Origin of the sequence: Kitasatospora sp. NPDC094028 (assembly GCF_049543595.1) — a bacterium.
Classification (GTDB): domain Bacteria; phylum Actinomycetota; class Actinomycetes; order Streptomycetales; family Streptomycetaceae; genus Kitasatospora.
Window position 1 is genome coordinate 168204 of sequence record NZ_JBMVFA010000003.1, and the last position, 57671, is coordinate 225874.

Consider the following 57671-nt stretch of genomic DNA (forward strand, 5'->3'; position numbering starts at 1 on the left):
GACCGGAGCATCCTCGGCCAGCCCGTCGCGCTGACCGCCGGCCAGCGCCTGGAGCGCGGCGACCTCGGCGACGTCCTCGACCTCGACGCCGGCCTCAGCCTCAAGCTCGGCCTCAACCTCGGCCTCAACCTCGGTCGTGGTCTCGTCCTCGGTCGTGGTCTCGACGGTCTGGGCCGCGGTGTCCTCAGCCGTCTCCTCGACCTCGACGACGTCCGAAGCGACGACGTCCGAAGCGACGACGTCCGAAGCGACGACGTCCGCGGCAACGTTGTCCGCCAGGCCGTCCCGCTGCCCGCCCGCCAGCGCCTGGCGGGCGGCGTACGCGGCCTCGGCGGCGCGGCGGTCGGCGCGGACGGCGGTGAGTTCGGCGAGCAGCTCGCCGAGGCCGGCCTCCTCCAGGTCGGCGCGCAGGCCGCGGATGGTGGGCAGGCGGTAGAGGGTGCCCTCGTCGGCGGCCAGTCGTTCGACCAGCTCGACGAGTTCGGTGAAGGCGATCCCGTCGAGGTCGTGGTCGGGCAGGAGCCGGCCGAGGTCGCGCAGGCCGGTGTTGATCGCCTCGAAGGCCTGAGCGGTGATCTCGACGCGGGCGCCGTCCGCGGGGACGGCGGGAAGGGTCCCGGCGGGGGCGAGGACGGCCCAGGCGCGGCGCTCGACGGAGGCGGAGCCGAGGGCTTCGTGCAGCTCCTCGCGGCGGATCCGGCGGTCGTGCGCGAGCGCGGCGGCCTGCTTGCGCAGCGAGCGGGCGCGCAGCCAGGACAGCTTGACGCCGTGCTCCTTGCGCCAGGCGCCGTCTGCGGTGGCGGCGACCAGGGGGCCGAGGTCGGTGTCGTACGCGGCGGCGGTGAGGACGGCGCAGGTGTTGCGCACCCGCTGGAGGGTCTCGACGAGCAGCGCGGTCTTGGCGACGGTGTCGGGCTCGTCGAGCTGGACCTCGGCGGCCAGTTCGGTGACGGTCTCCCAGGTCTGCTGCAGGTCGCGGCCGCGCAGTTCGGCGAGGACGGTGGAGGCGGCGCGGGCGTCCTCGGGGGTGGCGACGGTGTCGACGGCCGCGTACCAGGCGTGGGTGTCGGCACTGAGGGTGAAGGCCCCGAGGTCGGCGTAGCGGCCGAGGTCCTCGCGGAGGTCGGGCTGCGCGGCGGCGTCCTGGGGGTCCTTGACGTCTGCGGCGTCGGCGACGTCCGCCGGGTCGGCTGCGTCGGCGTTGCGCGAGTGAAGCACTGTCATGTGAGGTCCGGTTCTGGGCGACGGCGGCGGGGCTGGCGGCGAGGGGGCGGCGGACCGGGGTGCGCGGGGTTGCCCCAGGGCGGGGCGGGGGGCGCGCGGTCGGGCCGCCGGGTGTGGACGCCCAGAATACGGGTGCCCGTTCGAGCCTTGCACGCACCCACCGCCCGACTGGCCGGTGTCGTGTGCCGTACCGCTCGCTTGGCCGCTACTCGGGAGGTCCGTCCGGGGGCGTGTCCGGGGGGCCGGACGGGTGACCGTGCTGGTCCGGGCGGTCGGCGCGGTGATCACGCCCGGGGAGGGCCCGCCGGGGCGGCCGGGGCCGCTTCGGCGACGGCCGCCCCGGCCGGTCGAGCGGGACCTGCCGCACGGGGCGGGCGGGCCGGCCGAGCGGTGGCCGGTACCCGGCGCGGCCCAGGGTGGGCAGGTCGACGGGCGCGAGGTACTCGTGCAGCGCGGTGCGGTGCCACCACGCCCCGGTTTCGCGCAGTTCGCGCCATCCGGTGAACCGGTACAGGTGGAGGGTCGCCCGGACGTGGGTCGGTGGGGCGTCCGGGAAGGGGTTGCGGTGGAGCAGCCGGAGGGTGGCGCGGTCGCCGGTGAGCAGGCGGGCGACGAACGGCAGGAACCAGGGGCGGGCGTAGGCGGGCGAGATGCCGGCGAACCACATCAGCCAGTCCAGGCGCAGGTGGTAGGGGGCGTACTGGCGGGGCAGGCGGCGCACGTCGCCGGGTTTGCCCTTGAAGCCGTACTCGCGCCAGACGGTGTGCGGGGTGACGGTGGCCTCGTCGGTGCCCTCGACGACGATTTCCTGGCGGAGCCGGTTGATGCTGCCGAAGGCGCCGTAGGTGTTGACGAGGTGGAGCCGGTTGAAGGAGCGGTTCATGACCTGGCCTCGGGAGAGCAGGTTCCGCACCGGCCAGTAGCTGAGGACGGTGACGGCGACGGTGACCGCGACGGCCAGCAGTTCGTACCAGGCCGGGGCGGCGGGGTAGCTGCGGGCGTGGACGGGCAGGCCGAGGCGGGCCGGCTCGACGGCGGCGAGGGCGAGGGCGACGGTCAGCCAGTTGAGCCAGGCGAAGTTGCCGGAGGCGATCAGCCAGAGCTGGGTGGCGACGACGGTGCAGGCGGCCCAGCTCGCCACCGGCTGCGGGAGGAACAGGCCGATCGGGACGAGGAGTTGGACGACGTGGTTGGCGGCGGCCTCGACCCGGTGCAGCGGGTCGGGCAGGTGGTGGAAGAACCAGCTGAGCGGCCCGGGCATCGGCTGGGTCTCGTGGTGGTAGCGCAGGCAGGTCAGGTCGCGCCAGCAGCTGTCGCCGCGCAGCTTGATCAGCCCGGCGCCGAACTCGACGCGGAAGACCAGCCAGCGCATCAGCCACAGGACGAGGGCGGGCGGGGCGGTGTCGGCGTTGCCGAGGAAGGCGGCGAGGGAGCCCGCCTCCAACAGCAGCGACTCCCAGCCGAAGGAGTACCAGGTCTGCCCGACGTTGACGATCGAGAGGTAGAGCACCCACAGGACGGCCCACAGCGCGATGGACGCCGCCAGCGGGACGGCGTCGCCGAGCCCGGCGGCCACGGCGGCGGCGAGGGCGGCGCCGGTCCACGAGACGGCCGCGAAGAAGCGGTCGCTGTAGTGGAAGTGGAAGAGGCTCGGTGACTGCCGGAACGGGACGCGGGCCGTGAAGCGGGGCACCGGGAGCATGCCGTCCGCGCCGATGAGGGCGCGGAACTGGGCGGCGGCGTCGAGGAATCCGATCAGGTAGAGGCCGGCGAGCAGGCGTTGGACGAGCAGCCGGCTCGGCCAGTAGTCGGGGGCGGCGAACCAGGCGGACCAGTCCATGCGGCCCATGCCTACCATCGGCGGCGGGTGGCCGGGCCCGGCCGGGGCGCGGGCGGGCGGCGGTTCACCCGCTCGGGGGCGGGGTCCGGGGGCGGCGTCGGGGAGGGGACCGGGCTCGGCCGGGTCAGCCGCCGGCGGGCGCGGGTTCGGCGATGGAGTCGACGAGCGGGGCCAGCTCGGGGATCTCGGAGGCCTCCGCGAGGACCGCCTCCAGCGCGGCGTCGTGCACCGGGCGGGCCGACTCCAGCAGGGCACGGCCCTCGGGCGTCACCTCGGTGTAGATGCCGCGCCGGTCGTCCGCGCAGAGGTAGCGGGCGAGCAGGCCGCGGTCCTCCAGGCGGGACACCAGCCGGGTGGTGGCGCTGCTGCTGAGCGCCGCCGCGCGGGCCAGCTGCTGCATCCTCATGTGCCAGCCGTCCTGGCGGGAGAGCGCGTCCAGCACGGTGAACTCGACCACGGAGAGCTGGTGCTCGGCCTGGAGCGCCTTCTCCAGCGCGGTGTCGATCAGGCCGTGCAGCGCGGCGAGCGTCCGCCAGCCGCGGGCCCGGACCTCGGCCGCGTCGTCGCGGATCCCCATCGCTCGCCCACCCTTCGCGTTCACCGGTGCGTACCGTCGCGGGTCTCGTCGCCGCGACGCCCCAGTATGCCAGTCCGCGCGGATTGTCCATCCGTGTACGCACCTTCGGCGACCGGCCCCGGTCGGCCCCTTTCGCCCGCTCCCTCACCCCTCTCCCGCCCAGGCGGCCGTGCAGAGCGCGGCGGCCAGGGCCTCGGTGTAGCAGGCGGCCGCCAACCACGCGGCGGCGAAGGCGTCGTGGTCGTCGGGGACCACCCGGCCGAACACGTCCCGGCCGCGGCTCACCGCCTCGGCCCGCAGGCCGTCCAGGAGTTCGGCGGCGGTGGCCAGGCCCGCGGCGCGCAGCAGGCCGCGGTCGGCGGCGGCCGTGGCGGCGCCCGGGGTCGGGGCCTGGCGGCCGGTGGTGACCGTCTGTGCGACCCGGCGGGAGAGGAGGTGGACGGGCGGGGCGGGGGTGGTATCGGTGCGGGTGGTGTGGGTGCGGGTGGTGTCGGTGCGGGTGGTGTCGGTGCGGGTGGCGTCGATGGCGGCGAGGCCGGTGGCGGGGAGGCTGACGGGGAGGTCGGCGGTCTGGAGGCGTTCGAGGCCGAGGTTGACCCGGCCGGCCCGGTCCGCCGGGAGCGCGGGCACCGGGCCGGCCGGGTCCGGTGCGGTGGGCTCCGGTGCGGTGGGCTCCGGGGGCACGCCGAGGGCGAGCAGGCGCAGCTCAGGGCGGTCCGAGCGTTCCAGGCGGCCGATCACCCGCAGCCGCAGGCCCGGGGCGGTGGCCAGCAGCGCCAGGTTGGCCCGGAAGGCCAGCTCGGGGTGCTCGTGTCCGGGCCGCAGCGCGATCACCGGTCCGTCCGGTCGGCCCGGCTCCGCGCCGCCCGTGCCCGGGCGGCCCTCGCACCGGGCCAGCAGCTGCAGTGCGCCGTCCGGCCCGGAGGGGGCCGGGCCCAGCAGGGTGACGTCCAGGAACAGCAGGTCGGACCCGGCCGGGCGACTCTCGTACGGCAGTTCCTCGGCGGCGAGGGCCCGGGCGACCTGGTCGGCCACCGGCTCGGACCACAGACGGGCGGCGGGCTCCGCCGTCCACGCCGCGCCCGCCGCGCGCACCGCCCGGACGGCGGCGCCCGCGCCCAGCCGGCCGGTGGCGGACCTGGTCGCGCCCTGGACGGCCAGACCGGCGCGGCTGAACTCGCGGTGGCTGAGCGAGGTGTCGCCGAGGCGCAGCGCCCGGTTGCCCGCGGCGGCCGCCTGGGCGGGTGCCGCGGCGGCGTCGGTGTGCGGCATCACCTCGGCGACGGTGCTGAGCCGGCCGTCGCCGTCCACCGCCCAGCTGACCGCCCCGGCGTGGGTGGCCGTCAGCACCGGCTCGGCGAACAGCCCGTGCAGGCGCAGCCCGCCTTCCGGCGCGTACGCCTGGCGGGCGTTGCCGCGCAGTTCGGCGAGCGGGGTGCCGCCGGGGTGCGCGGGGGTGGTCGGGGGGCCGGTCGGGATCCTGGTCAGGGCGGTGGTGAGGGTGAGCAGGTCGCGCAGGCCGGACACCAGGTCGGCGAGTCGGTGGGCGGGTGCGCCGGAGCGGGCCGCCCGCAGCCGGGTGGCCACGGCGACCGCCGTCGCGGCCGGGCGGTGCAGGCCGGTCAGGCGGGCGCCGTGGGCGGCGCGCAGCAGTTCGGCCTGGGTCACGGCGCCCGCTGCGCCGACCCCGGCGGCCAGCACGGCGCAGGCGGCGCGGTGGAGGTGGCGGGCGGCGGCGAGTTCGGGCGGGGTGAGGGCGGGGCTGTCGGGGGCGTGGGCGGCCTCGGTGGTGTCGGGCGCGCCTTGGGTGCGGGCGGTGTCCGGGGTGCGGGCGGTGTCCGGGGCCGGGGGCTCGGTGGGGTCGGGGCCCGGTTCGGCGAGGGGGCAGAGGGTGACGGCGGCGGCCCGGTGCACGCAGGCCGGGGCGAGCAGGCAGCCGCAGCGGACGTCCGCCGGGTCGGCGACCACCCCGTCCGGGGCGTGCAGGACGAGCAGCGTCTCCTCGTCCACCTCCACCTGCCACTGCGGGCCGGAGCGCGTCACCGGGCGCTGCGCCAGTTTCGCCGCCGCGCCGTCCAGCCGCTTCTGCAGGCGGGGGCTCAGCCCGGACACCACCTCGGCGACCACCTCCGGTCGCACGCCCGGCCAGTCGCCGCTGCGCGTCGTCTCGTTCATCGCACCTTCTCCCCCACCCAGCGGGCCAGTTCCAGCGGGCTCAACGCCGCCACGGGCATGCCGGCCGCGACCAGTTGGCCCGCGACCGCCTTCGAATAGCGGGCCGTGCCGGTGTCGTCCAGGGCGGCGCAGCCGAGCAGTTGCACGCCGGAGTCCACCAGGGCCCGGGTCTGGGCCAGCAGGGCGCCGAGCGGGCCGCCCTCCTCGAAGTCGCTGACCACGGCGACCAGCGTGCGGGAGGGCACCGTCACCAGGTCGCGGGCGTACCGCAGGCCGGTCGCGATGCTGGTGCCGCCGCCGATCCGCACCTCCAGCAGGAGGCTCAGCGGGTCGGCCACCCGCTCGGTGAGGTCGACGACCTCGGTGGAGAACGCCACGAAGTGGGTGCTCAAGGAGGGCACGCCGGCCAGGATCGACGCCGTCAGTGCCGCCCAGACCGTGGACGCCTCCATCGACCCGGAGACGTCGACGACCAGGATCAGGCGCCAGTCGTTCGCCTGCCGTGCCCTGGTCCGGAAGACCGGGCGCTCGGGCACGATCAGGGTGCCGCCGTCCGGGGACGGGCGGGCGGTGGCCAGGTTGGCCCGGATCGTCCGGTCCAGGTCGAGCCCGCCGCCCGGGCGGCGGGAGGGGCGCGGCACCGCGATACCGGTCAGGGCCGGGCGCAGCCTGGTCGCCAGTTCGCGGCTCAGCTCGTCGACCAGGCGGCGCACCAGCGGGCGCAGCCGGGCCACCCGCGCCTCGGGCAGGCCGCCGGCGTGCTCCAGGACGGTGCGCAGCAGGTCGACGGACGGGCGGACGGCGGACGGGTCCAGTTCCTCTAGGACGTCCGTACGGCCCCGGGCGACGGCGGCGGCCAGCACCTCCTCCCGGACGCCCGGGCCGAACAGCGCCTCCAGTTCGTCGGCCCATTCGCGCGCCCCCGGGTAGGGCGCCTCGCGGCCGCCGCGGTGTCCCGCGGCCCCGCGGCCGCGGCTGTCCAGGCCGGGGCCGGAGCCCTCGCCGTGGCCGCTTCCGTACAACTCGTCGAGGGCGGTGGCGAGTCGGGCGGAGCGGCCCTGGAGGCCGCCGTTGCCGGGGCGGCCGAGCAGCAGGCGCCAGCGTTCGGCCGGGCCCAGGTCGTGGGGCCGTGCGGAGGGGGGCGCGGGTGCGGGTGCGGGTACGGGTGCGGGCGCCGCTGGTGGCGCCGATGGCGGTGCCGGCTGGTGGGAGGGCAGGAGGCCGCGGCGGGCGAGCGCGGCGCGGGCGGCCAGGTCGGCGCGGACCCAGCGGGCGAGCACGGCGGGGTCCGCTTCCTCGGGCAGGGCGGCGAGCCGGGTGCCGAGCCGCTCCTCGACCAGGGTCAGCAGCCGGTCGCGGGCCGCCGGGCTGAGGGTGTCGAAGCCGCCGCGCAGGGCGGGCAGGCGGTCCAGGAAGGCGGTGTCGGGCAGCGAGGTGACCTGCTCCAGCAGTGGCTGCAGCGCCTGCGGCGCACTGTCCAGCAGGCCCTCGGCGGCCGTGAGCAGCCCGGTCAGGCTCCGGGCGAGCGCGCGCCGGGACTCCGGGGTGCTCGCCCCGTCCAGCCAGGAGGCGGCGCGGGCGCCGAGTGCCTCCGCGTCGTCCTGCCCGAGCAGCACGCGCACCGCCCCGGCGGCGCCCCGCACCAACGGGCTGCCCCGCTCGGCGAGTTCGGCCAGCACCCGGCCCAGGCGCAGCCCGCCCCGCAGGTCCGCCCGCCGTGCCAGTTCCACCAGGGCCCGGGCATCGGCCGGATCGTCCGACCCGCCCAGCCCCTCCAGCTGCCGCACGGCCGCCACCGTCAGCACCTCCGCCGCGGCCTCCAGCGGCCGGTCGGGGGCGGGCCTGCCGGGCGCGGCCGGTGCCGGGGCAGGCGCGGAGGCGGCGGGATCGGCCGGCCCGAGCCCGATGGCCCGGGCTGCCGGGGTGAGGTCGACGGGGAGGTGGCCGGCGGTGAGGCGGTCGAGGAGGGTGAGGCCGTCGAGGAGGTCGGGGAGGGTTCCGGAGGTGGGGAGGACGGTGGCGAGTTGGGTGAGGCGGGTGACGGTGAGGGCGGGGAGGGCGCAGGAGGCGGCGGCGGTGAGGCCGTCGATGACCTCGCGCGGGGTGGGCTGGTCGGTGAGGCGGGTGCGGAGGGTGCCTTCGGCGGCCTGGGCGGGGGTGACGCCGCGGGTGCCGGCGACGGTGAGCATGGCGGCGGTGGCCGGGGTCCAGTGCAGGCACCAGCGGGTGCCGAGGGTTTCGGTGCCGCCGGCGCCGGTGGTGGGGATCGGGTCGGCGTAGGGGATGTCGCAGGCGGCGAGGCGGTGCAGGAGGGTTTCGCGGCGTCGGTCGAGGGGGCTGCGTTGCGGGTCCAGGCGCAGTTCGCGGGGGCCGGGGTCGGTGGGGTCGGGGAGGCCGAGTTCGGCGAGGAGGGTTTCGACGGCGGGGGCGAGTCCGCTGCGCGGGGCGGCGGGGGTGGGGCGGCCGGTGCGGGTGCCGACCAGGACGCGTTCGAGGGCGCGGGCGACGGCTCGGCCGCGGCCGAGGGGTTCGCCCTGGGCGAGGACGGTCTGGACGGCTTCGACGAGTTCGCCGCGGCCGGGGGCGGCGTGGCCGCGCAGGCGGGCGAGGTCGCCGGCGAGGCGGACGATCTCGCGGGCGTCGGCCGGGCCGCTGGGGTGGTCCTCGGTGCGCAGGGCGGCGCAGATCCGGACGGCGGTGGTGGTGAGCGCCCGGGTGAGGCGGTCGGGGTCGCCGCCCGCGTCGAGGACGGTGTGCTGCCATTCCGGGTCGCGGATGCCGGCCGGGTAGCCGGAGCGGGCGTCGAGCAGCGGGTAGGTGTACGGGATCAGGGAGAGGGCGTGCCCGGGGGTGGCGGGGCCGGGCGGCGGCGGTTCGGTGGCGGTGGGGCCGCCGAGCAGGGCGGGGGCGTGGAAGGCGCCGACGACGACGGCGATCCGGCGGCCGCCGGCGGTGGCGTCCTGGATGCGGGCGCGCATCCAGGCTTCGCGGCGCTGGTCGTGGGGGTCGACGCCGGGGCCGGTCTCGGCGTCGTGGCGCAGGGCCCAGCCGACGAGCAGGGCGGCGCGGCGGACGGCTTCCGGGGTGGAGCCGGGGGCGGCGGTCTCGACGAGGCGGTCCCACAGGTCGTCGTCGGCGTCGCGGCCGGTGAGGCGCCGGCGCAGGGCCTCGGCGAGGCCGGGCGCCGCCGGGCCGTCCGTGGGCCGGCGTTCGGTGGTGCGGTGGGCGAGCGGGAGGTCGCAGGCGAGGACTTCGACGCCGTGGCGCCGGGCCCAGCGCAGGGCGACGAGTTCCGGGGAGAAGTCGGCGAACGGGTAGAAGGCCGGGCCGGGGCCCTCGTCGGGGCCGGAGGGGGCGGCGGCGAGGGCGACGGGGGCTTCGGTGGCCTCGTCGGCGAGCGGGCCGAGCCAGGGCTGGAACTCGGCGGGGAGTTCGATCAGGACGGCCTCGGGCCGGGCGGCGTCGAGCAGCGCGGGCAGGACCGCGCTGAGGGAGGGCGCGTGGTGGCGCACGCCGATCAGGTAGGGCCCCGGCCGGTCGGTGCCGGAGGCGGCCAGGCTGTCGGCGGCGGCCAGGAGGGCGCCCTCGTCGGTTCGGGCGGCTGTCGCCGTCCGGGCGGCGTCCGTCCGGTCGGCCGGGTGGCCGGCCCGGGCGGGCGTGGCCGCGCTGCTCAACGTCCGCATGGGTCAGGCCTCCAGTGCCGAGCGCAGGTCCCACAGGGTGCGCCAGGTGGCGGCGCCCTGCTCGGCGCGGCGGCGGACCGCGCCGTCCCAGTAGCCGAGCAGCCGGGCCGCGTCGGCCGGGTCGTCCTTGCGGACGACGCCGAGGAGTTGGCCGGGCAGGCGGGCCAGGAGGTCGCCGCCGTCCGGGAGGTAGGCGGCGGTGACGCCGAGGGCGGTGGCGACGGAGACGGCCTCGGCGGTGCTCATCACGGTGGAGGGGCGTTCGACGTCCCAGCCTTCGGTGGAGCGGCCGGTGCGCAGGTCGCGGAAGGCGGTGACGAGGGCGTCGAGGACGGCGTCGTCGACGGCGTAGGCGGCGCCGGCCCGGGCGACGGCGTCGGTGGACTGGCGGCGGACGAGGTCGATCTCGGCGGCGAGGCTGCCGATCGGGCCGACGGTCTCGAAGTTGAACCGGCGTTTGAGGGCGGCGGACATCTCGCTGACGCCCTTGTCGCGGAGGTTGGCGGTGGCGATCAGGGTGAATCCGGCGGCGGCGTGCAGCTGCCCGTCCGGGGTGCCGGCCAACTCGGGGACGGCGACGCGCCGTTCGGAGAGCAGGGAGACCAGGGCGTCCTGCACCTCGGGCAGGCAGCGGGTGACCTCCTCGACCCGGGCGACGGCGCCGGTGGTCATGGCGGTGAGCACCGGTGAGGGGACCAGGGCGTCGCGGCTGGGGCCCTTGGCGAGCAGGAGAGCGTAGTTCCAGCCGTACTTGAGCTGGTCCTCGGTGGTGCCGGCGGTGCCCTGGACGGTGAGCGCGCTGGTGCCGCAGACGGCGGCGGCGAGCAACTCGGAGAGCATGGACTTGGCGGTGCCGGGCTCGCCGACGAGCAGCAGGCCGCGCTCGCCGGCGAGGGTGACGACGCAGCGCTCGACCAGCGCCCGCTCGCCGACGAACTTCTGCTCGATGACGAGGCTCTTGCGCCCGGCCTTGAGCTTCTCGCCGTCGCTGCCCATGACGAAGGTGACGACGGCGCGCGGGGTGAGCCGCCAGCCGGGCGGGCGCGGGCCGTTGTCGTGGGCGGCCAGGAAGTCGAGTTCGGCGGCGTGCTTCTCCTCGGGCGGGACGATCTGGCGTTCGGCGCTGCCGGGAGCGGCGGCGGTGGCAGCGGTGCGGGTGGCGGTGGTGCGGGTGGCGGTGGTGCGGGTGGCGGTGGTGGTCATCGGCGGGCCTTCCTGCGCTTGCCGGTCTGGAGCTCTTCGTAGCCGGGGGCATCGCCGTCGAGGGTGCGCTGCCAGGCCCGGGCGAACAGGTCCGGGACGGGCAGGCGCGGCAGCACCGGCTTGTGGGTGGGCAGTTCGTACAGGCCGGCCTTCCAGGTCTCGACGGGCAGTGCGGGGGCCTTGGCCTCCTGCCAGCCGCAGGGCAGGAAGAGGCTGCGGCCGGCCCGGGGCCGCTTGGCCTCCAGCACGAGCCCGGTGGCCGCGAGTTCGGCCCGGGCCCGCTTCAGCCGGGCGGGTTTCCAGCCCGTCCAGCGGGCGACGTTGCGGTCGGTGGGGTCGGGCAGGGCGAGCAGTTGCAGGTAGAGGGCGGCGGCGTCCGGGTCGAGCCCGTGGGTGCGGGCCGCCTCGGCGACCAGCCCGGGGGCGGACAGCTGCGGGTTCTGCAGCCAGGCGGGCGAGCCGGGGTCGACGGCGGCGGCGCCCGGTGCCGTCGAGGCGGACTCGGCGAGGCGCCGCGCCTCGCCGCTCAGCACGGCGACGAGGGCGCCCTGGTCGTCGCCGTACCAGTAGCTGCTGCGCAGCCCGGTGATGAGGTCGAGCAGCGGGTCGTCCGGGCCGCTCAGCCCGGCCGGGCGCAGCCAGACCCGCTCGTACGCCTCGTGGTACGGGCTGAGGACGAGCGCCGGGCCGCAGCGGACCAGGCCGTCCGGGTCGGCGCCGCCCTCGGCGGGCAGGCCGAAGTGGGCGCGCATGACGGCACCCATCGGGCCGTTCTTGGCGGTGTTGACGAGCTGGAGGTCGAGCAGCAGGTCGGGGTCGGTGAGGCGGGTGTGCAGGGCGTCGACGGCCCGGGGCAGCAGGGCGCGCAGCGGGCTGTCGGCGGGCAGGTGGTAGGCGAGCCAGCGCAGGGCTTCGACGCTCTGGTGGAGTTCGCCGGGGCCGGGGACGGCGCCGGCGTCCTCGGGTTCGAGCTGGGGCTCGGCGCGGTGGTCGGTGCGCAGGCGGTAGCCGGTGGTGCGGGTGAGCCAGGGGGTGCGGGCGGGGTTGAGGACGGCTTCGAGGGAGGCGATCCGGACGCCCTTGACGGCAGCCTGGTCGGCCTCGGGGAGGGTGACGAGCCGTCCGAAGTGGCGGGTCCAGGCCTCGGCGCCGGCGGCGAGGTCGGGGCCTTCGGTCCACAGGGTCTTGGGGTCGGGCGGCAGCAGGGCGCCCCAGACGTCGACGAGGGCGGCCTGGGGGTGGCTGCGCAGCCACTCCTTGGCGGCCTTGGCCTCGGTGGCCTTGATGCCGAGTTCGGCGAGCCGTTCGGCGGTCAGGCCGGTGGTGCCCCAGTCGAGGAGGCCGGGGGGCGGGCAGAGCAGCAGGGTGGCACGGGTGGTGCCGATGCCGGTGAGTTCGGCGAAGGCGGCGGCCCGGGCCCCGTCCCACGGGACGCTGCCGCGCAGGGCGGAGACCCGCCAGAACTTCGCGGCCCAGGCGGCGCTGATCCGTTCCTCGGTGCGGCGCTCCCGGACGGTGGTGAAGTGGGCGACGGGGCCGAACCGGCCGCTGGGGTCGTGGTCGACGGCGAGCCAGTGGATGGCGCCGTCCTGGTGCGTGCGGTAACCGAGGACGACGACGGTGCGGTCGCCGTGGCGCAGCACCTGGCCCTGGCGGAAGTCGGTGGGGCGCGGGTCGGTGGCCGGCCGGTGGGTCTCGCTGAGGACGATCTCGCGCAGGGTGTCGCCGCGGTCGGCGAGCGGGCCCTTGGTGAGTTCGCCGAGGAGTTCGACGAGCGAGGAGCGATGGGCGGGTTCGGTGAGCGGGTTGGCGACGGCCTGGGCGAGGACGTGGAGCAGGCCGAGCAGGTGGAGCCAGCCGTGGCCGCCGTCGCCGCCGCGCAGGGTGAGCTTGGCGGGGGCGGCGGTCCAGCCGTCGGCCAGGCTGTCGCCCCGGCCCGGGTCCTGTCCCTGGCCCGTGGTGGCGGGCGGGGCGGCGAGGACGGCGAGGACGGTGCGCAGGTTGTTGAGCGTCCACCAGCGGTCGGTGTGGGTCCAGCCGGAGCCGAAGCCGCCGATGCCGGGCAGCAGGGCGGCGACGGCGGCCTGCAGTTGCTGGTCGCGGCCGTGGTCGGGGCGGTACTCGGCGGCCTCGGCCCGGGTGGGCCGTTCGGCCTCGGGCTGCGGCACGAAGCGGGCGATCCGGTCGAGCAGGTCGGCGGCGGCGCGGGCGAGCCCGGCGACGCCGGCGAGCAGCAGCGGGTGGGTGGCCTCGGGCAGCAGGGCGCCGACGGCCGGGACGGGCAGGGTGCTGCGGGTGGGCTCGTTGTGCTGGGCGACGGGGCGCCGTACGCCCTGGACGGTGAGCCAGCGCCGGTCGTCCTCGGGGACGGGCCGGGTGTCGACGGGCCAGGCGGCGTCGATCAGTCGGGCGGCCTGCTCGGGGTCGACGCCGCGCAGGGCGCGGGAGCCGGCTTCGTCGCGGGGCCGCAGGGCGTGCCAGTGGTCGAGCGGCGGGACGAGGCCGGTGCCGGCGGCGGAGAGGTCGCCGGCGCGGCAGGGCCGCAGGTCGGCGGTGCGGTCGGTGGCCGCGGCGAGGTCGGGCAGGGTGAGGGCGAGGGTGTCGCCGGCGGTCTCGGTGACGGCCGGTCGGCCGGCGCCGGGCAGGGTGAGTCGGCCGACCGGGACGGTGTCGGGGTGCGCGCCGGTGATCGGCAGGACGATGCGGTGCCCGTCCGGGGTGACGGCGGTGGCCGTCCGGTCGGGGTCGATCCGGACCCAGCCGCCGAGGACGGTGCCGTCGGTGCCGAGCGGGGTGCCTTCCAGGCCGGGCTGGAGCGGCAGCAGCCGGGTGTTGCGCGCGGCGAGCCGGCCGGCCGGGGCGGAGGCGGCGATCACCGGGGGTTCGGCGGCGCGGCCCAGGGTGCCGGTGTGCGGGTCGAGTTCGCGCGGGGTGGCGTCGCCGTCGCCGGGGCGCAGCGTCCAGTGGCCGGTGCCGTCGCCGAGGACGCGGTGTTCGGTCGGCAGCCGGGTGTCGCCGGCGTGCAGTGGGCGTTCGCCGGTGGTGCGGCCGCCGCCGGGCAGCGGGAGGGAGGGCGGTTCGGGCCGCCGGTCGCCGTAGTGGTAGCCGGTGATGGTCTCGCCGCCGAGTTCGACGGTCTGGTCGGGGCGGCCGGACCAGTAGCCGACCTGCTTGCCGTCCTGGTGCCAGGCGACGAGGAGTTCGCCGTCGACGAAGCGCAGGCGGGGGCGGTTCCAGTGCTGGTCCAACGCGGGGATGCGCAGGGTGTGCTCCAGCACGGTGCCCTGCGGGCCGACGACTATGGCGCGGTCGCCGCGGGCGAGGATCAGGCACGGCCAGGCGTCCTCGACGATCAGGCCGTTGAGGGCCGGGCCGTGGAAGCCGGGGGTGGCGGCGTTGCGGGCGGTGGCCGTTGCCGCGGCGGGAGCGCCGGGGCCGGCGGGGGTGCCGGTGCCCGCCGGGGTGCCGGTGCCCGCCGGGGTGTCGGGCTCGGCCGGGTCGGCGAGGGTGGCGAGGGCCTCTTCGAGGGCGGGCCAGCCGAGTTCGTCGAGGATGCCCGCGCCGAGCGCCCGGGCGAGCAGCCCGGCCACGTCGAGGGCGGCGATCCGCTCGGCGGCGGCCGGGGCGATCCCGCGGATGGCGATGCGGTAGGGGGTGAGCTCGCGGACCAGGTCGGCGGCGGCGGCCAGGCCGCGGACGGCGGTGAGTTCGTCGGCCCGCAGCTCGGCCCACTCGGCCATCAGCGTGCGGAGCACGGGTACGGCGGGTGCCTTGCGCGTGACGGCGGTGACCCAGGCGGGCGGGGTGGCGTCGCGCAGCAGCGGCCGGTAGCGCGGGTCGGCGGCGACGGCGCGCAGGCGGGCGCTGCCGGGGCCGCAGTGGTCGGCCCAGTGCTTGACGTTCAGTGCGCGGCCGGCGGGCGGGTCGGCGACGGGCACGCCGGCGGCCAGCAGCTGGTCCAGCAGGTCGAGGTCGGTCAGGTCGCCGCGCCGGTCGGCGAACAGGTCGACGGGGGTGGCGTCGGACCGCAGCCGCTCGGTCATCCGGCCGGCCAGGGCGAGGGTGGCGGTGGTGTCGGGCCGGGCGCGCCAGCCGCGGCGGGTGTGCCGGGCCCAGCGCTGGAGCCAGGCCGCGGCGTCGCCGGGTTCCTCGTCGGCGCGGCGGGGGCCGGTGAGCCCGGCCTCGGCGCCGGTCTCGGCGAGCAGGGCGAGCCAGGCGGCGTCGTGCGCGGCGTCGTCGCCGCCGTCCGGGGCGGGCAGCAGTTCCAGCAGGCGGCGCCGGACGGCCTCCTCGCGGCGCCCGAGCTCGACCAGCGGGCCGTGCCAGGACTTCCAGAACGCGGCGGGCGCCCGGTTGATCGCCGGGGACTCCAACAGCTCGGCGAGCAGCGCCTGTTCGTGCTCGGCGCGGTCGAGCCCGGCGGCCCGGACCAGGGCGCGGGCGTCCTCGGCGATCCCGGCGTAGGGGGCCATGCCGGCCGCGGAGCGCTCGGTGCAGAGCTGGCGGAAGCGCTGCCAGGCGGTCTGCGGGTCGAGCCGTGCGGCCAGTTCCTTGACGTACTGGCGCAGTTCCTTGACGGTGAGGGCGCCGGCCAGGGCGAACTCCAGGAAGACGGCGCGCAGCCGCTCCTCGTCGACGCCCAGACCGTGGGTGCGCTCGGCCTCGCGGGCCTTGCCGAACCAGGTGGCGGCATAGGTCCGGTTACCCTGGGCGAGGAAGATCCGGCCGACCTCCTCGCAGAAGGTGGGCAGGAAGTGCGGCACGGCGCGGCCGAGGCGGGCGGCGAGCGCGCCGAAGCCGTCCTTGGCGGCGCCCGGCTTGGATTTCACCTGCCGGGCCAGCCGCTCCATCTCCTTGACCAGGGCGAGCGCGTGGTGGCCGTTGGCCGGGTCGTTGACGAGTGCCCAGGCGGGGAAGCCGAGCGCCTCCTGGCGGACCTGGCCGACCTCGGCGGGCTCGCCCGCGGGGGCGAGGCCGAGGTAGTCGAGGGCGGCGTCCTCGGCCGCGCCGAGGGCGCCGGGGACGAGCCGGACGATCCGCCGGCCGTCCAGCGCGGGGTGGGTGTAGCCGCGGGCGGTGAGCACGTCGGCGGCGCTGCCGGGGCGGCCGGCGTCGGGCAGGGTGCCGGCGGGCAGCACGGCGCCCGCGTCGAGCAGGGCCTCGTGGCGGGCCCGCGCCCGGTCGGTGCGGGCGGCGGCGGCGGCCGCGGTCGCGCCGGTGGCGTCGGTGGCGTCGGTGGTGGCGGTGGTGGCGGTCATGCGGCTTCCTCCCCTTCGATCGTGCGGCCCGCGTACAGCGCGGCGGCCATGCGCATCCCCTCGGACCAGGCGACCGGCCCGACCTCGGCGAGCGGCAGCGCCCGGCCGTCCGGGCCGGCCCAGCTGAGCGCGCCGGTCTCGCAGGCGTCGTACTCGTAGTAGTCGCCGACCCAGACCCGGGCCTCGACGGTGCGGCCGCCCTCGCTGATCGGCTGGACGGCGGACCCGCCGCGCACCCGGCAGCCGAGCCGGTTGCAGCGGCCGAGCAGTTCGCGCAGCTCCCGGTAGCGGCCGCCGGCGTACTCGTCGACCGTGGTGCCCGACAGCGGCCCGGCGGGCTTGTGCCGGACCTCGCGGTAGAGCTGCTGGACGCGCTGGGAGACGCCGAGTTCGACGGCGAACTCGCGCAGCTCGTCGAGGTCCGGCAGCAGGACCGGGTGGGGTATCAGGACCTCGGCGGCGGTGAGCCGGACGGTGTCGCCGTCCAGGTCGACCAGGCCGAGGCCGCGCTCGGCGTCCGCGCCGCGCAGGAAGCCGGCGACCTCGCCGTCGACCCCGGTGACCACCACGTCCCGCAGGACGGCCTGCCAGGCCTCGTCGGCCCACACCTCGGTGAGCACGGCGGCGGGCACCGGCAGCGAGCGCACCATCCAGCGCTCGACGTCCTCCAGGCAGCGCCGCTCGTGGGCGGCCAGCCACTCGGCGAGCTGCTTGAGCCGGGTGACCACCGGGTCGCCGTTGAGCTTCGACGGAAGGGACTTGAGTGCGCGCCCCGCCGCGTTGCGGCACGCCACCCTGCCCTCTGCGTCGAGCGTGACGCGGTAGCCCCCCGCGCCCGTCTCCACCCATGCCACGGCCGTACTCCTCCCACCGGGAACCACGATCTGATCGCCTGTGGATCAGCGATGCCAGGAACGTAGCGAGGGTCACTGACAACCGGAGGACCGGGGGCCGGCCGCCCCGGGACCTGCGGAGTCGAAACCCCTCGCACGGGTGAACGAGTGACGGGCGCCCCGAGCCGGGCGCCCCGAGCCGGGCGGGCCGAAGGAGCGCAGCAGCGAAGGAGCGCAGCAGCGAAGCAGGCGGGCGGCAAGCAGCGGGGTGAGGGCCGAACGGGAGCGCCGCGTGGCCCGGTTCGGGGAACGCGACCGCCCGGCCCCCCGGAACGGAAGGACCGGACCGGGGCGCCGGGCAGGAGGGCAGGAGGGCGGGAGGGGCCGTCAGCCCCCCGCCGCGGCGGCCGGCGCCCGCGGCACGATCACCGGCGCCCCGTCCCCCGGCGCCGCGAGCACGTGGCTGTCGATGTCGTACAGCGCCCGCACCAGCGCCGCGTCCACCACCTCGCGCGGCGGCCCGCAGGCGACCACCGCGCCGTCGCGCAGCGCGACCACGAGGTCCGCGTACCGGGCCGCCGCCGCGAGGTCGTGCAGCACCATGACGACGGTCCGACCGCCCGCCGCGACCTGCCGGACCAGTTCCAGCACCTCGACGGCGTGCCCGAGGTCGAGCGCGCTGGTCGGCTCGTCGAGCAGCACCACCGGCGTGTCCTGGGCCAGCACCATGGCCAGCCAGCAGCGCTGCCGCTGGCCGCCGGAGAGCCGGTCGAGCCGCCGGTCGGCCAACTCCTGGACGCCGGTGGCGCGCAGGGCCTCGGTGGTCAGCCGTTCATCGTCGGGCGACCACTGGCGGAACAGCCCCTGGTGCGGGTGCCGGCCGTAGCGCACCAGACCGGCGACGGTGACCGCCTCGGGTGCCTGCGGGCTCTGCGGCAGCAGCGCGACCCGGTGGGCGGCCTGGCGCGGGCGCAGCCGCCAGACGTCCTCGCCGCCGACCAGCACCCGCCCGGTGTCGGGCCGGTGCAGCCGGGCCGCGGCCCGCAGCAGGGTGGACTTGCCGCAGCCGTTCGGGCCGACCACCGCCACCACCTGCCCGGCGGGGACGGTGAGGTCCACGCCGCCGAGCACGGGGCGGCCGGGGCCGTAGCCGGCGCCGAGCCCCTGGATCGTCAACTCCATGGAGTGCCTTATGCAGTAGGCGGGGTGGTCAGGAGGCGGTGCCGAGCGCCTTGGTGAAGTCGCCGATCACCGCGTCGGCGGCGAGCGGGCCGCCCCGGGTGGACCAGACCGAACCGTCCACGGTGACGGTGTGGTTGTTCTGCACGGCCTTCAACTCCTGGTAGGCGGGCTTGGACTGGACGTCCTTGAGCGCGGCCCTGCCGTCGTCGGTGAGGATGGAGAGGAACAGCCAGTCGCCGTCGATCTCGCCCAGCTTCTCCAGGCTGAGGGCCGGGCTGTGCGCGTTGCCGTCCCTGTCCTGGGCGGCCGGGCGGGTGAGGCCCATGTCGAGGGCGACGCCGCCGGCGAACTGCTTCTTCTCCATCCAGCTGGGGCCGGTGGGGTTCCAGCGGACGATGGAGACGGCGGCGCCCTTGTTCCTGCCGAGGTCGCCGCCGGCCTTGGCGGCCTTGGCCTCGTAGTCGGTGATGACCTTGTTGGCCTGGTCGAGCTTGTTGACGGCGTTGCCGATGCCGCGGAAGGCGAGCTTCCAGTCGTCGGTGGGCGCCATGGTGACGAGGGTGGCGGGGGTGATCTCGCGCAGCTGCTTGAGCATCTGCTCGTCCTGCATGTCGCCGGCCAGGATGAGGTCGGGCTTGGCGGCGACCACCTTGTCCAGCACGGGCTGCAGCAGGTTGCCGACGACCGGGACGCCCTGCACCCTGTCCTTCAGGTAGGCGGGCGGCTCGTTGAGCCCCTGGCCGTTGGTGATGCCGACCGGCTTCACGCCGAGGGCGAGCACCGCGTCCAGGTCCTCCTGGGTGAGGGTGACGATCCGCTTGGGCTCGGCGGGGATCTCGACGGCCTTGCCGGTGGCGTCCTTGACGGTCCGCTTGCCGCCGGCGGCCGCGTCCGGGGCACCGGCGGAGGAGCCGGCCGAGGCCGAGGCGGAGGACGAGGAGGACGAGCCCGAGGACCCGCAGCCCGCGAGCAGCAGGGCGGCCGCCCCGGTGGCGGCCAACGCCCGGGCCGCACGGCGGCGGCGGGCGGGGCTGAGCGGGCGGGGGGCGAGCGACATGAGGTCCTCCGGGCAGCGGTGGTACGGGAGTTGCGGGGTGTGCGGGGGCGGCACGGCGTGCCGACGATGCGGCGCCGGTTCGGCGCCGGTTCGATGCCGGTTCGGCGCCGGTTCGGTGCCGGTGCCGGTGCGACGAGCGGTGCCGGTGCGACGAGCGGTGCGGCGCCTGCGCGGCGCTGACGCCACGACGGCGCCCCACGAGGCGACTCGATCATTAGGTTAGCCTTACCTTATGACACCGTCGCAAGTGGGCGTCCACGAAGCGTCCGCCGCCACCCCGCCGGACGCGGCCCCGGACGCCGCTCCGGACGCCCCGCCGCCCCCGCCGCCCGGCCGCCGCCGCACCGGCTGGGCGGTCGCCGGCGGGGCGGTCGTCCTGCTCCTCGCCCTCGCCGCGCTCTCCCTGTCCATCGGCGCCGGCGAAGTCGGCCCCGGCCGTGTCCTGGACTACCTGCTCGACCGCGACGGCGCCCGCGCAGACGGCCGACTCGCCCTCGTCGTCGGGGACCTGCGGCTGCCGCGCACCGTCACCGCACTGCTCGTCGGCGCCGCGCTCGGCGTCGCCGGCGCCCAACTGCAGTCCGTCACCCGCAACCCGCTCGCCGAGACCGGCCTGCTGGGCGTCAACGCCGGCGCCTCGCTCGGCGTCGTCCTCGCCGTCGCCGTCCTCGGCGTCCAGACCTCGTACGGCTACCTCGCGTTCGCCTTCGGCGGCGCCGTGCTCGCCAGCGTCCTGGTGCTGCTGGTCGCGGGCAGCCGGGGCGGCGGCTCCCCGATCCGGCTCGTGCTCGGCGGCTCCGCCGTCGCCGCCGTCTTCCGCGGCCTCACCGACGTCCTCGTCGTCAACTCCCCCGAGGCGTACGAGCGGTACCGGGTCTGGGTGCTCGGCTCGCTCGCCGGGGTCGAGGGCTGGACGACACTGCGCCAGCTCGCGCCCGTGCTGGCCGTCGGGTTCCTGCTCGCCGGGCTCACCACCCGGCCGCTCACCGCGCTCGCCCTCGGCGACGACCTCGCCCGCGGCCTCGGCCACCGGCCCGGCGCCACCCGGGCCGCCGTCGCCCTCGGCGTCACCCTGCTGACCGCCTCCGCCGTCGCCCTCGCCGGGCCCGTCGCCTTCCTCGGCCTGCTCTCCGGGTTCCTCGCCCGGGCCGTCGCCGGCCCCCGGATCGGACAACTCACCCTGCTCGCCGCCCTGTTCGGCGCCGCCGTGCTCACCGCCTCGGACGTGCTCGCCCGCGTGGTGGCCCGGCCGTTCGAAGCGCCGGTGTCCGTCATCGTCGCGCTGATCGGCGCCCCCGCGCTGATCGCCATCGTCCGCTCCCGGCGCTCCGCCGCCCTCGCCCTCACCGACCCCGCCACGGACGGCCCGCCACCGGCACGGCGAGCCGAACCCCCGGCCGCCGAACCCGACTTGGCGCTGCGGTACGGCGCGTGGTCGCTGCTCGTCCCCCGGCGGGCACTGCTGGCCTCGCTCGGACTGGCCGGGGCGCTGCTCCTCGCCGTCGTCGTCTCCGCGCACGCCGGGCAGAGCGAACTCGACCTCGGCCGCACCTTCCAGGCCGTGTTCGGCTACGGCGACCGGCTCGACGTCCTGCTCGTCCAGAAGTTCCGCCTCGGCCGGATCGTCGCCGGAGCGGCCGCCGGAGCCGCCCTCGGCCTCGCCGGCTGCCTCACCCAGACCCTCGCCCGCAACCGCCTCGCCACCCCCGAACTCCTCGGCGTCAACGACGGCGCCACCGCCGCCGTCCTCATCTCCGCCAGCGCCGCCGGCACCTTCGGCGCCTGGTGGGCCGGACCGCTCGGCGCGCTCGTCGCCGTCCTCGTCGTCACCCTCGCCTCCGGCGGCCTCGGCGCACGCGGCTACCGGGTCCTGGTCGTCGGGCTCGCCGTGTCCGCCCTCGCCTCCGCCGTCATCCAGGTCGCGATGGCCCGCCGCTCGCTCAACTCGGCCGGCTCGCTGTACGTGTGGACCTCCGGCAGCCTCAACGGGCGGGACTACGAGATCGCCACGCCCGTCCTCGTCGGGCTCGCCGTGCTGGTGCCGCTCGCGCTCGTCGCCGCCCGGCGGCTCGCCGTCCTGCGCTTCGACGACAGCGTCGCCGCCTCGCTCGGCGTCGACCCCGGACGGGTCCGCCTCGGCTGCCTGCTGCTGTCCGTCGCACTCGCCGGACTGGCGGTCGGCGTGTGCGGGCCGGTCGGGTTCGTGGCGCTCGCCGCACCCGTCATCGCCGGACGGCTGGCCGGCCCGGCGCGCGTGCCCGTCCTCGGCTCGGCACTCACCGGGGCACTGCTGGTCGTCGTCGCGGACACCCTCGGGCGGGTGCTGATCGGCGGCGTCGAGATCCCGGTCGGCATCGTCACCACCGTGCTCGGCGGCCCCTTCCTGCTGTGGGTGCTGCTGGGGCGGCGCGGACGCGGCAGTGTCGCGTAATCGACTTGAGGAGCAGTAGACTTGAAGACTTCGTTCCCCCACGTGGCCCCCGACCCGGACGACCCGGCGTACCGGCTGGTCACCCTCGGGTACGACGGCGACCAGGACTGCGACGGGGTGCTGGCGCTGCTGCACACCGTCACCGACAAGGACCGGCACGCCGGCGACCTGACACCGCACCTGATGCGGCGCCGGCCGGACGGCTCGTGGTCGATCACCTACCGGCTGCGCGCCGACCACCGGGTCTCCTGCCAGCTGCACCCCTTCCGGGGTCCGGTGCCGGGCACCAGCCGCGCCGACTGGCTGCGCGTCCTCGACCACGCCGTACCCGGCCCCGGTGACGACCTGCTCCCCGCCCGGGACGGCCGCCACCCCTCCTCGGTGCTCAGCCTGCCGGACGCGCCCGCCCAGCCGTACGTGCGGCGGCGCGCCGGGGTGACACGCGGGCGGACGACGGCGCACGAGCCGGCGGGGCGCCGGGTAGACGTCCATCTCCCCTCGGGGGAAGGGCCATTGGAGGCCGTGGCCGTGCTGCTGGACGGCGAGATGTGGGGCGAAGTGCTGTCGGTCGGCGACACCCTCGACAACCTGGCGGCGGACGGCGCCCTCCCGCGCACGGCGGCGCTGCTCGTCCACACCATGGGCCCGGGGCGCCCGGACGACCTGAGCTGCAACCCGGACTTCGTCGACCTGCTCGCCGACCGGCTGCTCCCCTGGGCGCGGCGCGAGTTCGGCACGCCCCTGGATCCCTCGCGCACCGTGATCGCCGGCCAGAGCGCGGGCGGCCTCACCGCCGCCTTCGCCGCGTTCCGCCGCCCGGACCGGTTCGGCAACGCGCTCTCCCAGTCCGGCTCCTTCTGGTGGCCGGACGGCACCGAGTTCGACGCGGGCAGCGAGTGGCTGACCCGGCAGTTCGCGGGCGGGGAACGCCGCGAGGCCCGGTTCTACCTGGAGGTCGGGCTGCAGGAGTGGATGCTGCTCGCCCAGAACCGCCACCTGCGCGACGTCCTGCTGGCACGCGGGTACGACGTCGAGTACCGCGAGTTCAACGGCGGCCACGACTACGCCTGCTGGCGCGGCGGCCTCGCAGACGGCCTCGCCCACCTGCTCGGCGGGCGCTGACCTACCGGACCGTCCGCAGGCGGGAGTCCGCGATGTTGCGCACCCGCCGGCTCCGGCCGCCCTCGGCCAGCACCGCCAGGGCGGCCGGGACCGGCGACTCCTGCGCGACCCGCAGCTGCAGCCAGTTCGACCCGCCGAGCAACGCCTCGGCCTCCCACGGCTCGGCCACCGCGATCGCCCGGATCAGCGCCCACTCGCGCAACCGCCGGACGGAGAACGCGTCCGTCGCCGCGGCCTCGCTCATCCGCCGCCACCAGGCGGGGAATCCGGGACCGGTGAGCAGTTCGGCCGCCCGCCGGTCGAGGTACTCGCAGACGGCGCCGTTCGCCATCGCGGTCTCCGGGTCGGTCAGCACCTCGGCCACCAGGGCCGCCGCATCCTCGTCGCCGACCTCGCCGAACGCCCTGCGGTAGCGGGCGAACCGGGCGTGCTCGTCCGGCTCCCGTGCCGGAACGCCGATCGCCACCGCATCCGCCTCCCTTCCCCTGCTGCGCCCCGGAAGTCTGTCACGGCGCGCCCGCCTGCCCGGAGGCGGCCGGCCGCCGTCCACGCGCTCGCCCGGGGTCGCGCGGCTCTGGAACGATCCCCGGTATGGGAACGGACATCAACGGGTTCATCGAATACCGCCCGAGGGCCGGGTGGGAGGCGGCGATCGACCTCGACGCGCTCTACGACACCCGCGACTACGACGCCTTCGGCTGCCTCTTCGGCGTCAAGAACCACGCCGGGTTCCGGCCGCTGGCGCCCGGCCGGGGCCTGCCCGGGGACGCGCACGAGCGGACGAGGGCGGCGTTCGACCGGTGGGAGGCGATGGGTGGCGTCCACAGCCCGACCTGGATCGCGTGGGCCGAACTCGCCGCCGTCGACTGGGACGAGCCCGCCGAACGGCCGGACGAGCGGGTGCGGATGTACCTCCGCGGCCCGGACGGCGCGTGGGTGCTGCGCGGCAAGGCCCTGCGCGGCCACGGCAGCCGGGCGGAGGGCGAGGAGTGGACGGAGGGCGAGGCGCGCTATCGGATCGGGCGGATGACCCGGCGCGAGGCCGTCCCGCCGGACGGCCCGTGGGCGCCGGTGTTCACCGTGATGCGCACCCTCGCGCACCTGCACGGGGACGAGAACGTGCGGCTGACGGTCTGGTTCGACTCGTAGCCCGGCAGGCCGCCGCCACTCGTGTTCACGGCTCCGGGTGGCGGGGTCGGTCCCGGTAGGGCACCAGCCGGGTCAGGTCCAGGTCGAAGGCGAACGGCTCGGGGATGCGGATCCGCTCGCCGAACTCCCGCTCGGTCCGGGTGTGGTAGCGGTCGTGGTTCGGTTCGGAGAACAGCGTGACCGTCTTCTGTCGCGGGTCGACGATCAGGTAGAGCGGGAAGCCCATGCGGGGGTAGTCGCGGACCTTGCCCGTCCAGTCGTTGTCGGGGTTGGACGGCGAGACGATCTCCACCGCGACCAGCGCCAGCTCGGCGGGGATGTCGTGCCCCTCCAGGTCGATGACGTCTTCCGGCAGGTAGGTGAGGTCGGGGTTGCGGACGGCACCGACCCCGGGCGAGGCCAGGTCGCTGTTGCCGGTCGGGAAGTAGCCGGCGGGGCAGTGCGCCTCGAACTGGCGCTGCACGATGGAGAGGTTCAGCTGGTGGATCGAAGAGGGCGATGCCTGCATCACGATGACGTCGCCGGACAGCTCGACCTTGTAGCCCTCCGGAAGGCTGCGCCTGGCTTCTTCGAGAAGCCGGTAATGCTCAGGGTTCATCGGGCCTCCTCAGCTGCTCCGGTCACAGTATCGCGCCCCTGGCCGTTCGCAGTCGGTGGCGGGGGTGGACCCGGGGGGTGTTGCCGAGGGGGTCGGTGTGGTGGTCGTCCGTCCGGGGCGCGGGCCGTCCGGACGGACGGGGGGCCGGGGTCAGTCGCCGGGCGGCCCCGGTATGGAGGCGGGCAGTCGGGCCGCGAGCGGGGCGCCGGCCGCGACGAGTGCGGCGGTGAGGCCGAGCGCGAACCGGTAGGGGGTGACGCCGCCGTCCTCGCCGGCCGCGTTGACCAGGGCGGCCACGGCGGCGATGCCGAGGGCGCCGCCCAAGGTGCGGACGATGGTGAACAGGCCCATCGCCCGGCCCATGGCGGGCGGCGGGACGTCGGCGAAGCCGGCGATCTGCAGGGTGAGCACGGCGGTGCCGAGCACCAGACCGACCGCGAACATCGACACCCGTACCGCCCACGGGTTCTCCGCGAACCCCAGCCCGGCGAGGACCGCCGCCGCGAGCAGCAGGGCGGGCAGGGCGAGACGGCGGGGGCCGAGCCTGGGCAGCAGGCCGTCGACGGCCTGGGACGCGGCCATCAGGCCGATGGCCTCGGGGAAGACGCTGAGCCCGGCGTCGAGGGCGGTGGCGCCGAGGGCGGCCTGGTGGAGCAGGGGGACGGCGAAGAGCGCGCCCATCAGGCCGGCGGACGTGAGCAGGGCGAGCCAGGTGGCGGCGCCGTAGCCGCGGTCGGCGAGCAGGCGAAGGTCCACCAGCGGCTCGGGGGCCCGGAGTTGGTGCCGGACGGCGAGCGCCAGCAGGAGGAGCCCGAGCGGGCCGGAGAGGGCCACGCCCGGGGAGGTCCAGCCGTGGGCGGGGCCGAAGCCGAGGGCGTAGGTGAGCAGGCCCAGGCCGGGGGTGGCGAGCAGGAAGCCGGTGGTGTCGAAGCGGCCTGGGTCCCCTTCGTCCTCGGCCCGCAGGGCGGCGGCGCCGAGGGCGACCGCGGCGATGCCGATCGGTACGTTGACGAGGAACAGCCAGTGCCAGGAGAGGTGTTGGGTGAGGTAGCCGCCGAGCGGCGGCCCGAGGGCGGGCATCAGCGCGGTGGGGACGATCAGGATGCGGCCGAGGCCGGACCGTTCGTGCGGGGCGAAGGCGCGGAACAGCAGGGTCATGCCGACCGGGGTGAGCAGGCCGCCGGCCACACCCTGGACGGCACGGGCGGCGGCGAGCCAGCCGAGGCCGGGGGCGGCGGCGCACAGGGCGGAGGCGGCGGTGAAGGCGGCGAGCGCGCCGAGGAAGACGCGTTTGACGCCGTACCGGTCGCCGAGCCGGCCGGCGACGGGCAGGCCGAGGGCGAGGCCGACCAGGAAGGCGGTCTCGACGGCGTTGGCGGCGGACAGGGGGCGGCCGAAGTCCTCGGCGATGCCGAACAGGGCCGGGTTGACGATGGTGGAGTCGAGGCCGTTCATGCACATCGCGGCGGTGTAGACGAGGACCACCGCGGCGCGCCCCGCGAGCAGGGGGCGTGCCGGGGCCTGCTCGCCGGCCGGTGCGGGTGGGGTCACAGGTCGGTCCAGTGCGCGGTGATCCAGCCGAGCGCGGTGGCGCGGTCGCTCGGGCCGTGGGCGACGCCCCAGCCGGCGGGGACGGCGGCGAAGGCGGGCCAGAGGGAGTGCTGGCCCTGGTCGTTGACGAGGGCGAGGAACTCGCCGTCGACGTCGAAGGGGTTGGCGGGGGCGTCACTCATCGGAGGATCCGTCCAGTCGGTCGGCGATCACGCGGGCGATGTGCGCGATCGGGTCGGGCAGGGTCATGTCCTTGTGGGAGCAGGCCACGTCGGTGTTGTCGATCCGCCCGGTGACGTACGGGGCCCAGAGTTCGGGCACCAGGGTGTCGTCGATGGTGTCGACGGTGGCGCGGAAGAACAGCACGTCGCCGTCGAAGGGGCGGTGGTCGTGGCCGCGCACCAGGTGGTTGGTGTGCAGGTAGATCCGGTCGAGCGCCTCGACGGTGGCCTCGCCGAGGCCGGCGAGCGGGCTGCCGGCGCCGCGCAACAGGGCGCTGACGGTGGCGAGTTCGAGCGGCTGACCGGCGAGGTCGGCGGGCCCGAAGCCGCCCATGGTGAGCAGCGCCTCCAGGGCCTCGGCCTGGTCGGGGACGGGCAGCTCGCGGAATCCCTCGGCCGGGTAGGCGTCCAGGATAGCGAGCAACTCGACGTGCTGGCCCAGCTGTTGGAGGCGGACGGCGACGGCGTGGGCGATGATGCCGCCGGTGGACCAGCCGAGCAGGCGGTACGGGCCCTCGGGCTGGACCTCGCGCAGCCGGTCGGCGTAGTGCGCGGCTAGCTCCTCCAGCGTGCGCGGCAGCGGGAGTTCGGCGGTGGCGGTGCCGACGCCCTGGGCCTGGAGGCCGTAGATCGGCACGTCGGCGGGGAGGTGGCGGATCAGCCCGGTGTAGCACCAGCTGAGGCCGCCGGCGGGGTGGACGGCGAACAGCGGCGCCTTCCGGCCGGGGGCGGCGGGCCGCAGCGGGAGGAGGACGTCGAGGGCGTCGACGGCGGTCGCGCCGCCGGCCAGCGCCGTTTCGAGGCCGGCCGGGGTGGGGGCCTGGAACAGGGTGCCGATGCCGAGTTCGATCCCGAGCACGTCGCGGATGCGTCCGGCGAGGCGGACGGCGAGCAGGGAGTGGCCGCCGAGCGCGAAGAAGTCGTCGTCGACGCCGACCGCGGCCGTCCCCAGCGCTTCGGCGAAGAGTTCGCAGAGCTGCTGTTCGCGCGGGCTGCGCGGAGGGCGCCCGGTGCCGCCGGCGGGGGCGGGCGCCGAGGGCGCGGGCAGGGCGCGGCGGTCGAGCTTGCCGTTGGCAGTGAGCGGCAGGCGCTCCAGCGGGACGACGGCGGAGGGCACCATGTGGGCGGGCAGTTCGGCGGCGGCGTGAGCGCGCAGCTCGTCGGGCGCGAGGCCGGACGCCGGGTCGGAGTCGACGAAGGAGCCGGCGACGGGGCCGGGTCCGGGTCCGGGTCCGGGTCCGGAGCCGGAGCCGGAGCCGGAGCCGACGACGTAGGCGACGAGCCGCTGGTCCCCCGGCACGTCCTCGCGCACGACCACGGCGGCGTCGGCGACGGCCGGGTGGGCGGCCAGCACGGCCTCGATCTCGCCGAGTTCGATCCGGAAGCCGCGCAGCTTGACCTGCTGGTCGGCGCGTCCGAAGTACTCCAGGACGCCGTCCGGGCGGCGCCGGGCGAGGTCGCCGGAGCGGTACATCCGGGTGCCGTGCTCGCCGAAGAGCGCGGCGTACGGGTCGGCGACGAAGCGGGTGGCGGTGAGGTCGGGGCGGCCGAGGTAGCCGCGGGCGAGGCCGGCGCCGGCGACGTACATCTCGCCGGTGACGCCGGGCGGGACGGGCTGCAGGTGCTGGTCGAGGACGTAGACGCGCAGGTCGGGGATGTTGACGCCGATGGTGCTGCTGCTGGTGGCGGCGGCGCTCGCCCGGTCGAGGGCGATGTGGGAGACGTGCACGGTGGTCTCGGTGATGCCGTACATGTTGACCAGGGTCGGCGCGTTGTCGGGGCGGCGCGCGTACCAGTCGTCGAGCCGGCCGAGTTCGAGCGCTTCGCCGCCGAACACGACGTAACGCAGGGCGAGTTCGGTGCCGGGGCGGTCCCGGTCGGCGGCGGCGAGCTGGTAGAAGGCGGACGGGGTCTGGTTGAGCACGGTGACGCGTTCGCGGGCGAGCAGGTCGAGGAAGGCGGCCGGGTCGCGGCTGACCAGGTGCGGGACGACGACGAGGCGGCCGCCGTGCAGCAGGGCGCCCCACAGCTCCCAGACGGAGAAGTCGAAGGCGTAGGAGTGGAAGAGCGTCCAGACGTCGTCGGCGCCGAAGCGGAACCAGTGGTCGGTGGCGGCGAACAGCCGGGCCACGTTGCGGTGGGTGACGGGCACGCCCTTGGGCCGGCCGGTGGAGCCTGAGGTGTAGATGACGTACGCGGTGTCCTCGGCGCGCAGCGGCCGGGTGCGTTCGTGCTGGGCCAGCGGGGCGGCCGGGAGGGTGGCCGCGCGGCCGCCGTCCGACGCGGGGACGGCTGACTCGGCGACGACTGACGCGGGGACGTCCGACGCGGGGACGTCCGACTCGGCGTCGTCGACCAGGAGTTGCGGTACCTCGTGCGCGGGCAGCCGGGGTGCGGTGGCGCGGTCGGTGAGCAGGGCGGCGGGGTGGGCGTCGGCCAGCATGTAGGCGAGGCGGTCGGCCGGGTAGTCGGGGTCCAGCGGCAGGTAGGCGGCGCCGGACTTGGCGACGGCGAGGAGGGCCACCACGAGGCGGACGGAGCGCGGCAGGGCGAGGGCGACGATGGTGCCGGGGCCGATGCCGCGGGCGGCGAGCCGCCGGGCCAGGCGGTCGGCACGGGCGGAGAGTTCGGTGTAGTCGAGCTGTTCGTCGTCGCAACTGACGGCGACGGCGGTCGGGTTGGCGGCGGCCGCGGCTTCGAAGAGGTCCGGCAGGGTGGCGGCCGCGGCGGCGGGCGGCGGGGTCGCGTCCGAGGTGTTCCACTCGACGAGGGCGCGCCGGCGTTCCTCCTCGCTGATCAGCGGCAGCCGGCCGATCGGGGTGTCGGGCTCGGCGGAGGCGGCGGTGAGCAGCCGGGCGAGGCGGTCGCAGAGGGCTTCGGCGGTGGCGGCGTCGAAGATGTCGGTGCGGTATTCGAGGAAGCCGCCGATGCCGCCGCCGGGCCGTTCGCCGGCGTTGAGGCTGAGGTCGAACTTGGCGGTGCCGCTGGGGACGGCGGTGAGTTCGGCGGTGAGGCCGGCGCCGAGGTCGAGTGGCTGGTCGGGGCGGCTCTGCCAGGCGAGCATCACCTGGAACAGCGGGTGCCGGGAGAGCGAGCGGGGCGGGTTGAGCTCTTCGACCAGGCGGTCGAAGGGCAGGTCGGCGTGTTCGTGGGCGGCGAGGACGGTGCCGCGGACGCGGTCGAGCAGTTCGCGGAAGCTCGGGTCGCCGGACGTGTCGGTGCGCAGCACCACGGAGTTGACGAAGTAGCCGACGAGGTCGGCGACCTGGTCGTCGTCGCGGCCGGCGACGGGGGTGCCGATCGGAAGGTCGGTGCCGGCGCCGTGGCGGGTGAGCAGGGCCGCGAGGCCGGCCTGGACGGCCATGAAGACGGTGCCGTCGGCGGCGCGGGCGAGCGCGGCGAGGCGGGCGTGGGCCTCGGCGTCGAGGGTGAAGGGTGCGGTGGCGCCGTGGTGTCCGGCGACGGGCGGACGGGGGCGGTCGGTGGGCAGTTCGAGCTGGTCGGGCAGGCCGGCGAGGGCGTCGCGCCAGTGGGCGGTCTGTCGGGCGGCGAGCGGGCCGGGCTGGTCGGCGGTGCCGAGCAGCTGCAGCTGCCGGGCCGCGTGGTCGACGAACTGGATGTCGAGCGGCGGGAGTTCGGGGGTGCGCCCAGCGGTTCGGGCAACGTAGGCGGCGGCGAGGTCGCGGGTGAGCGGGGTGGTGGAGGCGCCGTCGCCGGCGATGTGGTGGAGCAGCAGGAGCAGGGTGTGGGACTGCGGGCCGTGGGCGAACAGGGTGGCGCGCAGCGGGGGTTCGGCGGCGAGGTCGAAGGCGTACCGAACGGCCTCGGCCAACTTGCCGTCACCGTGGTGGAGTTCGACGGGTGCGGCAGGCAGGATGCGCTGGTACGGGGTGCCGTCCGGGTGCTCGCCGTAGACGGTGCGCAGGACTTCGTGCCGGGCGGTGAGGTCGCCGAGGGCGCGGGTGAGGGCGTGGCGGTCGAGCGGGCCGGTGAGGGTGAGGGCGAGCGGGATGTTGTAGGTGGGGCTGGGGCCTTCGAGGCGGTGCAGGAACCAGAGGCCGCGCTGGGCGGGCGCGAGCGGCATGGTGTCGGTGCGCGGCACGGGCAGCAGGGCGGGGCGCGGCGCTGGGGCGGTGCCCGGGCGGGTGTCGTCGCGGTCGAGCAGCGCGGCGAGGGCGGCCGGGGTGGGGTGGCGGAAGACGTCGGCGAAGGCGACGGGCGCGCCGGAGGTGTCGCGCAGCCGGGCGGCGAGGCGGCCGGCGAGCAGGGAGTGGCCGCCGAGGTCGAAGAAGGAGGTGTCGCGGCCGGGCGGTTCGGGCAGGGCGAGGAGTTCGGCGAACAGGGCGCAGACCTGCTCCTCCCGCGGGGTCACGGCCAGGTCGCCGGTGGCGGCGGTCCCGGGTTCGGGCAGGGCGCGGTGGTCGAGCTTGTCGTGGGCGGTGCGCGGGAGTTCGTCGAGCAGCAGGACGGCGGCGGGGACGAGTGGGGCGGGCAGCCGCTCGGCGAGGGCGGCGCGCAGCGCGTCCGGGTGCGGGGTGGCGCCGGGGGCGGGGACGGCGTAGCCGAGCAGCCGCTTGCCGTGCGGGCCGGGGCGGGCGATCACCACGGCCTGGGCGACGCCGGGCAGTTCGGCGAGGGCGGCGGCGGCTTCGGCGGGTTCGACCCGGAAGCCGCGGATCTTGACCTGGTCGTCGGCGCGGCCGAGGAATTCGAGGGTGTCTCCCCCGGTGCCCTCGGCCGGGCGGCCGGGAGGTGCCTCCACCGGCCGGGGGGACCCGCAGGCGCGGCGGCGGGCGAGGTCGCCGGTGCGGTACATCCGGCTGCCGGGCGGGCCGAAGGGGTCGGCGACGAAGCGCTCGGCGGTGAGGTCGGGGCGGTCGAGGTAGCCGCGGGCCAGGCAGGCGCCGGCGACGTAGAGTTCGCCGGTGGCGCCCTCGGGGACGGGGCGCAGTGCGCCGTCCAGGACGTAGGCGCGGGAGCCGCGCACGACCCGGCCGGTCGGGGTTCCGTCCGGTCCGGGGGTCCAGGCGTAGGCGTCGACGGTGGTCTCGGTGGGGCCGTACAGGTCGATGGGGTGGACGCCGGGGGTGGCGGCGAGGCGCTGCCAGAGGGCGGGCGGGGTGGCTTCGCCGCCGACCGCGATGATCGCGGGGTGGTGCCGGCCGTCGTCCAACAGGCCTTCGGCGAGGAGGACTTCGAGGTAGGAGGGGGTGAGGTCGAGGTAGTCGACGCGTTCGCGGTGGAGGTGGGCGGCGAGGGCGGCGGGGTCGCGGTAGGCGGCGTCGTCGAGGAGGTGGAGTTCGTGGCCGTGGACCATCCACAGCACCGGGTCCCAGGAGGCGTCGAAGGCGAAGGAGGCGCTGTGGGCGACGCGCAGGCGTTCGCGGCCGGTGCGGCGGACGGCGGGGGCGATGTGGTCCTCGCCGTGGCCGGCGTGCAGGTTGGCGAGCGAGGCGTGGGTGACGACGACGCCCTTGGGGCGGCCGGTGGAGCCGGAGGTGTGGAGGATGTAGGCGGGGTCGGCGAGTTGGGGCGCGGGGAGAGGCGCGGGGAGGGGCGCGGGGAGGGGCGCGGGGAGGGGCGTGGGGAGGGCTGGCACCGGGGCGCCGTCGGCGTCCGCGGGCCGTACGGTGGGCACCTCCGGCGGCAGGCCGAGGCCGGCGAGGGCGTCGGCGGCGCCGATCGCGCAGACCGGGCGGGCGTCGGCGAGGACGGCGGCGAGCCGCTGCGCGGGGTGGGCGAGGTCGAGGCTGACGCAGGCGCCGCCGGCCTTGAGCACGGCGAGCATGGCGACGAGGGTGTCGGTGCCGCGCGGCAGGGCGATGGCGACGGGGGCGCCGGCGCGGACGCCGTGGGCGGCCAGGCGGTGGGCGAGGCGGTCGGCGGCGGCGTCGAGTTCGGCGTAGGTCAGGGCGGTGGCGCCGCTGCGGACGGCGACGTCGTCCGGGGTGCGGGCGGCCTGGGCGGCGAACAGTTCGGGCAGGGTGCGGTCGACGGGCGGCTCGGTGCGGCCCTCGGTGGCGCGCCGGATGCCGTCGGCGTCGAGCAGGTCGATCCGGGCGATCGGCGTGTCCGGGGCGGTGAGCAGGAGGTCGGCGAGGGCGTCGAGGTGGCGCAGCAGGCCGTCGCGGTGGGCGGCGAGCGAGGCGGCGTCGTGGCGGGCCGGGTCGGCGTCGAGGGTGAGGCGCAGCGCGCCTTCGGGGCCGGGTGAGACGTTGAGGGCCAGGTCGTCGACGGGGCCGGCGGCGAGGTTGCGGACGGTGCCGGGCAGGCCGGCCAGGTCGAGGTCGGCCTCGAAGGCCTTGATGTTGACCATCGGGCCGAACAGGGCGCGGCGTTCGCCGGTGAGGCCGAGGTCGCGGCGCAGGTCCTCCAGCGGGTAGCGCTGGTGGCGGCGGGTGGCGCGCAGTTCGCGGACGACGCGGCGCAGCAGTGCCTCGGCGGTGTCGGCGGGGCGGACGGCCAGGCGGAGCGGGAGGATGTTGGCGGTGGCGACGGGGGTGCGCAGGGCGGCGGGGCCGCGGCGGTTGGCGAGCGGGAGGCCGAGCAGGACGTCCTCGGTGCCGGTGAGGCGGTGCAGGTAGCCGGCGGTGGCGGCGAGGAGGAGTTCGGCCCAGGTGGCGCGGGCGGCGTCGGCGGCGCGTTCCAGGCGGTCGCGGGTGCCGGCGGGGAGTTCGGCGGTGAGGCGCAGCGGGGCGGCCGGTTCGGCAGCCGCGGCGGCGGCTCCGGCGGCGGCTCCGGCGGTGGGGGTGCCGGGGAGGGCGGCAGGCGCGTCGGCGCCGGCGAGGCGGGCGGACCAGTGGGCGCGGTCGGCCCGGTACTCGGCGCCGGCCCGGTAGGCGGCCTCTTCGGCGGCGGTCTCGGCGAGGGTCGCGAACGGGCGGGGGTCGGGCTCGGTGCCGGTGGCGTGCGCGGTGTAGAGGGCGGCGACGCGTTCGCCCATGAGGGTCAACGCGTAGGCGTCGACGGCGAGATGGTGGATGCGGCGGTACCAGAGGCGGCGGTCGTCGGCGAGGCGGACGAGCGCGTGGGTGAACAGCGGGCCGGTGGTGAGGTCGGCCGGGCGGGCGAGGTCGGCGCGCATCCAGGCCTCGGCCTCGGCGTCCGGGTCGGCGGCGGTGCGCAGGTCGAGGTGGTGCAGCGGCCAGGGCCCGGCGGGGCGGGGCCGCTGGTGCGGGGTGCCGTCCGGACCGGTGACGACGACGGCGTTCAGCGCCTCGGCCTCGTCGACGGCCTGCCGCAGGGCCCGTTCGAACAGGTCCTCGTCGAGCGGGCCGGTGATCTCGACGGCGTCGCCGGTGTTGTAGACCGGGCTCGCGGGGTCGAGCGCCTGGGCGTACCAGATGGCGGCCTGGGCGGAGAGCAGCGGGACGTCGGCGGCCTGGGTGTCGACGGCGGGCATGGTTCGGGGTGCTCCTCGGGGGTCCGACGCGGGGTCCGCAGGGTCGCTCCGTAAACGGAACGCCTTACTTAGGTTAGCCTAATCTAACTTCAGATGATCTGGTCAACGGCCCCCGACGAGCGGGCCCTGACATTCCGGAGGACCCCGCCCGTGCCCGACACCCCACCGCCCCACGCCGTTGACCCGACCGCCTCGCGGGCCGCCGAGCAGGCCGGCCGGCACACCGATCGGCGGAGCGCCAAGCAGGCCGTCCGCGCGCGCGTCCACGCCCACCGCGAGGACCTGCTGACGCTCAGCCGCCGCATCCACGCCCACCCCGAGACCGCCTTCGAGGAGCACCGCGCGGCCGCCTGGTGCGCCGAACTCCTGCGCGCCCACGGCTTCGCCGTCACCGCGCCCGCGTACGGCCTCGCCACCGCCTTCGACGCGCGGATCGGCAGCGGGCCGCGCACCGTCGCCCTGGTCTGCGAGTACGACGCGCTGCCCGGCCTCGGACACGCCTGCGGCCACAACCTGATCGCCGCCGCCGGCATCGGCGCCGCGATCGGCCTCGCCCCGGACGCGGACCGGCTCGGGCTCACCGTCCGGGTGGTCGGCGCGCCCGCCGAGGAACGCGGCGCCGGGAAGGCGCTGCTGCTCGACGCGGGCGCGTTCGCGGGGGTGGACGCGGCGATGATGGTCCACCCCTGCCCGGTCGAGGTCGCCGACTTCCGCTCCTTCGCGCTCGGCACCCTGTCCGTCCGGTACACCGGGCGCGCGGCCCACCCCAGCCTCAACCCGCACGAAGGCCGCAACGCGGCCGACGCGCTCACCGTCGCCCAGGTCGCGCTCGGGCTGCTGCGCCAGCAACTCCCGCCGCACTGGCGGGTGCACGGCATCACCACCGCCGCCGGGACGGCACCGAACGTGATCCCCGACAGCGCGAGCGCCGAGTACGAGATCCGCGCCTCGGCCGCCGAGGACCTGGCGGAACTGCGGGCCCGTGTCGAGGACTGCTTCCGCGCCGGGGCGCTCGCCACCGGCTGCGAGGTGACGCTCGACCGGCCCGAGCCGGACTACCTCGACATGCGCTCCGACCCCGGCCTGCTGGCCCTGTGGCGGGCCAACGCGGCGGCGCTCGGACGGCCGGAGCCGGTCGAGCGCGCGCCCTTCGCCTGCACGGACATGGGGAACGTCTCGCACGCGGTGCCCGCCATCCACCCGGTGCTGGACATCAGCGGAGGCGCCTGCGCCCCGCACGAGGCGGCGTTCGCCGAGGCGGCGCTCGGGGCGCGGGCGGAGCGGGCGCTGCTGGACGGCGCGGTGGGGATGGCGTGGACGGCGGTGGACCTTGCGGCGGGGGCGGGCGGCTGACGGCGAACAGATGACAACTTTCAGCGAACAGCTTTCAACTTTCATCATCTGTCAGTTGAAATCTGTTCGCTGAAAGCTGTCTGCTGAAAGTTGTTCGCCGACCGCCGACCGCCGACCGCCGGCCGTCCCGCCGTCACCGGCCGTCCCACCACCACCGGCCGTCCCGCCGTCACCCGCCGGGAAGCGCCCCCGGTGCGACCCGCAGGGCCGTCACGCCCCGCTCCCGGACCAGCCCGGCGACCTCGCCGGGCCGCTGCGGGTCGGCCAGCACCACGGCCGCACCGGTCCGCAGCGGCCACAGGAACTCCCAGAGCGGCAGGCCCAGTTGCAGCACCCGGTCACCCGGGCCGAGCGGGTGCGCGGCCTGCAGCTCGCGCACCCGGCGGTCGGCCTCGCCGTGGGTGAGCCGGACGGCCGCCGGGCGGCCGCCGGGCCCGTACCCGACGCAGAGCAGGTGCTGCGGGGTGAGCGCCCGGGGCGGGTCGGTGGGCAGCTCACCGTCCGCCGCCAGGTCGGCCGGCGCCCCCGGCACCCCCGGCACCCCCTCCCCCAGCACGTACACCGGCGCGTTCTCCGCGAGCAGCCGCTCGCGGCGCCCGGGTGCGTCCGCCGGGTCGAGCGGCAGGTACGCCGCACCGGACTTGACGACCGCTAGCAATGCTGTCAGCAGCAACTCCGGCTGTCGCAGCTCGGCCAGGCCGACCACGGAGCCGGGCCGGGCGCCACGCGCCGTGAGGGCGCGGGCCAGCCGGTTGGCCGAGGCGTTCAGCTCCCGGTACCGGACCACGGCGCCGTCCGCGAGCAGCAGCGCCGGTGCGTCGGGCGTCCGGGCCGCCTGGGCCTCGATCGGTCCGATCACCGTGGTCGGCGGCTGCCGGCGTGCCGACCCGGCCGGTGGGCGCACCGCCGTCAGAACGTCCCGCCGGGCCCGCCGCTCGACGCCCGGCGAGGCCTCCCACCGGAGGTCCTCCCGCACGACGGCAGCCATCAGGCCGCGCCCAGCAGCTCGGCCCAGGCCTCGACCGCCGGGCGCTCGGCGAGCTTGACGAACGCGACCTCGGCACCCTCCGCCCGCCACCGCTCGGCGAGCGTCATCAGTCTGATCGAGTCCAGGCCCCAGTCGGCCAGGTTCTCGTCCACCGGGATGTCCTCCGGGTCCTCGCCGAGCAGGTCGGCGACCTCGGCCCGGATCCGTTCCACCGTGAAGCCCGTGCCCGTCACTTCCCCTCACCCGCACCCGGGTTCGACGCGTCCAGCGCCTTGAGCACCTCCGCCGTCGTGGTGACGACCCCGCAGCGGCCCGCCACCCAGGCGAGTGCGGCGCGGTGCTCCTGCGGCCCGAAGTCGGCGACCGCGTCGGCGACCACGAAGGCGGGGAGGTCCCGCATCCAGGCGTCGCAGGCGGTGGCCTGCACGCCGATGTGCGCGTACACGCCGGTGATCACCAGCTGGTCGCGGCCCTGCTCCGCCAGCAGCCGCGCCAACTCGGTGCGGACGAAGGCGCTGTACTTCCACTTGGTGAGCAGCGTGTCGCCGGCCTCGGGCGCGACGGCGTCGGCGATCGCGGTGGCGCGCGGGTCGTCCGGGATGCCGGGCCCCCAGAAGTCCTGCTGCAGTCCGCGCTCGGCGGGGCTCTGCCCGCCGGGCTGCGCCGAGTACACCACCGGGACGCCGCAGACGCGCGCGGCCGTCGCCAACCGGTCGACGTTGCCGAGGAGTTCGGGCAGGGGCGCGGCCTCGGCGGCGAAGGCGTCCAGGAAGTGGTTCTGCAGGTCGTGCACGAGCAGGACGGCACGGGCCGGGTCGACCGTCCAGGAGACCCGGTTGGCGGGCAGTTCCTCGGCGGCGGGCAGGGGATAGGAGGGGATGCGGGGCAGGCCCACGACGGCGATTCCTTCGGTTCGGGGTGCTTCGGTTCGGGGTGCTTCGGTTCGGGGTGCTTCAGCGGGTGGTGGCAGGCAGTGCGGCCGCGATGGCGGCGCGCAGGTCCTTCTTGCTGACCTTGCCGATGCCGGTGGCGGGGAACGCCTCGACGAACTCGACCCGGTCCGGCACCTTGTACTCGGCCAGTCCGCGCCCCCGCACGAAGCGCTTCAACTCGATAGCCTTGGGGGGCTGTTCGCGGCGCTCGGCGCGCAGCACGACATAGGCGCAGGTGCGCTCGCCGAGGTACGGGTCGGGCATCGACACGACGGCGGCGTCGTGCACGGCGGGGTGGGCGAGCAGGTGGTTCTCGATCTCCTCGGCGGCGACCTTCTCGCCGCCGCGGTTGATCTGGTCCTTGGCCCGGCCCTCCACGACCAGGTGGCCGCTGGGCAGGCGGCGGACGAGGTCACCGGTGCGGTAGAAGCCGTCCGCGGTGAAGGAGTCGGCGTTGTGCGCGGGGGCGTTCCAGTAGCCGCGGATGGTGTACGGGCCGCGGGTGAGCAGGTGCCCGGTGGCGCCGTCCGGCAGGTCCCGGTCGTGGTCGTCGACGACCCGGACTTCGTCGTCGGGGGAGATCGGCCGGCCCTGGGTGGTGGTGATCAGCTCCTCCGGGTCGTCCAGCCGGGTGTAGTTGACCAGGCCCTCGGCCATCCCGAACACCTGCTGCAGGGTGCAGCCGAGCACCGGGCGCACCCTCCGGGCGGCCTCCTCGCTGAACTTGGCGCCGCCGACCAGCAGGACCCGCAGGCTGTCGAGGCGGTGCGGGCCGCGCTCGGCGGCGTCCAGCCACAGCAGGGCGAGCGGCGGCACCAGGCCGGTGACCGTGACGCCTTCGCGCTCGATCAGCGGGAACGCGGTCTCCGGCCCCGGCTGCGGGCAGAGCACCACGCGGCCGCCGGCGTACAGGGTGCCGAGTGAACCCGGGGAGCTGAGCGGGAAGTTGTGCGCGGCGGGCAGCACGCACAGGTAGACGGCGTGTTCGTCCAGGCCGCACAGTTCGACCGAGCCGCGCAGCGAGTAGATGTAGTCGTCGTGGGTGCGCGGGATCAGCTTCGGCACGCCGGTGCTGCCGCCGGAGAGCTGGAGGAAGGCGACGTCCGCGGGCTCGGGTTCGCGCTCCGGCCCCGGTCCGTCGCAGGGCACGTCGGCGAGCCGGACGTGCTCCCCCGGGTCGTCCCCCGCGACCGCGACCAGGCGCAGCGCCGGGTTCTCCGCCTTCACGCGGGAGGCGAGTTCGCGGTAGTCGAAGCCACCGGAGAGGTCGGCGACGATGTACCCGGCCGCGCCGGTGAAGGCGCAGAAGTGGCCGATCTCGGCGTGGCGGTGGGCCGGCAGCGCGAAGACGGGCAGCGCGCCGATCCGGAAGAGGGCGAAGACGACCTCGAAGAACTCGGCGGTGTTGGGCAGTTGGACCACGACGCGGTCGCCGGGGCCGATTCCGCGGGCGAGCAGGCCGGCGGCCATCCGGTCGGCGCGGTGGTCGAGTTCGGCGTACGTCCAGCGTCGCTCCCGGGGTGCCTGGCCGGGCCGGCCCGAGGCGCCGCCGGGGTCGACGACGGCGATCCGTTCGCCGTGCGCGGCGGCGCGGTCGCGCAGCATCCGCCCGAAGGTCTCGCCGCGCCAGTACCCTGCGGCGCGGTAGCGTTCGGCGAACTCGGCGGGGTAGGGGGTGAATCCGTCCGACACGGTCCGGTCCGACACGGTCCGGTTCGGCACGGTCCGGTTCGGCGCGGTCCGGTTCGGCGCGGTCCGGTCCGGCACGGTCTCCTCCGACTGCGTCACCGCGGCACCCCCGCGGCGTCCAGGAAGGTGCGGAACTTGGCGCTGGTCTCGGCCAGTTCGGCCTCGGGCCGGGAGCGGTCGACGACGCCGGCGCCCGCGTACACCCGCAGGGTGCGCCGTCCGGCCTCGGCGCAGCGGATGGTGACCACCCACTCGCCGTCGCCGGCGGCGTCCTGCCAGCCGACCATGCCGGTGTAGAGGCCCCGGTCGAAGGGCTCGACCTCGCCGATCACCCGGCGGGCGAGGTCGGTGGGGGTGCCGCAGACCGCCGGGGTGGGGTGCAGGGCGGTGGCCAGGTCGAGGGCGGTGACGGCCGGGTCGGCGAGTTCGCCGGTGATCGTGGTGGCCAGGTGCCACATCGCGGCGGTGCGGACCAGGGTGGGCCGTTCGGGGACGTCCAGGGTACGGCAGTGCGGCGCGAGCGCGGTGCGGATGGCGTCGACGACGACGGCGTGCTCGTGCAGGTCCTTGGGCGATTCCAGCAGGGTGGCGGCGCGGCGGACGTCCTCGCCGAGGTCGTCGCTGCGCGGCACCGAGCCGGCCAGCGGGTTGGCGAGGACGGCCGTTCCCCGCCGGGAGAGCAGCAGTTCGGGGCTGGCGCCGATCAGGGTGCGGCCGGGGCCGGCGGGGACGGCGAAGGTGTAGCCGCCCGGGTCGCGGCGGGCGAGCCGCTGGAGGACGGCCGGCAGGTCGAGCGGGCGGTCGGCGGTGAGCTCCAGCGTGCGGGCGAGCACGACCTTGCTCAACTCGCCGCCGCGCAGCCGTTCGACGGCGGCGGCGACGCCCGCGCCGTACGCCTCCGGGGCGGGGACGGGGCGCAGCTGCCAGTCCACCCGGTCGGCGGGCGGCGCGGGGAGGGCGATCAGCGGGTCGTCGCGCAGGGCGCCAGTGGTGCGGACGCGGGCGGGGACGACGAGTTCGGCGCGGCGGTCGTGGTCGAAGGCCACCGCGCCGACGACGAGCGGCCGTGGGGAGTCCGCGCGGTCGGCCCCGGTCCCGGTCCCGGCCTCGGTCCCGGCCTCGGCCTCGGCCTCGGCCAGGGTCTCGGCGACCCGCAGGGCCAGCGGGCGCCCGTCCTGCGGCACCCGGGCGCGCACGCCGCCGGTGAGCAGGGTGCGGGTCGGGGAGGCGAAGAAGGCTTCGTCGGCGGCGGCCCGGTACTGGCCGAGCAGACCGCTGGCGGCGCCGATGACGGCCTGGTCGATGACGGCCTGGTCGATGACGGCCTGCTCGATGACGGCCTGGCCGACGGCCTGGCCGGGGACGGCCCGCGCATCGGGGTCGGGGGCGTGGGCGGGCGGGCCTGCCGGGGCGGCGGGCGTCCCCGCCGGGGCGTGGTGCACCGTGGTCACGGTGGATTCTCCAGTCTGGGACGGATCTGGGGCGGATCTGGGGCGGCGTCGGGGGTGAGGCCGGGGCCGGCACCGGGGGTCGGTGCCGGGAGGTGGCGCGGAGCGGCGCCCGGGGCGGCGCCGGCTCGGGCCGAGTGGCGCCGGGTGGGCGGCGTCAGGCGCGCAGGGTGGCGCCGCCGTCGACGTACAGGTCGTGCATGGTGATGTGCCGGGCCCGGTCGGAGGCGAGGAAGACGACCGCGTCGGCGATGTCGGCGGGCGCAGCGATCCGCCCGAGCGGGATGCCGACCCGCCAGGCTCCCGGGTCGCCGTCGATCACCCGGCGTTCGGCGGCCTCGGCGTCCGCTCCCCACAGGCCGCGCTGCATCTCGGTGTCGGTCGATCCGGGGGAGACGATGTTGCAGCGCACGCCGGAGCGGGCGAGTTCGAGGCCGAGGCAGCGGGTGAACATGGTGGCCGCCGCCTTGGACGCCGCGTAGGCGGCCATTCCGGCGCGCGGCACCCCGGCGGCGTTGGAGCCGACGGTCACCACCGCGCCGGCGCCGCGGGCGGCCATCCGGCGGCCGACCGCACGGCTGGTGTGGAAGACGCCGGTGGCGTTGACCGCGAAGGTCTCCGCCCAGTCCTGGTCGGCGAGTTCGACGACCGGTGCGGCGCGCAGGATTCCAGCGACGTTCACCAGCACCGCGAGCGGCCCGAGTTGACGTTCCATCAAGTCGACCGCCCGGTCGACGGCTTGGGAGTCGGCGACGTCCAGGACGTACGGGCGCACGGCCGGCGAGTCCGCCGCGAGGGCGGCGAGCGGGTCGGGGTTGCGGTCGACGGCCGCGACGACGGCGCCTTCGGCGGCCAGCGCCCGGGCGACGGCCGCACCGATGCCCTGGCCGGCTCCGGTGACCATGGCGACGGCACCGTCGAATTCGGATCGCTGCACAGGACATCCCCTCCGACCAGCAAGATTAGGCAAGCCTAACCTAACACATTCGTTCGCCTACGCCGGGAGTCTGTGCGAGCGTCAACTCGGCCGCCGGTCCCCCGCTTCACCCCCCGCACCACCGCCCCGGTCCGCCGCCGGCTCCGCCCGGGCATGCGAAAGGGCGGGGCCGCGTCAACGCGGCTCCGCCCCGAAAACCCCACACCCGGCCCCGCGCCCACGCCCGTCACGCACACGAACGCGAACGCGAACGCGAACGCAAACGCGAAGGGGTGGTGCAGCCCCGCACGGCCGGGGCCCGGAAGGCCCCGGCCCGGCCTCAGCCCGCGGCCGGCGGCGGGGTGAGCCCGGCGCAGCCGCGCAGTCCGTCGCGGCGCTTGAGGGCGGCGGCCGCCGCGGCGCCGGTGACCGGCTGGGGTATGCCCTTGTCGTCGATCGTCGCCGGGGCGAAGGCCTCGCCCTTCACCTTGCCGTCCGGGGTGATGGTGAGGGTGGTGACGCCGGTCTCGTTGGAGTTGGCGTAGTTGGAGGTGCCGTACCAGAGGAAGTTGCCGAAGCCGTACCCGACGTAGGTGCTGCCGAGCATGCCGGAGCCGACCATGGTGTGCGCGTGGGTGCCGACGACCGCGGTGGCGCCGACACCGGCGAGCTTCTTGGCGACGGCGGTCTGCGCACCGGTGGGGCAGGCCTTGCCCTCCTCGCCCCAGTGCAGGTAGACGAGCACGACGGGCGCCTGCGCCTTGGCCGCCTCCACGGCCTTGACCAGGGCGGGGACGTCGAGCGCCGAGGCGATGCCGGGCTTGTCGGCGCCGGCCCGCCACTTCTGGTTGGTGATGTCCTCGACCTGGCTGGCGGCGACGACCGCGACCTTCACGCCGCGCACGGTGGTGACGTACGGGGCGTAGGCCTCCTTGGCGTTGTGGCCGACGCCGAGCACGGGGATGGGCGAGGAGTCCTTGGCGGCGAGGGTGTCGGCGAGGCCGTCCGGGCCGAAGTCGACGGCGTGGTTGTTGGCCATCGAGACGATGTCGACGCCGGAGTCCTTGAGGACGGACAGCGCCTTGGGCGAGGTGCGGAAGGTGTACGTCTTGGGTTCCGGCGCGCCGCGCCCGGTGATCGCGGTCTCCAGGTTGAGCACGGAGAGGTCGGCACCGGCGAGGGTGCTCGCGATCGGGCCGAGCGCCGGCTCGGGCGCCTTGACGGCGAGCCGGGGCTCGGTGCGGCCCTCGAAGTGGACGTCGCCCGCGAAGGCGACGGTGATGGTGCCGTCCGGGCGGGGCGGGCGGCCGGTCTTGGCGGGGAGCGGGGCCTGGGCTGCGCCGGTCGCCGGCTCGGTGCCGGCGGGTGGGGCTGCGGACTGGTTCCCGGTGGGCGTCGCGCCCTGGGCGGCGGGCTTGGCCGGGTCCGGGTCGTCCGGCCCGCAGGCGGCGACGGCGCTCAGTCCGACGAACAGCGCGACGGCGGCCGCGGCACGGCGCATGACTGGTTCCCCCCGGAGATCGGCACAAGAAACGGTCAGCCTACGCCACGACCTCGGCACCGATCCGGTCCACCTCCGCAACAGTCCACACACAACCGGCCGCAAATCGACACGAATGGACGCAGAAACGGGCCGCCACGTCCCGGTCCGCCCACCCGACCCGGCCACCGCGTCCCTGGCGCGACGGGCCCGGGCGCGCGCAGCGTGGAGGGGGGAGCCCGGAACACGGCGGCGCCCCGGCAGTGACCCGGCGGCGGCACAGCGGCCGGACGGCGGCACCGGAGGTGGTGCGAGATGGACAGCGGGCGACCCGCCCCCGGCCGGGCCCGCCGGATCGTGGTCGGGATCGACGGCTCGGCGCCCTCGAAGGCGGCGCTGCGCTGGGCGGTCGGCCAGGCCACGCTGACCGGCGCGACGGTGCACGCGGTGGCGGCCTGGGAGTACCCGTCGCTGTACGGGTGGTTCGCGCCGATGGTGGACGACGGCTTCGAGCTGACCGCGCTGCGCACGCTGACCGCCGAGGTGAACGAGGTGGCGGGCCCGGACCGCCCGGTGGAGATCCGGGAGAGCCTGGTGCTCGGCCACGCCGCCGACGTGCTGCTGGAGGCGGCCGAGGACGCCGACCTGCTGGTGCTGGGCAGCCGCGGCCGCGGCACCTTCGCCCGGACGCTGCTGGGCTCGGTCAGCACCCGCTGCGCGGTGCACGGCACCTGCCCGGTGGTGATCGTCCGCGCTGACGGCACGGCCACCGCCGGAACAGCCGGCGCAGCGGGGACAGCCGGGACAGCCGGGACAGCCGGGACAGCCGGGGCCACAACGACAACGGCCGCCGCGACCGCAGGGGTCTCGACGGCCGCGGGAGCGACGGCCGGGGGCGCCGCCCGGACGAAGGACTGGCAGCTGAGCCTGCACGTGGTCGAGGACGAGGACACCACCCGGGTGCACGCCGTCCTCGACGCGGACGGCGACGTCCTGCACAGCGACACCCTGGCCCGCCGCAATCCGCGCGACGCCCCGGCCCCGGCGGTCGGCGACGACTTCGCGGTCGGCCGCGCCCTGGTCGACCTCGGCCACCAGCTGCTGCGGGCCGGCGTCCGCGACGCCACCGGCCCGGCCGAGTCGGAGTGAACGGCCGGGCCGGAACGCGCGCGGAGCCCCGGGCTACAGCCGCCCGGGGTACCGGCGCTCGGGGGGTACCGGCGCTCGGGGCTAAAGCCGCTCGGGGACGGGGTTGCCGACCGCCTCGATGGCGCGGCGCACGGGGACCTTCGCCAGCACCACGAACCCGATCACGAAGAACACCAGCAGCGAGATGATCGCCGAGCGGTAGCTGCCGGTGATCTCGTACGCCATGCCGAAGACCAGCGGGCCCATCCAGCTGGTGCCGCGGTCGCTGATCTTGTAGAGGCTGAAGTACTCGGCCTCCCGGCCGGCCGGGATGAGGTGGGAGAACAGCGAGCGGGACAGCGCCTGGCTGCCGCCGAGCACCAGGCCGATCATGCAGGCGAGGGCGTAGAACCAGGCGGGCTGGTGGGCCGGCATGAAGTAGCCGAGGGCGAGGGTGATCACCCAGCCGACCAGCGAGCCGAGGATGGTGCGCTTGGCGCCGTGGCGGCGGGCGATCCGGCCGAGCAGCAGCGCGCCGCCGATCGCCACGATCTGGACCAGCAGGACGGCGGTGACCAGGGAGGTCTGGTCCATGCCGAGTTCCTCGCTGCCGTAGAGCGAGGCCTGCGAGACGACGGTCTGGATGCCGTCGTTGTAGAGGAGGAAGGCGCCCAGGTAGAGCAGGGTGAGCGGGTGCTCGCGCATGCTGCGCAGGGTCCGGCCGAGTTCGCGCAGGCTGCTGCCGGCGGCGGGCCGGTCGGACGCGACGGCCTCGGTGCGGGCGGGCGCCGCACCGGCTCTGGACGGCAGCCGGAACAGCGGGACGAGGGTGAACAGCGCCCACCACAGGCCGGCCGAGGCGAGGCAGATCCGCACGGCGGTGCCGGAGGACAGGCCGAGCGACTCGTGGCCCTGGAACAGCGCGAGGTTGGCGATGAGCAGCAGCCCGCCGCCCGCGTAGCCGTAGGCCCAGCCCTTGGAGGAGACGGCGTCGCGCTCGTCGGGGGCGGCCAGGCCGGGCAGGTAGGCGTAGGAGAGCGCCACCGACACCGCGTACGAGATGTTGGCGACGACCAGCAGCGCGCCGCCGAGCAGGTAGCGGTCGCCGTCGAGGAAGAACATCCCCATGGTGGCGAGCGCGCCGACGTACGCGAAGCCGCACATCAGTTCCTTGTGCCGCCCGATGCGGTCCGCGACGGTGCCGGTCAGCAGCATCGCCGCGACCGAGATCAGCACGGAGAAGGAGACGGTGTACGGGAAGAACGATCCTGCGCGGATCGACAGGCCCAACGGGTGCACGTCGCCGGACGCGTCGGCGGCGTTCTTGGCGATCTCGGTCAGGTACGGCCCGAGGAACACCGTCAGGACGGTCGCCGAGAAGGCGGCGTTGGCCCAGTCGTTGATGTACCAGCCGAACTGCATCCGGCGCAGGGCACGGGCGTCGGCGGTGTCGGTCGCCGGACTGTCCGGGACGTGGCCCGGCGCGTGGTCCGGCAGATGGTCCGTGGTGCTCATGGGGCTCCTGGCTCCTAGGCGCTGCCGTCGGTCCAGCAGCCGCGCTCGCCGAGGACGTCCCGCAGGACGTCGATGCGATCGGCCATGATGCCATCCACACCCAGGTCGAGGAGAGCCCTGATCCGTGTGGCATCGTCCACAGTCCACACGTGAACCTGCAGGCCGAGGCGGTGGGCGGCCCGCACGAAGGCCCGGTCGACGACCCGCACGCCCTTGTGCCGCTCCGGCACCTGCGCGCACACCCCGGCGTACGGCCCCTTGCCGTCCGGCCCCCTGCCGTCCGGACCCCTGCCGTTCGGACCCCTGCCGTTCGACCCCTTGGCGGACGGCGCGGGCAGCAGCGGCCCGGCCAGCGAGCGCAGCCGCAGCCGGGCGACCTCGCGCGGGCCGAGCGAGGTGGCCAGCCGGGGGCCGGCGGCGGCCCGGACGGCGGCGAGCCGGGAGTCGGAGAAGCCGCCGACGCAGACCCGGTCCCAGGCGTTCGTGCGGCGGATCGTCTCGACCAGAGGCGCGACGGCCGGCGCCGCCTTGACGTCGATGTTGAAGCGGGCGGCGGGGAACGCGCCGAGCAGGTCCTCCAGCAGCGGCACCGGCTCGGTGCCGCCGATCCGCGCCTGCCGGACGGTCTCCCAGGGCAGCTCGGCGACCGCTCCGGCGCGGTCGGTGACCCGGTCGAGGCGGGTGTCGTGGAAGGCGACCAGCACCCCGTCGCGGGTGGCGTGCACGTCCGTCTCCAGGTAGCGGTACCCGAGCGCGACGGCCGCCTCGAAGGCGGCGAGCGAGTTCTCGGGGCGCCCGAGGTCGCCGCCCCGGTGCGCGAACGCGAGCGGCCCCGGGTGGTCGAGGAAGGGATGCATGTCGTGCTCCGAACTTCTGGGAGGGGGCCCGCGCGCCCGGCCGGGTGCGGCCGCGCGCGACCACGGCGCGAGCACACTACGACCACGTCCGACCACGTCACAGCCGGTGCCGGGGCCGCGCGCGTTACAGTATTACGCACCCTGTCAAGCAGTAACGAGGGGGCGGGCGGCGGGCCGGGAGCGCGATGATGGGGCTCGACGCACCGGATCGCCAGGAGGAGGCGCGCGCCGCCCATGGACGCCAGCGATGGAGCAGCCCGGACCCCCGCTCCCGACTTCACGCCCGCCGAGCGCGCCCGGGGGCGGGCGCTGCGCCGGGCCCAGGCGCCGTGGGTGCTCGCCGGCCGGGCGGCGGGGCTGGCGCTCGGCCTCGCGCTGGGCCTGACCCCGGCCGGGGCCGGGCTGGTGTCGACGGTCGGCGGGTGGTTCGGCGGCTCCTGGGCCGCCGAGGTGCTGGCGGGCGCGGGCGCGCTGGTGCTGCTCGGGCAGGCGCTGCAGCTGCCGTTCGGCGCGCGGGTGCGGGCGGTGCGGGCCCGGTTCGGACTGGTGACGCAGGGCTGGGGCGGCTGGGCGGTGGACGCGCTGCGCGGGCTGGCGCTCGCCCTCGGGCTGTTCCTGCCGCCGGCGCTGGGCCTGTTCGCGTTGACCGGGTGGTCGCCGTCGCGCTGGTGGGTGCCGGCGGCGGGTGCGGCGGCGCTGCTGACCGTGGCGCTGTCCTTCCTGTACCCGCTGCTGGTCGAGCCGGTGTTCAACCGCTTCACCCCGATGCCGCCGGGCGAACTGCGCGGCGCGCTGCTGGGCCTGGCCGAGCGGGACGGCGTGCGGGTGTCGGAGGTCCTGGTGGCGGACGCCTCCCGGCGGACCACGGCGCTCAACGCGTACGTCTCCGGCTTCGGCTCGACCCGCCGGATCGTCGCGTACGACACGCTGCTGTCGACGGCGGCGCCGCGCGAGGTGGAGTTGGTGGTGGCGCACGAGCTGGGGCACGTCAAGCACCGGGACGTGCCGACCGGCACCGCGCTGGGGGCGGTGGGCGCGGCCGTGGCGGTGGCCCTGCTCGGGCTGCTGTCGGCCTGGCGGCCGCTGCTGGACGCGGCCGGCGCGGCGGACGCGGCGGATCCGCGGGCGCTGCCGCTGCTGGCCGCGCTGGCGGGGCTGCTGGGGGCGCTGTCGGGGCCGGCGCAGTGCGCGGTGAGCCGCCGGATCGAGGCGCGGGCGGACCGGCACGCCCTCGAACTGACCGGGGACGTCGAGCAGTTCGTCGCGATGCAGCGCAGACTGGCGGTGGCGAACGTCGCCGATGTCGACCCGCCGAGGCTGCTTGAGCTACTGTTCGCCACTCACCCGAGTACGGCACGCCGGATCGCCGCCGCCCGGGCCTGGCGGGGTGCGGGGCCGCAGCCGCAGCCGAGGCCGGCGTCGAACCCCGGGTCGGAGTCCGACCCGGCGCCGGAGCCGGCACCCCGGGAGCCGGGCGCCACACCGGGCGGATCCGTTGTATAGTGCAACAAATTCCGAGGAGGTAGGTACGCCGTGCCCGGCCGCGAGTCGTCCATCGACACCATCCAGCGCGAGCTGACCGCCTTCGCCCGCCGTGCCCGGCACAAGGCCTCCCAGCTGCATCCCGACCTCTCGCTGGTCACGTACAGCATCCTCGACCTGATCACCGAGCGCGGCGGCAGCCGGGCCGCCGACGTCGCGGCGTACTTCATGCTCGACAAGTCGACCGTCAGCCGGCAGGTCGGCGCCCTGGAGAAGCTCGGCCTGCTGGCCCGCGAGGCCGACCCGGACGACCAGCGCGGCCAGATCCTGCGCGCCACCGACGCCGGGCTGACCCTGCTGCGGGACGCCAACGAGCAGCGCCGCCAGGCGTTTACCGCCCGGTTCACCGACTGGTCGGACGAGGACGTCGCCCGCTTCGCCGCCTACCTGGCGCGCTACGGCGCCGAGGGCTGACCCCGGCGCACCCGGCCGGACCTCCGCCCCACCCGCCCCCGGCGCGCCCGGGCGCGCCCGGCACCCGCCCGCGCGGGCCGCCCGGAATGCGCCCCACCGCCCGGACGGTGTACAGAAGAGGAGTGCCCCTCCGGCAGCGCCCCCACGACCCCCGCCGCACCTGGCTCCCCGACCGCCGCGTCCTGACCGGCCTGGTCCTCGGGCTGATCGTGCTGATCACCGTCGTGGACGTCCTCGCCCCGCCGCACATCCACCTCGGCCCGCTGCTGATCGTGGCACCCGCCCTGACCGCCTCCTTCGCCGGCGCCCGTGGCACCGCCGCCGTCGCGCTGCTCGCCATCGCCGCGCTCACCGTGATCGGGGTGGCCCGGGACGGCCTCACCACCTCCAACCACGAGACCCAGCTGGGCGCGCAGGCCATCGTCTCGGTGCTGATCGTCGGCCTGCGGGTGCTGCGCGACCGGCACGAGCGGGAACTGGCCCGGGTCCGCACCGTGTCCGAGGCCGCCCAACGGGTGCTGCTGCGCCCGCTGCCGGAACGGATCGGGCCGCTGCGCCTGGCCTCGGTCTACCTGGCCGCCGAGGCCGAGGCCCAGGTCGGCGGCGACCTGTACGCGGCCGCGCGCACCGCCACCGGCACCCGGCTGCTGGTCGGCGACGTCCGCGGCAAGGGCCTGTCCTCGCTCGGCGACGCCGCCCTGCTGCTGGGCGCCTTCCGCGCCGCCGCCCACCTGCACGCCGAGCTGCCCGAGCTGGCCGCCTACCTGGACGGCAGCGTCAGCTGGGACCTCGCCCAGCTCGCCGAGCAGTCCCGGCAGGCGAGGCTGCTGCCCGCGCCCTCCCCCGATGTGGTCGGCGGGAGCAGCGAGGACACCGGCGAGTCGTTCATCACCGCCGTCCTGCTGGACATCCCCGACGACGGCACCGAGGTCAGCCTGATCGACTGCGGCCACCCGCCCCCACTGCTGCTGCGCCCGGACGGCGTGACCGCCGTCGCCGCCCGCCGGCCGGCCCCGCCGCTGGGGCTCGGCGAACTCGCGCCGACCCGCTACGAGGTCGAGGTGTTCCCGTTCGTCCCTGGCGACCGCCTGCTGATCTACACCGACGGCGTGATCGAGGCCCGGGACGCGCAGCGCCGCTTCTACCCGCTCGACGAGCGCGTCACCGCCTGGCTCGGGGACCGCCCGGCCGCCCTGCTGCAGAACCTGCGCCGCGACCTGCTCGGGTACGTCGGCGGGCGTCTGGACGACGACGCCGCGATCGTCCTGGTGGAGCGGCTGCCGGACGACGGGCCGCCCCGCGGCCTGCGGGCGCTCAGGCCGCGGCCCCAGCCGCCGGCCGGCGTCGGCTGACCTCCGCACGGGGTCGGGGCTGGAGGCGGGGGCGAGGCCGGGTCGGGGCCAGGTCAGGGCGGGGCGAGGCCGGGTCTGGGCGGGCTCAGGGCCGGTACGGCAGCTGCGGGACGTCGAAGCAGGTGGTGGTCATCGACGGCACCTGGGTCACCCAGCCGCCCTGCCCGCCCCGGGCGGCGTCCTGCCAGCGGGCCGCGTTCAGGCAGGCGCGGACCGGGCCGGCGGGCGGCGGCTGCGGGACGAAGGAGGCGGGCAGGATCAGGCCGTGCGCGTCGTACGGCTCGGCGCGGTTCATGAACGCCTCCACGCAGGCCCGGGTCAGCGCGGCGCCGCAGGAGCCCATCGCGTCGGCCAGCCACTGCGCCCCGGCCCAGCCCTCCAGCTCCCAGGCGGACAGCCGCCCGGCGCGGTCCGGGAGGTAACGGGCCATCGCGGTGCGGAAGTCGTGCACCGCCGGGTACTGCTCGTCCTCGTAGTTCAGGCTCGACGACGTCGCCCACAGCGCGTTGCGGCAGTTCGGCGAGGAGGCGTAGTCGGTGCGCACCGACTCGGACCAGTTCTGCACGTTGGTGACCTTCGCGGCCACCCGCACCCCCGCCTCGTCCAGCGCCCGGCACAGCGCCGCGTTGCCCCGGGTGTCCATGGCGTCGAACAGCAGCTGCGAGCCGTCCGCCCGGACGGCCGCCGCCACCGCCTGGAAGTTCGGCAGCGCGAAGTCCACCGTCTGGAGCAGCACCCGGTAGCCCTCGGCCTCCAGCCCGGCCTTGAGCTGCGCGGCGTACCGGGCCGAGTCGGCCTGGTTGTAGGCGACCACGGCGGCGCTGCCCGCGCCCAGGCGCTGCTTGAAGAAACGGAACACCTCGGTGCTCTGGTAGAGCGTGCCGTTCCAGCCGACCGAGCGGCCGTCGCGCGGGGCGGCGCTGCCGTAGATCCCGTACAGGTGCGGCCACCGGTCGTACGCGGTGCCGATCGGCTGGCCGCCGACGTCCGGCACCGCCTTGCCGCTCACGTAGGCGGCGCCCGCGTAGTCGAGGACGCTGCCGCTGACGAAGGCGAAGACGTGCGCCTGGTCGATCAGCCGGTGCACGCAGTCCTGGTTGCCGATACCGCTGCCGCCGTCGTCGCAGGTGACCAGCCGGACGGTGCGACCGTGCAGGCCGCCGCGGTCGTTGAGGGCCTGGAAGAACGCCTGCGCGCCGTAGCGCGGCCCGCTGAACACCTCGCTGCCGACCGGGCTGGTGAGGGAGGTGACGACGCCGATCCGGATCTCGTCGGCGCTGACGCCGGTGTCGGAGGCCGGATTGCCGCCGGGGGCGGTGCCGCTGGGGGCGCCGGGCGTGGGGCGGGGCCGGGCGGTGAAGGCGCCGTCCGGCAGCCGGGTGCCGCAGCCGGTCAGGACCAGGAGGACCACGACGGCCACGACGGCCACGACGGCCACGACGGCGGCCGGGAGCGGCGCGACCGGGGCCCCCGGCCGGCCGGCGGCAGCGCGGCCGGGCCGGGGAAGCAGTCCGACGATGAGCCGGCGGACGGTCAGCCGCATCCGGGGATCGGGGTGCCGCTGGCGCCACCCGCCTGGGTGAGCAGGCCGCACAGCGTCGAGCGGGAGACCTTCCACACGCCGTTCTCCAGCACGGACTGGCCGCTGGCGCTCGGCTCGACGACGTTGCCCTGGAGGGAGAGCGAGTAGGTGACGGTCGCGTCGCTCGCGTCGGTGAACGCGATGTCGCCGACCTTCGCCTGCACCTGGCCGACCCTCGGGTCCTGGGAGAAGCCCTGCAGTACCGGGAGCAGCGTGTCGCCGCCCTGGAGCAGCTTGGCCTTGTCCGGGATCGGGGTTGCGGGGTCGAAGAACTTCTCCCAGTTGGCGGTGATCTCCGTCTTGGCGGCGGCCGGGTCGGCGGGCGCGGTGCCGGTCGCCGAGGCGGACGCGGTGGCGGACACGGAAACGGGGGCGGAGGCGCTCGGACTCGCCGAGGAGCCGGACTTGCTGCTGCTGCACGCGGCCGCCGAGCCCGCCAGCATCAGGGCGAGCAGCGCGCTCACCGTCCGCAGGGCCGGGCCGCCGCCCTTGGGGGTGCCGCTTCGCGTCACGTGCATGGTCTGTGCTCCCTCTCGGCTGCGCCGCCCGGGCGGGTGTGCGCGGGGTGGTGCGCGCGGTCTCCCGGATGCTGTTCCAGGCCGATCCTGGAAACGTCTCAGGTGACACCATGAAGGCGGATCCATGGACGAATCGCAATCCGGCGGCGAAACCGCCCGGAAAGCCGCGCGGATGCCGCCCGTCCGGCATGCCGCCCGCCTCCTGCGGACGGCCCGGGGCGGGCGGGAGTGGGCCGGCTGGGTCCTGCTCACGGTCGGCGCCGTGCTGTGCGTGCTGGGCTGGTACGGGGTCTCCGGCGAGCGCTACGCCGAGCAGCAGATCCCCTACCTGGCCTCCTCCACCGTGCCGGGCGCGGCGCTGATCGTGGCCGGCGCGCTGCTCGTCGCGCTGCGGCCGGGCGGCGGCCCCGGTACCGGCCACTCGGGGGGCGGCTCCTCCGACGGTGACCTGACCGGCCGACGGGTGGCACGGCTGTACGAGCTGCTGGTCGAACCGGAGGACGGCGACAGCGGCGAGGCCACCGGTGCGGCGGACGCGGCCGGTGCGGCGGACGCGGCCGGCGGGGAGGGGTGGCTGGCGGTGCCCGAGGGCGCCCACTACCACCGGCCGCGCTGCCCGCTGGTCGCGGGCAAGGCCCGGACGGCGGCGGTGGACGGCGAGGCCGTCCGGGCCCGGGGGCTGACGCCCTGCCCGCTCTGCGAGCCCGCCGCACCCGACCCGCCGTCCGACCCGCCGTCCGACCCGCCGACCGACCCGCCGACCGACCCCGGCCTGCCCACCCGTCCGGGCGAACCCGCCCCGCCGACCGGCTGAACCGCGATGACCGTGCCGCCCGTACTGCTCGCCTCCGCACTCGATCCGCTCACCGTCGACCTCGCGCTCGCCGGGCTCACCGTGGGCAGCGCCGCCGCGCTCAGCGGCATCGGCCTGGTCGTCTGCCACCGCGCCACCGGCGTCCTCAACATCGCCCAGGGCGCCCAGGCCATGGCCGTCGCCTACCTGCTGCGCGACCTCGTGGTGGTGCGGCACTGGCCGGTCTGGCCGGCCGTCGCACTGTGCCTGCTGGTGGTCGCCCCGGCCCTCGGCGTGCTGCTGGACGTCCTGGTCTACCGGCCGCTGCAGCGGCGCGGGGCCGGGCCGGCCGAGACCATGGTCGCCGGGCTCGGGGTGTTCGTGCTGCTCATCGGCACCGCCGTCCTGCTGTGGGGGGCGGCGCCGCTGGCCGGTGCGCCCTCGCCGTTCGGCGGTGCGCCGATCCGGCTGCCCGGCGGGCACGGCCTGCGGCCCGACACCGTCGCCCAGCTGGCCGCCATCCTGGTGCTCGGCCTGGCCGTCGCCGCCACCACCCGCTGGACCGGGTTCGGCCTGCGGCTGCGCGCCGTCGTCGACGACGGCCGCCTCGCCGCCCTCTCCGGCGTCGACGCCGACCGGGTCTCCGCCGCCGGCTGGGCGTTCGGCACCTTCACCGCCGGGCTCGTCGGCGTCGCCCTCGCGCCCTACCTGCTGCTCGACCCGTACGGGCTGCCGCTGCTGGTGATGGAGACGATGGCCGTCGCCGTCGCCGCCCGGCTGCGCAGCATCCCGGTCGCCGTCGCCACCGGGCTCGGGCTCGGTATCGCCCAGGCCGAGCTGACCCGGCTGCGCCCGGCCGGGCAGTTGCTGCCGCTCGTCGAGGCCGTGCAGTCCAACCTGTTCGTGGTCGCGCTGCTCGCCACCGCGCTGCTGGCCGGGCCCCGCATCACCGGGGAGGAGCGGACGGTGAGCGCCCCGCTGGCCGTCCGGCCGCTCGGTGGTGGTGGTGCTGGCGCCGGGGACGACGGCCGGGGGCGGCTCGCCGGGGTGGTCTGCCTGGTGCTGCTCCTGCTGCCGTTCGGCTTCCGGGGCAACGACCTGCGCAGCGCCCTGCTGGTGCCCGCGCTCGCGCTGGTGCTGCTGTCCGTCGTCGTGGTGACCGGCTACGGCGGGCAGATCTCGCTCGGGCAGGCCGGGTACGCGGGCCTCGGCTCGCTCGGGACCGCGCTGCTGATGTCCGGCCGCGTCCCCGGACTGCCGGCGCTGCCCGCCGGGCCCGCGCTGCTGCTCGCCGTCCTCGCCACCGCGCCGCTCGGCCTGCTCACCGGGTGGCCCGCGATCCGGCGGCGCGGGCTGGCGCTCGCCCTCGTCACCTTCGCGGTCGGGACGGCGATGAGCCGGTTCGTCTTCGAGCAGCCGTACGCCACCACCGGGCTCGTCCTCGAACGGCCGTCCTTCCTCGCCGGGGACCGTGCCTTCTACCTCGCCGAGCTGCTGCTGCTCGGCGTCGGCCTGCTCGCCGTCCGGAGCCTGCACCGGGGGCGGCTCGGCCGGGCGCTGACCGCGATGCGGGACCACGAGCCGGGCGCGGTCGCGGCCGGCGTCGACGTGCCCGGGCTGAAGCTGTTCGCCTTCGTCGTCGGCGCGGCGCTGGCCGCGCTCGGCGGCGGGCTGACGGGGCTCGCCGGGCGGGCCTTCGACGCGGCCTCCTTCGACCCCGTGCGCGGGCTGCTCTGGTTCGCGGCCGTGGTCGTCGTCGGGGCCGACAGCGCGCTCGGCGCCGTCCTCGCAGCAGCGCTGCTGATCGGCCTGGACGCCGGCACCGTCGCGGGCGTCTCGGCCGTCGCCATCGGCACGCTCGCCACGGCCATCGGGCGCCTGCCCGGCGGGCTCGCCGCCCTCCCAGGCAGCCGCCGGCCCGGCGGAGCCGTCGCCCCGGGGCCGATCGCGCCCGTCGGGTCGGCCGGGCCCGCCGCGCCCCTGCCGCCCGGTCGGCTCTCCCCCGCCGGGCTGCGCGCCCGCGCGGCGATCACCGCCCGGCTCGCCCGGGAGCGGCAGCCGTGACCCCGCACCCGGACACGCCGCCGGGCGGGGTGAACGGCCGGCTCACCGCACGCGGGATCGTGCGGCGGTTCGGCGGGATCGAGGCCGTGGGCGGGATGGACCTGACCGCGCGGCCCGGACGGATCACCGCGCTGATCGGGCCCAACGGCGCCGGGAAGAGCACCCTCTTCGACTGCCTCGCCGGGACCGCCCGCCCCGATGCCGGACGGGTGCTGCTGAACGGACGGGACGTCACCCGGCTGCCCGCGCACCGGCGCGTCCGGCTCGGGCTGGCGCGCACCTTCCAGCAGATCGCCGTCTTCCCCACCCTCTCGGTGGCCGACAACGTCCGCGTCGGCGCCGAGCACCGGCACGGCCGCACCGACCCGCGCGCCGTCGCCGCACGGACCGCCCGGGCGCTGGCCCTGCTCGGCCTGCGGGACGTCGCCGCCGAACCCGCCGGCTCCCAGCCCACCGGCACCCTGCGCCTGGTCGAGCTCGCCCGCGCCCTCTCCGCCGAGCCCCGCGTCCTGCTCCTCGACGAGCCGGCCGCCGGACTCGACGCCGCGCAGACCGCCCGGCTGGTCACCGTCCTCCGGGGCCTCGCCGAGCGCGGCCTGGCGCTGCTGCTGGTCGAGCACGACGCCGGCCTCGTCGCCGAACTCGCCGACACCGTCTACGCCATGGCCCAGGGCCGAGCGGTCGCCGCCGGCCCGACCGCGGCCGTCCTCACCGACCCCCGGGTCGCCGAGGCCTGGGGCACCCGGACATGACCTCCTCCGCCCCGCACCCCCGGCCGGCGGATCCGGCCCACGGCACTCCCGACACCCCCGGCGCTCCCGGCACTCCCGACGCCCCCGAGGGCACCGCCGACACCCGCCACCAGCCCCCGAGGTGACCACCCCGTGCCACCCGCCGCCGCCCTCCTCTCCGCCCGCGTCCGCTACGGCCCCCTCGAAGCCCTCCACGGCATCGACCTCGCCTTCCCCGCCGGCGCGCTGACCGTCCTGCTCGGCCGCAACGGCGCCGGGCGGACGAGTGTGCTGAACGCGCTGGCGGGGGTGGTGCGGCTGTCGGGCGGACGGGTGGTGTGGCAGGGCCGGGACGTGAGCGGGCTGTCGGTGCATCAGCGGGCGCGCCGGGGCCTGGCCCTGGTGCCGGCCGAGCGCGGGGTGTTCGGCTCGCTGACCGTGGCCGAGAACCTGGAGCTGGCCCGGTCCCGACCCGGCCGGGACGAGGCACTGGACCTCTTCCCCGAGCTGGCACCGCTGCTGCCCCGCCGGGCCGGCGCGCTCTCCGGCGGACAGCAGCAACTCGTCGCGATCGGACGGGCGTTGGCGGCACGGCCGAGCCTGCTGCTGCTCGACGAACCCGAACGCGGCCTGGCCCCCGCCGTCGCGGCCCGGCTGCACGCGCACCTGCTGGCCGGTGCCGCCGCCGGACGGACCGTGGTCGTGGCCGCGCAGGCGCTGCCGCGCACCCTCGCCGGGGCGGCGGTGGCGTACGTGCTGCACCGGGGAGAGGTGGCCTTCGCCGGGGAGCCCGGCGAGACGGCCGCCCTCACGGGCCTCGCGGCGTTCCCGGCCCCCACCGGGATCGGCGACCGCACCGGGGGGACCGGACCCTGAAGGAGCGGACGACCGGCCCAGCGGCCCGCCGGAGCCCCCGGTACCATGGCCGAGCCCGTTTCGATCATGGTCGGAACGATGGGGCGAGGGGGAGTCATGAACCACACCGAGACACACACCGACGCACACACCGACGCACACACCGCCGCACGCGCCACCGCGCTGCGCGGGGCCGGCGGCCCGCTGCTGCTCGCCTGCCTCGGCTGGGCCTGCGCGGTGCCGACGCTCATCGCGGACGACGACGTCCGCGCTCTCGTGAGCACCTGCCACGACAGCCCCGGCGCCGCCGTGTACGTGCTGCCGCTCGCCTGGGCGGGCCTGGCTCTGGGCGTCGGCGCGCTCTGCTGGGGCGGCTGGCAGCTCGCCACCGGCCTGTGGCGCAGGACGCGCCCGTTCGGCCTGGGACGCGCGCTGCTCTGCGTGGTGCTGCCGGTGGCGGCCCTCGCCGTGCCCGTCCAGTACGCCCTCGTAGGGACGGCCGCGCACGACACCGGGACGCGGCACAGCACCTGCTTCGGGCTCGCCCCGCTCCCGGGCGCGACCGACCTGGTCGGGGCCGCCGGGGCCCCGCTCACGGTGTGACCCCCGCCGCCGGGCGCGCGCGACCAGCACGACCCCGGCGACACCGGCGGCAACGGCAGCGCCGAAGCCCCCCGCGCAGGAACGGAAGCGGAAAGAACGGAACGGACGGAACACGGCGGTTCTCCTCCCCGGGAGCCCGGACGGCCCCCGCAGTGCCCCCACCATGACCCCCCGCCACCCCGTCGCACATGTACCGATCGGCACAGCCCCGGCGCGCAAAACGCCGTGCCCCCTGCCGATCGGCAGGGGGCACGGCGCGAAGGCGGTCACCTCGGAGGCGTCAGGCCGCGCCCCGCACGTACGGCGTGGTCGTGGTCAGCCGGGCGAAGCCGAGGCGCTGCAGGATGGGGCGGCTCTGGTCGCTCGCGTCGACCTGGAGGTAGCGGTAGCCGGACGCGGCGGCGAGCCGCGCGCGGTGGGCGACCAGGGCGCGGTAGATGCCCCGCCCGCGCCACTCCGGCACGGTGCCGCCACCCCAGAGGCCGGCGAACTCGGTGCCGGGGACGAGTTCCATCCGCGCCCCGCACACCGGCCGGTCACCGGCCATCGCGACGGTCATGGTGACGGTCTCGGAGCCGTGCGCGAGGCAGTCCAGCAGCCGCCGCCGCTGGTTCGGGTTGGGGACGCCGAAGGCCTGCTCGGCGGCCTCGGCCAGCAGGTCGACCCCGGCGGCGTCGGTGACCGGGACCAGCCGGACACCCTCGGGCAGCACGACCTCGGTCGGCAGGTCGCGGATGTCGGCCACCATCACCGACTCCTCGTCCTCCGCGGTGAACCCGGCGGCCAGCAGCCGCTCGCCGAGGTCGGCGGGCCGGTCGTGACCGTAGGTCTTCCACTCGAATTCGAGGCCCAGGCCGCCGAAGTACCGCACCTGCGCGGCGATCGCCTCGTCCGCCCCCGCCTCGTCCAGGTCCGACCAGAGGATGCCGTTCCAGTCGTGCGCGACGCCGACCTGCCGCAGGACGGCACCGTCGCGCTCGATGCGGGTGGTGCCGCCGTCCCCCCGCGCCTCGCGTCGGAGCCGGCGGTCGAACAGGGCGAGGACGTCGTCGTGATCCATTCGCTCACTCCAGCACGGCCGGGCGCCCCCGCGCCAACGAATTTCCGCAGGCCACCCGCCGGAAAGGGCTCCTCCGGAAACGGGCCCCGGGGGGCGCGGGCCCGGGCGCGGGCGCCTACTGCGCCAGGTGCCCGCCGTCGATCGGCAGGACGTCGCCGGTCACGAAGGCCGCCTCGTCCGAGGCGAGGAACAGCACCGCCGCCGCGCCCTCGCGGACGCACCGTTCCGCGACGGCGCGCCCGATCCCGCCGGCCGCGCCCGCCACCACGGCCGTGCGCCCCGCCGGCCGTCCACCGCCACCGCCCACCGCCCACCAGGTTCGCACTCGTCGCGCGAGCGGACTCT

General features: G+C 76.5%; 41 protein-coding genes. 13 read left to right on the forward strand and 28 right to left on the reverse strand.

Annotated features, from left to right (window positions below; translation table 11 throughout):
• From ACPC54_RS06500 to ACPC54_RS06545, 10 genes are all read right to left on the reverse strand, one after another.
• Positions 1-1224 (reverse strand): hypothetical protein (locus ACPC54_RS06500; protein ID WP_498961851.1); only part of this gene is annotated, 1224 nt, incomplete at its 3' end.
• A 205-nt stretch (positions 1225-1429) separates the two neighbouring features.
• Positions 1430-3064 (reverse strand): lipase maturation factor family protein, encoded by a 1635-nt coding sequence (locus tag ACPC54_RS06505; protein ID WP_498961852.1) that lies wholly within the window; start codon positions 3062-3064, stop codon positions 1430-1432.
• A 124-nt stretch (positions 3065-3188) separates the two neighbouring features.
• Positions 3189-3641: a MarR family winged helix-turn-helix transcriptional regulator gene (locus ACPC54_RS06510; protein ID WP_498961854.1), complete on the reverse strand. Its 453-nt coding sequence runs from the start codon at positions 3639-3641 to the stop codon at positions 3189-3191.
• Between the two features lie 144 nt (positions 3642-3785).
• Positions 3786-5816, reverse strand: coding sequence for a hypothetical protein (locus ACPC54_RS06515; protein ID WP_498961856.1), 2031 nt, complete (start codon positions 5814-5816; stop codon positions 3786-3788).
• The gene (locus tag ACPC54_RS06520) at positions 5813-9499 is read right to left on the reverse strand and encodes a DUF5682 family protein (RefSeq protein WP_498961858.1); all 3687 of its coding nucleotides are present in this window, start codon (positions 9497-9499) and stop codon (positions 5813-5815) included. The genes ACPC54_RS06515 and ACPC54_RS06520 overlap by 4 nt, the downstream gene beginning before the upstream one ends.
• Before the next feature lie 3 nt (positions 9500-9502).
• Positions 9503-10702: an ATP-binding protein gene (locus ACPC54_RS06525; protein ID WP_498961859.1), complete on the reverse strand. Its 1200-nt coding sequence runs from the start codon at positions 10700-10702 to the stop codon at positions 9503-9505.
• Positions 10699-15960, reverse strand: coding sequence for a hypothetical protein (locus tag ACPC54_RS06530; protein WP_498961860.1), 5262 nt, complete (start codon positions 15958-15960; stop codon positions 10699-10701). The genes ACPC54_RS06525 and ACPC54_RS06530 overlap by 4 nt, the downstream gene beginning before the upstream one ends.
• Entirely contained in the window at positions 15957-16814 is an 858-nt protein-coding gene (locus ACPC54_RS06535) for a DUF4132 domain-containing protein (protein ID WP_498961862.1), read from the reverse strand. Before ACPC54_RS06535 ends, ACPC54_RS06530 begins: the two co-directional genes overlap by 4 nt.
• Before the next feature lie 366 nt (positions 16815-17180).
• A complete protein-coding gene (locus ACPC54_RS06540; protein WP_498961864.1) occupies positions 17181-17975 on the reverse strand; it encodes an ABC transporter ATP-binding protein in 795 nt (264 codons plus the stop codon).
• Between the two features lie 28 nt (positions 17976-18003).
• On the reverse strand, positions 18004-19032 hold the full coding sequence (locus tag ACPC54_RS06545; RefSeq protein WP_498961866.1) for an ABC transporter substrate-binding protein: 1029 nt from the start codon (positions 19030-19032) through the stop codon (positions 18004-18006).
• Between the two features lie 232 nt (positions 19033-19264).
• Here ACPC54_RS06545 and fhuB point away from each other — a divergent pair, with 232 nt between their 5' ends.
• Together fhuB and ACPC54_RS06555 are read left to right on the forward strand one after the other, a co-directional pair.
• The gene (gene fhuB / locus ACPC54_RS06550; protein WP_498961868.1) at positions 19265-21463 is read left to right on the forward strand and encodes a Fe(3+)-hydroxamate ABC transporter permease FhuB; all 2199 of its coding nucleotides are present in this window, start codon (positions 19265-19267) and stop codon (positions 21461-21463) included.
• A gap of 21 nt (positions 21464-21484) precedes the next feature.
• Positions 21485-22585, forward strand: coding sequence for an alpha/beta hydrolase-fold protein (locus ACPC54_RS06555; protein ID WP_498961870.1), 1101 nt, complete (start codon positions 21485-21487; stop codon positions 22583-22585).
• 1 nt (position 22586) lies between these two features.
• Here the strand turns inward: ACPC54_RS06555 and ACPC54_RS06560 are convergent, their stop codons facing one another.
• Entirely contained in the window at positions 22587-23051 is a 465-nt protein-coding gene (locus ACPC54_RS06560; RefSeq protein ID WP_498961872.1) for a hypothetical protein, read from the reverse strand.
• A gap of 125 nt (positions 23052-23176) precedes the next feature.
• Between ACPC54_RS06560 and ACPC54_RS06565 the strand changes: the two genes are divergently transcribed.
• Positions 23177-23734 carry a hypothetical protein gene (locus ACPC54_RS06565; protein ID WP_498961874.1) on the forward strand — a complete coding sequence of 186 codons (558 nt, stop codon included), beginning with the start codon at positions 23177-23179 and terminating at the stop codon, positions 23732-23734.
• A 25-nt stretch (positions 23735-23759) separates the two neighbouring features.
• Here ACPC54_RS06565 and ACPC54_RS06570 read toward each other — a convergent pair whose 3' ends face one another.
• From ACPC54_RS06570 to ACPC54_RS06585, 4 genes are all read right to left on the reverse strand, one after another.
• Positions 23760-24332, reverse strand: coding sequence for a Uma2 family endonuclease (locus tag ACPC54_RS06570; RefSeq protein WP_498961876.1), 573 nt, complete (start codon positions 24330-24332; stop codon positions 23760-23762).
• 150 nt (positions 24333-24482) lie between these two features.
• Positions 24483-25883, reverse strand: a complete 1401-nt coding sequence (locus ACPC54_RS06575; protein WP_498961878.1) for a DHA2 family efflux MFS transporter permease subunit — start codon at positions 25881-25883, stop codon at positions 24483-24485.
• Complete coding sequence (locus ACPC54_RS06580) at positions 25880-26065, reverse strand: MbtH family protein (RefSeq protein ID WP_498961880.1); 186 nt, start codon at positions 26063-26065, stop codon at positions 25880-25882. The genes ACPC54_RS06575 and ACPC54_RS06580 overlap by 4 nt, the downstream gene beginning before the upstream one ends.
• Positions 26058-33506, reverse strand: a complete 7449-nt coding sequence (locus ACPC54_RS06585) for an amino acid adenylation domain-containing protein (RefSeq protein WP_498961882.1) — start codon at positions 33504-33506, stop codon at positions 26058-26060. The genes ACPC54_RS06580 and ACPC54_RS06585 overlap by 8 nt, the downstream gene beginning before the upstream one ends.
• A gap of 150 nt (positions 33507-33656) precedes the next feature.
• Between ACPC54_RS06585 and ACPC54_RS06590 the strand changes: the two genes are divergently transcribed.
• Positions 33657-34859, forward strand: coding sequence for an amidohydrolase (locus ACPC54_RS06590; RefSeq protein WP_498961884.1), 1203 nt, complete (start codon positions 33657-33659; stop codon positions 34857-34859).
• Positions 34860-35028: 169 nt separating this feature from the next.
• Here ACPC54_RS06590 and ACPC54_RS06595 read toward each other — a convergent pair whose 3' ends face one another.
• The 7 genes from ACPC54_RS06595 to ACPC54_RS06625 all read right to left on the reverse strand — a co-directional run bounded on the left by ACPC54_RS06595 (position 35029) and on the right by ACPC54_RS06625 (position 42333).
• A complete protein-coding gene (locus ACPC54_RS06595) occupies positions 35029-35847 on the reverse strand; it encodes an AMP-binding protein (RefSeq protein WP_498961886.1) in 819 nt (272 codons plus the stop codon).
• Positions 35847-36080 (reverse strand): phosphopantetheine-binding protein, encoded by a 234-nt coding sequence (locus tag ACPC54_RS06600; RefSeq protein ID WP_498961888.1) that lies wholly within the window; start codon positions 36078-36080, stop codon positions 35847-35849. The genes ACPC54_RS06595 and ACPC54_RS06600 overlap by 1 nt, the downstream gene beginning before the upstream one ends.
• On the reverse strand, positions 36077-36742 hold the full coding sequence (locus ACPC54_RS06605) for an isochorismatase family protein (RefSeq protein ID WP_498961890.1): 666 nt from the start codon (positions 36740-36742) through the stop codon (positions 36077-36079). The genes ACPC54_RS06600 and ACPC54_RS06605 overlap by 4 nt, the downstream gene beginning before the upstream one ends.
• Before the next feature lie 58 nt (positions 36743-36800).
• Positions 36801-38471: a (2,3-dihydroxybenzoyl)adenylate synthase gene (locus tag ACPC54_RS06610; RefSeq protein WP_498962437.1), complete on the reverse strand. Its 1671-nt coding sequence runs from the start codon at positions 38469-38471 to the stop codon at positions 36801-36803.
• A 92-nt stretch (positions 38472-38563) separates the two neighbouring features.
• Positions 38564-39802: an isochorismate synthase gene (locus ACPC54_RS06615; RefSeq protein ID WP_498962439.1), complete on the reverse strand. Its 1239-nt coding sequence runs from the start codon at positions 39800-39802 to the stop codon at positions 38564-38566.
• 271 nt (positions 39803-40073) lie between these two features.
• A complete protein-coding gene (locus ACPC54_RS06620) occupies positions 40074-40853 on the reverse strand; it encodes a 2,3-dihydro-2,3-dihydroxybenzoate dehydrogenase (protein WP_498961892.1) in 780 nt (259 codons plus the stop codon).
• Between the two features lie 319 nt (positions 40854-41172).
• Complete coding sequence (locus ACPC54_RS06625; protein ID WP_498961894.1) at positions 41173-42333, reverse strand: CapA family protein; 1161 nt, start codon at positions 42331-42333, stop codon at positions 41173-41175.
• 294 nt (positions 42334-42627) lie between these two features.
• Here ACPC54_RS06625 and ACPC54_RS06630 point away from each other — a divergent pair, with 294 nt between their 5' ends.
• Positions 42628-43461, forward strand: a complete 834-nt coding sequence (locus ACPC54_RS06630; protein WP_498961896.1) for a universal stress protein — start codon at positions 42628-42630, stop codon at positions 43459-43461.
• A gap of 81 nt (positions 43462-43542) precedes the next feature.
• On the opposite strand, the gene ACPC54_RS06635 is transcribed toward ACPC54_RS06630, so the two are convergent.
• Together ACPC54_RS06635 and ACPC54_RS06640 are read right to left on the reverse strand one after the other, a co-directional pair.
• Positions 43543-44955, reverse strand: a complete 1413-nt coding sequence (locus ACPC54_RS06635) for an MFS transporter (protein ID WP_498961898.1) — start codon at positions 44953-44955, stop codon at positions 43543-43545.
• A gap of 14 nt (positions 44956-44969) precedes the next feature.
• A complete protein-coding gene (locus ACPC54_RS06640; RefSeq protein WP_498961900.1) occupies positions 44970-45812 on the reverse strand; it encodes a glycerophosphodiester phosphodiesterase family protein in 843 nt (280 codons plus the stop codon).
• A gap of 234 nt (positions 45813-46046) precedes the next feature.
• Between ACPC54_RS06640 and ACPC54_RS06645 the strand changes: the two genes are divergently transcribed.
• From ACPC54_RS06645 to ACPC54_RS06655, 3 genes are all read left to right on the forward strand, one after another.
• Entirely contained in the window at positions 46047-47315 is a 1269-nt protein-coding gene (locus tag ACPC54_RS06645; protein ID WP_498961902.1) for a M48 family metalloprotease, read from the forward strand.
• 30 nt (positions 47316-47345) lie between these two features.
• On the forward strand, positions 47346-47768 hold the full coding sequence (locus tag ACPC54_RS06650; RefSeq protein WP_045699031.1) for a MarR family winged helix-turn-helix transcriptional regulator: 423 nt from the start codon (positions 47346-47348) through the stop codon (positions 47766-47768).
• Positions 47769-47890: 122 nt separating this feature from the next.
• Positions 47891-49120, forward strand: coding sequence for a PP2C family protein-serine/threonine phosphatase (locus tag ACPC54_RS06655; protein WP_498961904.1), 1230 nt, complete (start codon positions 47891-47893; stop codon positions 49118-49120).
• Between the two features lie 85 nt (positions 49121-49205).
• On the opposite strand, the gene ACPC54_RS06660 is transcribed toward ACPC54_RS06655, so the two are convergent.
• Both ACPC54_RS06660 and ACPC54_RS06665 read right to left on the reverse strand, forming a co-directional pair.
• Positions 49206-50663: an ABC transporter substrate-binding protein gene (locus ACPC54_RS06660; protein ID WP_498961906.1), complete on the reverse strand. Its 1458-nt coding sequence runs from the start codon at positions 50661-50663 to the stop codon at positions 49206-49208.
• The gene (locus ACPC54_RS06665) at positions 50654-51220 is read right to left on the reverse strand and encodes an MTB12 C-terminal domain-containing protein (RefSeq protein ID WP_498961908.1); all 567 of its coding nucleotides are present in this window, start codon (positions 51218-51220) and stop codon (positions 50654-50656) included. The genes ACPC54_RS06660 and ACPC54_RS06665 overlap by 10 nt, the downstream gene beginning before the upstream one ends.
• 124 nt (positions 51221-51344) lie before the next feature.
• Between ACPC54_RS06665 and ACPC54_RS06670 the strand changes: the two genes are divergently transcribed.
• The 5 genes from ACPC54_RS06670 (at position 51345) to ACPC54_RS06690 (ending at position 56266) form a co-directional block, all read left to right on the forward strand.
• Positions 51345-52034, forward strand: a complete 690-nt coding sequence (locus ACPC54_RS06670) for a hypothetical protein (protein ID WP_498961910.1) — start codon at positions 51345-51347, stop codon at positions 52032-52034.
• Between the two features lie 6 nt (positions 52035-52040).
• Positions 52041-54077 carry an ABC transporter permease subunit gene (locus ACPC54_RS06675; protein ID WP_498961912.1) on the forward strand — a complete coding sequence of 679 codons (2037 nt, stop codon included), beginning with the start codon at positions 52041-52043 and terminating at the stop codon, positions 54075-54077.
• Complete coding sequence (locus tag ACPC54_RS06680; RefSeq protein WP_498961914.1) at positions 54074-54829, forward strand: ABC transporter ATP-binding protein; 756 nt, start codon at positions 54074-54076, stop codon at positions 54827-54829. The genes ACPC54_RS06675 and ACPC54_RS06680 overlap by 4 nt, the downstream gene beginning before the upstream one ends.
• Before the next feature lie 132 nt (positions 54830-54961).
• Positions 54962-55684, forward strand: coding sequence for an ABC transporter ATP-binding protein (locus tag ACPC54_RS06685; RefSeq protein ID WP_498961916.1), 723 nt, complete (start codon positions 54962-54964; stop codon positions 55682-55684).
• Between the two features lie 96 nt (positions 55685-55780).
• Positions 55781-56266, forward strand: coding sequence for a hypothetical protein (locus tag ACPC54_RS06690; RefSeq protein WP_498961918.1), 486 nt, complete (start codon positions 55781-55783; stop codon positions 56264-56266).
• Positions 56267-56546: 280 nt separating this feature from the next.
• Here ACPC54_RS06690 and ACPC54_RS06695 read toward each other — a convergent pair whose 3' ends face one another.
• Positions 56547-57326, reverse strand: coding sequence for a GNAT family N-acetyltransferase (locus tag ACPC54_RS06695; protein ID WP_498961920.1), 780 nt, complete (start codon positions 57324-57326; stop codon positions 56547-56549).
• Between the two features lie 115 nt (positions 57327-57441).
• Positions 57442-57651 carry a hypothetical protein gene (locus tag ACPC54_RS06700; protein WP_498961922.1) on the reverse strand — a complete coding sequence of 70 codons (210 nt, stop codon included), beginning with the start codon at positions 57649-57651 and terminating at the stop codon, positions 57442-57444.
• Positions 57652-57671: the final 20 nt, after the last annotated feature.

Bases quoted from the DNA above. Each gene is read 5' to 3' on its own strand.
- ACPC54_RS06505 (WP_498961852.1), bottom strand. From the start codon at position 3,064: ATGGACTGGTCCGCCTGGTTCGCCGCCCCCGACTACTGGCCGAGCCGG.
- ACPC54_RS06510 (WP_498961854.1), bottom strand. From the start codon at position 3,641: ATGGGGATCCGCGACGACGCGGCCGAGGTCCGGGCCCGCGGCTGGCGG.
- ACPC54_RS06515 (WP_498961856.1), bottom strand. From the start codon at position 5,816: ATGAACGAGACGACGCGCAGCGGCGACTGGCCGGGCGTGCGACCGGAG.
- ACPC54_RS06520 (WP_498961858.1), bottom strand. From the start codon at position 9,499: ATGCGGACGTTGAGCAGCGCGGCCACGCCCGCCCGGGCCGGCCACCCG.
- ACPC54_RS06525 (WP_498961859.1), bottom strand. From the start codon at position 10,702: ATGACCACCACCGCCACCCGCACCACCGCCACCCGCACCACCGCCACC.
- ACPC54_RS06530 (WP_498961860.1), bottom strand. From the start codon at position 15,960: ATGACCGCCACCACCGCCACCACCGACGCCACCGACGCCACCGGCGCG.
- ACPC54_RS06540 (WP_498961864.1), bottom strand. From the start codon at position 17,975: ATGGAGTTGACGATCCAGGGGCTCGGCGCCGGCTACGGCCCCGGCCGC.
- ACPC54_RS06545 (WP_498961866.1), bottom strand. From the start codon at position 19,032: ATGTCGCTCGCCCCCCGCCCGCTCAGCCCCGCCCGCCGCCGCCGTGCG.
- fhuB (WP_498961868.1), top strand. From the start codon at position 19,265: ATGACACCGTCGCAAGTGGGCGTCCACGAAGCGTCCGCCGCCACCCCG.
- ACPC54_RS06565 (WP_498961874.1), top strand. From the start codon at position 23,177: ATGGGAACGGACATCAACGGGTTCATCGAATACCGCCCGAGGGCCGGG.
- ACPC54_RS06570 (WP_498961876.1), bottom strand. From the start codon at position 24,332: ATGAACCCTGAGCATTACCGGCTTCTCGAAGAAGCCAGGCGCAGCCTT.
- ACPC54_RS06580 (WP_498961880.1), bottom strand. From the start codon at position 26,065: ATGAGTGACGCCCCCGCCAACCCCTTCGACGTCGACGGCGAGTTCCTC.
- ACPC54_RS06585 (WP_498961882.1), bottom strand. From the start codon at position 33,506: ATGCCCGCCGTCGACACCCAGGCCGCCGACGTCCCGCTGCTCTCCGCC.
- ACPC54_RS06595 (WP_498961886.1), bottom strand. From the start codon at position 35,847: ATGGCTGCCGTCGTGCGGGAGGACCTCCGGTGGGAGGCCTCGCCGGGC.
- ACPC54_RS06625 (WP_498961894.1), bottom strand. From the start codon at position 42,333: ATGCGCCGTGCCGCGGCCGCCGTCGCGCTGTTCGTCGGACTGAGCGCC.
- ACPC54_RS06630 (WP_498961896.1), top strand. From the start codon at position 42,628: ATGGACAGCGGGCGACCCGCCCCCGGCCGGGCCCGCCGGATCGTGGTC.
- ACPC54_RS06635 (WP_498961898.1), bottom strand. From the start codon at position 44,955: ATGAGCACCACGGACCATCTGCCGGACCACGCGCCGGGCCACGTCCCG.
- ACPC54_RS06640 (WP_498961900.1), bottom strand. From the start codon at position 45,812: ATGCATCCCTTCCTCGACCACCCGGGGCCGCTCGCGTTCGCGCACCGG.
- ACPC54_RS06645 (WP_498961902.1), top strand. From the start codon at position 46,047: ATGGACGCCAGCGATGGAGCAGCCCGGACCCCCGCTCCCGACTTCACG.
- ACPC54_RS06660 (WP_498961906.1), bottom strand. From the start codon at position 50,663: ATGCGGCTGACCGTCCGCCGGCTCATCGTCGGACTGCTTCCCCGGCCC.
- ACPC54_RS06665 (WP_498961908.1), bottom strand. From the start codon at position 51,220: ATGCACGTGACGCGAAGCGGCACCCCCAAGGGCGGCGGCCCGGCCCTG.
- ACPC54_RS06670 (WP_498961910.1), top strand. From the start codon at position 51,345: ATGGACGAATCGCAATCCGGCGGCGAAACCGCCCGGAAAGCCGCGCGG.
- ACPC54_RS06675 (WP_498961912.1), top strand. From the start codon at position 52,041: ATGACCGTGCCGCCCGTACTGCTCGCCTCCGCACTCGATCCGCTCACC.
- ACPC54_RS06690 (WP_498961918.1), top strand. From the start codon at position 55,781: ATGAACCACACCGAGACACACACCGACGCACACACCGACGCACACACC.
- ACPC54_RS06695 (WP_498961920.1), bottom strand. From the start codon at position 57,326: ATGGATCACGACGACGTCCTCGCCCTGTTCGACCGCCGGCTCCGACGC.